Annotated in this window: 58 protein-coding genes (2 of these 58 running past the window's edge); 15 read left to right on the top strand and 43 right to left on the bottom strand. The window is 54.8% G+C overall.

Going from position 1 to position 57,671, the window contains the following annotated elements; all coding sequences use genetic code 11:
* Together HH1059_RS11260 and HH1059_RS11265 are read left to right on the top strand one after the other, a co-directional pair.
* Window positions 1–1,102 carry the 3' portion of a M23 family metallopeptidase gene (locus tag HH1059_RS11260; protein ID WP_162549525.1) on the top strand. It extends 254 nt beyond the left edge of the window, so 1,102 of the gene's 1,356 nt are visible here — the last part of the coding sequence; its start codon lies off the left edge, out of view; its stop codon occupies window positions 1,100–1,102.
* Window positions 1,103–1,107: 5 nt separating this feature from the next.
* Window positions 1,108–2,235, top strand: a complete 1,128-nt coding sequence (locus HH1059_RS11265; protein ID WP_096406015.1) for an anhydro-N-acetylmuramic acid kinase — start codon at window positions 1,108–1,110, stop codon at window positions 2,233–2,235.
* Window positions 2,236–2,501: 266 nt separating this feature from the next.
* Here the strand turns inward: HH1059_RS11265 and erpA are convergent, their stop codons facing one another.
* A complete protein-coding gene (erpA, locus tag HH1059_RS11270) occupies window positions 2,502–2,882 on the bottom strand; it encodes an iron-sulfur cluster insertion protein ErpA (protein WP_096406018.1) in 381 nt (126 codons plus the stop codon).
* A 96-nt stretch (window positions 2,883–2,978) separates the two neighbouring features.
* On the bottom strand, window positions 2,979–4,013 hold the full coding sequence (gene argC, locus HH1059_RS11275) for an N-acetyl-gamma-glutamyl-phosphate reductase (RefSeq protein WP_096406020.1): 1,035 nt from the start codon (window positions 4,011–4,013) through the stop codon (window positions 2,979–2,981).
* A gap of 94 nt (window positions 4,014–4,107) precedes the next feature.
* Between argC and hemJ the strand changes: the two genes are divergently transcribed.
* Window positions 4,108–4,530 carry a protoporphyrinogen oxidase HemJ gene (hemJ, locus tag HH1059_RS11280; RefSeq protein ID WP_096406023.1) on the top strand — a complete coding sequence of 141 codons (423 nt, stop codon included), beginning with the start codon at window positions 4,108–4,110 and terminating at the stop codon, window positions 4,528–4,530.
* 188 nt (window positions 4,531–4,718) lie between these two features.
* Here hemJ and bfr read toward each other — a convergent pair whose 3' ends face one another.
* The 4 genes from bfr to HH1059_RS11300 all read right to left on the bottom strand — a co-directional run bounded on the left by bfr (window position 4,719) and on the right by HH1059_RS11300 (window position 8,327).
* On the bottom strand, window positions 4,719–5,204 hold the full coding sequence (gene bfr, locus HH1059_RS11285) for a bacterioferritin (RefSeq protein ID WP_096410233.1): 486 nt from the start codon (window positions 5,202–5,204) through the stop codon (window positions 4,719–4,721).
* 26 nt (window positions 5,205–5,230) lie between these two features.
* Complete coding sequence (locus HH1059_RS11290; RefSeq protein WP_096406025.1) at window positions 5,231–5,428, bottom strand: (2Fe-2S)-binding protein; 198 nt, start codon at window positions 5,426–5,428, stop codon at window positions 5,231–5,233.
* Window positions 5,429–5,495: 67 nt separating this feature from the next.
* Window positions 5,496–7,772, bottom strand: a complete 2,277-nt coding sequence (gene ptsP, locus HH1059_RS11295; protein WP_096406028.1) for a phosphoenolpyruvate--protein phosphotransferase — start codon at window positions 7,770–7,772, stop codon at window positions 5,496–5,498.
* A 9-nt stretch (window positions 7,773–7,781) separates the two neighbouring features.
* Window positions 7,782–8,327 carry an RNA pyrophosphohydrolase gene (locus HH1059_RS11300; protein WP_096406030.1) on the bottom strand — a complete coding sequence of 182 codons (546 nt, stop codon included), beginning with the start codon at window positions 8,325–8,327 and terminating at the stop codon, window positions 7,782–7,784.
* 131 nt (window positions 8,328–8,458) lie between these two features.
* Between HH1059_RS11300 and HH1059_RS11305 the strand changes: the two genes are divergently transcribed.
* The gene (locus HH1059_RS11305) at window positions 8,459–9,142 is read left to right on the top strand and encodes a histidinol-phosphatase (RefSeq protein WP_096406033.1); all 684 of its coding nucleotides are present in this window, start codon (window positions 8,459–8,461) and stop codon (window positions 9,140–9,142) included.
* Here HH1059_RS11305 and lnt read toward each other — a convergent pair.
* The 15 genes from lnt to HH1059_RS13540 form a co-directional block, all read right to left on the bottom strand.
* Window positions 9,139–10,671 carry an apolipoprotein N-acyltransferase gene (gene lnt / locus HH1059_RS11310; RefSeq protein WP_096406035.1) on the bottom strand — a complete coding sequence of 511 codons (1,533 nt, stop codon included), beginning with the start codon at window positions 10,669–10,671 and terminating at the stop codon, window positions 9,139–9,141. The genes HH1059_RS11305 and lnt overlap by 4 nt on opposite strands.
* The gene (locus tag HH1059_RS11315) at window positions 10,658–11,533 is read right to left on the bottom strand and encodes an HlyC/CorC family transporter (protein WP_096406037.1); all 876 of its coding nucleotides are present in this window, start codon (window positions 11,531–11,533) and stop codon (window positions 10,658–10,660) included. Before HH1059_RS11315 ends, lnt begins: the two co-directional genes overlap by 14 nt.
* 2 nt (window positions 11,534–11,535) lie before the next feature.
* Entirely contained in the window at window positions 11,536–12,018 is a 483-nt protein-coding gene (ybeY, locus tag HH1059_RS11320; RefSeq protein ID WP_197710726.1) for an rRNA maturation RNase YbeY, read from the bottom strand.
* Window positions 12,006–13,061: a PhoH family protein gene (locus HH1059_RS11325; RefSeq protein ID WP_096410235.1), complete on the bottom strand. Its 1,056-nt coding sequence runs from the start codon at window positions 13,059–13,061 to the stop codon at window positions 12,006–12,008. The genes ybeY and HH1059_RS11325 overlap by 13 nt, the downstream gene beginning before the upstream one ends.
* A gap of 4 nt (window positions 13,062–13,065) precedes the next feature.
* The gene (miaB, locus tag HH1059_RS11330) at window positions 13,066–14,442 is read right to left on the bottom strand and encodes a tRNA (N6-isopentenyl adenosine(37)-C2)-methylthiotransferase MiaB (RefSeq protein WP_179948763.1); all 1,377 of its coding nucleotides are present in this window, start codon (window positions 14,440–14,442) and stop codon (window positions 13,066–13,068) included.
* 42 nt (window positions 14,443–14,484) lie between these two features.
* Window positions 14,485–14,967: a phosphatidylglycerophosphatase A family protein gene (locus HH1059_RS11335; RefSeq protein ID WP_096406042.1), complete on the bottom strand. Its 483-nt coding sequence runs from the start codon at window positions 14,965–14,967 to the stop codon at window positions 14,485–14,487.
* Window positions 14,968–14,969: 2 nt separating this feature from the next.
* The gene (thiL, locus tag HH1059_RS11340; protein WP_231901948.1) at window positions 14,970–15,941 is read right to left on the bottom strand and encodes a thiamine-phosphate kinase; all 972 of its coding nucleotides are present in this window, start codon (window positions 15,939–15,941) and stop codon (window positions 14,970–14,972) included.
* Entirely contained in the window at window positions 15,941–16,393 is a 453-nt protein-coding gene (nusB, locus tag HH1059_RS11345) for a transcription antitermination factor NusB (protein WP_096406045.1), read from the bottom strand. Before nusB ends, thiL begins: the two co-directional genes overlap by 1 nt.
* Complete coding sequence (gene ribH / locus HH1059_RS11350) at window positions 16,393–16,863, bottom strand: 6,7-dimethyl-8-ribityllumazine synthase (RefSeq protein WP_096406047.1); 471 nt, start codon at window positions 16,861–16,863, stop codon at window positions 16,393–16,395. The genes nusB and ribH overlap by 1 nt, the downstream gene beginning before the upstream one ends.
* A 42-nt stretch (window positions 16,864–16,905) precedes the next feature.
* On the bottom strand, window positions 16,906–18,021 hold the full coding sequence (gene ribBA, locus HH1059_RS11355) for a bifunctional 3,4-dihydroxy-2-butanone-4-phosphate synthase/GTP cyclohydrolase II (protein WP_096410237.1): 1,116 nt from the start codon (window positions 18,019–18,021) through the stop codon (window positions 16,906–16,908).
* A 19-nt stretch (window positions 18,022–18,040) separates the two neighbouring features.
* Entirely contained in the window at window positions 18,041–18,697 is a 657-nt protein-coding gene (locus HH1059_RS11360; protein ID WP_096406049.1) for a riboflavin synthase, read from the bottom strand.
* Between the two features lie 9 nt (window positions 18,698–18,706).
* Window positions 18,707–19,822, bottom strand: a complete 1,116-nt coding sequence (ribD, locus tag HH1059_RS11365) for a bifunctional diaminohydroxyphosphoribosylaminopyrimidine deaminase/5-amino-6-(5-phosphoribosylamino)uracil reductase RibD (protein WP_231901949.1) — start codon at window positions 19,820–19,822, stop codon at window positions 18,707–18,709.
* Window positions 19,809–20,276, bottom strand: a complete 468-nt coding sequence (nrdR, locus tag HH1059_RS11370) for a transcriptional regulator NrdR (protein WP_096406051.1) — start codon at window positions 20,274–20,276, stop codon at window positions 19,809–19,811. The genes ribD and nrdR overlap by 14 nt, the downstream gene beginning before the upstream one ends.
* 56 nt (window positions 20,277–20,332) lie before the next feature.
* On the bottom strand, window positions 20,333–21,586 hold the full coding sequence (gene glyA, locus HH1059_RS11375) for a serine hydroxymethyltransferase (protein WP_096406054.1): 1,254 nt from the start codon (window positions 21,584–21,586) through the stop codon (window positions 20,333–20,335).
* A gap of 217 nt (window positions 21,587–21,803) precedes the next feature.
* Entirely contained in the window at window positions 21,804–21,950 is a 147-nt protein-coding gene (locus HH1059_RS13540) for a hypothetical protein (protein WP_162549526.1), read from the bottom strand.
* Between the two features lie 88 nt (window positions 21,951–22,038).
* On the opposite strand from HH1059_RS13540, the gene HH1059_RS11380 reads away from it, so the two are divergent.
* On the top strand, window positions 22,039–22,974 hold the full coding sequence (locus tag HH1059_RS11380; protein ID WP_096406056.1) for a calcium/sodium antiporter: 936 nt from the start codon (window positions 22,039–22,041) through the stop codon (window positions 22,972–22,974).
* A gap of 27 nt (window positions 22,975–23,001) precedes the next feature.
* Here HH1059_RS11380 and HH1059_RS11385 read toward each other — a convergent pair whose 3' ends face one another.
* Window positions 23,002–23,460, bottom strand: a complete 459-nt coding sequence (locus tag HH1059_RS11385; RefSeq protein ID WP_096406059.1) for a hypothetical protein — start codon at window positions 23,458–23,460, stop codon at window positions 23,002–23,004.
* Window positions 23,461–23,545: 85 nt separating this feature from the next.
* On the bottom strand, window positions 23,546–23,698 hold the full coding sequence (locus tag HH1059_RS13545) for a hypothetical protein (protein ID WP_162549527.1): 153 nt from the start codon (window positions 23,696–23,698) through the stop codon (window positions 23,546–23,548).
* 160 nt (window positions 23,699–23,858) lie between these two features.
* On the opposite strand from HH1059_RS13545, the gene ettA reads away from it, so the two are divergent.
* Window positions 23,859–25,526 (top strand): energy-dependent translational throttle protein EttA, encoded by a 1,668-nt coding sequence (ettA, locus tag HH1059_RS11390; RefSeq protein WP_096406061.1) that lies wholly within the window; start codon window positions 23,859–23,861, stop codon window positions 25,524–25,526.
* Window positions 25,527–25,630: 104 nt separating this feature from the next.
* Here ettA and HH1059_RS11395 read toward each other — a convergent pair whose 3' ends face one another.
* The 5 genes from HH1059_RS11395 to HH1059_RS14005 all read right to left on the bottom strand — a co-directional run bounded on the left by HH1059_RS11395 (window position 25,631) and on the right by HH1059_RS14005 (window position 31,764).
* Entirely contained in the window at window positions 25,631–26,911 is a 1,281-nt protein-coding gene (locus tag HH1059_RS11395; protein WP_096406064.1) for an O-acetylhomoserine aminocarboxypropyltransferase/cysteine synthase family protein, read from the bottom strand.
* A gap of 167 nt (window positions 26,912–27,078) precedes the next feature.
* Window positions 27,079–29,130, bottom strand: coding sequence for a methyl-accepting chemotaxis protein (locus tag HH1059_RS11400; RefSeq protein WP_096406066.1), 2,052 nt, complete (start codon window positions 29,128–29,130; stop codon window positions 27,079–27,081).
* A 72-nt stretch (window positions 29,131–29,202) separates the two neighbouring features.
* Window positions 29,203–30,696 carry a circadian clock protein KaiC gene (gene kaiC / locus HH1059_RS11405; protein WP_096406069.1) on the bottom strand — a complete coding sequence of 498 codons (1,494 nt, stop codon included), beginning with the start codon at window positions 30,694–30,696 and terminating at the stop codon, window positions 29,203–29,205.
* 4 nt (window positions 30,697–30,700) lie between these two features.
* Window positions 30,701–31,009 carry a circadian clock KaiB family protein gene (locus HH1059_RS11410; RefSeq protein ID WP_096406071.1) on the bottom strand — a complete coding sequence of 103 codons (309 nt, stop codon included), beginning with the start codon at window positions 31,007–31,009 and terminating at the stop codon, window positions 30,701–30,703.
* 5 nt (window positions 31,010–31,014) lie between these two features.
* Entirely contained in the window at window positions 31,015–31,764 is a 750-nt protein-coding gene (locus tag HH1059_RS14005) for a methyl-accepting chemotaxis protein (protein ID WP_096406074.1), read from the bottom strand.
* Window positions 31,765–32,253: 489 nt separating this feature from the next.
* On the opposite strand from HH1059_RS14005, the gene metH reads away from it, so the two are divergent.
* From metH to moaA, 9 genes are all read left to right on the top strand, one after another.
* On the top strand, window positions 32,254–35,943 hold the full coding sequence (metH, locus tag HH1059_RS11420; protein ID WP_096406077.1) for a methionine synthase: 3,690 nt from the start codon (window positions 32,254–32,256) through the stop codon (window positions 35,941–35,943).
* Between the two features lie 227 nt (window positions 35,944–36,170).
* The gene (locus HH1059_RS11425) at window positions 36,171–37,376 is read left to right on the top strand and encodes an HD-GYP domain-containing protein (protein WP_096406079.1); all 1,206 of its coding nucleotides are present in this window, start codon (window positions 36,171–36,173) and stop codon (window positions 37,374–37,376) included.
* A 38-nt stretch (window positions 37,377–37,414) separates the two neighbouring features.
* A complete protein-coding gene (locus HH1059_RS11430) occupies window positions 37,415–38,701 on the top strand; it encodes a molybdopterin molybdotransferase MoeA (protein ID WP_096406082.1) in 1,287 nt (428 codons plus the stop codon).
* Window positions 38,702–38,855: 154 nt separating this feature from the next.
* A complete protein-coding gene (gene moaC, locus HH1059_RS11435; RefSeq protein WP_096406084.1) occupies window positions 38,856–39,350 on the top strand; it encodes a cyclic pyranopterin monophosphate synthase MoaC in 495 nt (164 codons plus the stop codon).
* On the top strand, window positions 39,337–39,600 hold the full coding sequence (locus HH1059_RS11440; RefSeq protein WP_096406087.1) for a ubiquitin family protein: 264 nt from the start codon (window positions 39,337–39,339) through the stop codon (window positions 39,598–39,600). The genes moaC and HH1059_RS11440 overlap by 14 nt, the downstream gene beginning before the upstream one ends.
* A 39-nt stretch (window positions 39,601–39,639) precedes the next feature.
* Complete coding sequence (locus HH1059_RS11445) at window positions 39,640–40,074, top strand: molybdenum cofactor biosynthesis protein MoaE (RefSeq protein ID WP_096406089.1); 435 nt, start codon at window positions 39,640–39,642, stop codon at window positions 40,072–40,074.
* 36 nt (window positions 40,075–40,110) lie between these two features.
* Complete coding sequence (gene mobA / locus HH1059_RS11450) at window positions 40,111–40,659, top strand: molybdenum cofactor guanylyltransferase (protein ID WP_096406092.1); 549 nt, start codon at window positions 40,111–40,113, stop codon at window positions 40,657–40,659.
* A gap of 48 nt (window positions 40,660–40,707) precedes the next feature.
* The gene (gene moaB / locus HH1059_RS11455) at window positions 40,708–41,235 is read left to right on the top strand and encodes a molybdenum cofactor biosynthesis protein B (RefSeq protein WP_096406094.1); all 528 of its coding nucleotides are present in this window, start codon (window positions 40,708–40,710) and stop codon (window positions 41,233–41,235) included.
* Window positions 41,235–42,248, top strand: a complete 1,014-nt coding sequence (moaA, locus tag HH1059_RS11460) for a GTP 3',8-cyclase MoaA (protein ID WP_096406097.1) — start codon at window positions 41,235–41,237, stop codon at window positions 42,246–42,248. Before moaB ends, moaA begins: the two co-directional genes overlap by 1 nt.
* Before the next feature lie 74 nt (window positions 42,249–42,322).
* Here moaA and HH1059_RS11465 read toward each other — a convergent pair whose 3' ends face one another.
* The 15 genes from HH1059_RS11465 to HH1059_RS11535 all read right to left on the bottom strand — a co-directional run.
* Window positions 42,323–42,928: a superoxide dismutase gene (locus tag HH1059_RS11465; protein ID WP_096406100.1), complete on the bottom strand. Its 606-nt coding sequence runs from the start codon at window positions 42,926–42,928 to the stop codon at window positions 42,323–42,325.
* A gap of 197 nt (window positions 42,929–43,125) precedes the next feature.
* Window positions 43,126–43,680, bottom strand: coding sequence for a TVP38/TMEM64 family protein (locus HH1059_RS11470; protein WP_231901950.1), 555 nt, complete (start codon window positions 43,678–43,680; stop codon window positions 43,126–43,128).
* Between the two features lie 124 nt (window positions 43,681–43,804).
* Window positions 43,805–45,517 (bottom strand): ATP-binding SpoIIE family protein phosphatase, encoded by a 1,713-nt coding sequence (locus HH1059_RS11475; protein WP_096406105.1) that lies wholly within the window; start codon window positions 45,515–45,517, stop codon window positions 43,805–43,807.
* A gap of 38 nt (window positions 45,518–45,555) precedes the next feature.
* A complete protein-coding gene (locus HH1059_RS11480) occupies window positions 45,556–45,861 on the bottom strand; it encodes an STAS domain-containing protein (RefSeq protein WP_096406107.1) in 306 nt (101 codons plus the stop codon).
* Between the two features lie 57 nt (window positions 45,862–45,918).
* Window positions 45,919–47,169 carry a methyl-accepting chemotaxis protein gene (locus HH1059_RS11485; protein WP_096406110.1) on the bottom strand — a complete coding sequence of 417 codons (1,251 nt, stop codon included), beginning with the start codon at window positions 47,167–47,169 and terminating at the stop codon, window positions 45,919–45,921.
* A gap of 4 nt (window positions 47,170–47,173) precedes the next feature.
* Entirely contained in the window at window positions 47,174–48,229 is a 1,056-nt protein-coding gene (locus tag HH1059_RS11490; RefSeq protein ID WP_096406113.1) for a protein-glutamate methylesterase/protein-glutamine glutaminase, read from the bottom strand.
* A gap of 13 nt (window positions 48,230–48,242) precedes the next feature.
* The gene (gene cheD / locus HH1059_RS11495) at window positions 48,243–48,839 is read right to left on the bottom strand and encodes a chemoreceptor glutamine deamidase CheD (protein ID WP_096410239.1); all 597 of its coding nucleotides are present in this window, start codon (window positions 48,837–48,839) and stop codon (window positions 48,243–48,245) included.
* A 52-nt stretch (window positions 48,840–48,891) separates the two neighbouring features.
* Entirely contained in the window at window positions 48,892–49,740 is an 849-nt protein-coding gene (locus HH1059_RS11500) for a CheR family methyltransferase (RefSeq protein ID WP_096406115.1), read from the bottom strand.
* A 34-nt stretch (window positions 49,741–49,774) separates the two neighbouring features.
* The gene (locus HH1059_RS11505) at window positions 49,775–51,856 is read right to left on the bottom strand and encodes a methyl-accepting chemotaxis protein (RefSeq protein ID WP_096406118.1); all 2,082 of its coding nucleotides are present in this window, start codon (window positions 51,854–51,856) and stop codon (window positions 49,775–49,777) included.
* A 51-nt stretch (window positions 51,857–51,907) separates the two neighbouring features.
* Complete coding sequence (locus tag HH1059_RS11510) at window positions 51,908–52,693, bottom strand: ParA family protein (RefSeq protein ID WP_096406120.1); 786 nt, start codon at window positions 52,691–52,693, stop codon at window positions 51,908–51,910.
* Window positions 52,694–52,724: 31 nt separating this feature from the next.
* Complete coding sequence (locus HH1059_RS11515) at window positions 52,725–54,107, bottom strand: methyl-accepting chemotaxis protein (protein WP_162549529.1); 1,383 nt, start codon at window positions 54,105–54,107, stop codon at window positions 52,725–52,727.
* The gene (locus HH1059_RS11520) at window positions 54,100–54,636 is read right to left on the bottom strand and encodes a chemotaxis protein CheW (protein ID WP_096410240.1); all 537 of its coding nucleotides are present in this window, start codon (window positions 54,634–54,636) and stop codon (window positions 54,100–54,102) included. The genes HH1059_RS11515 and HH1059_RS11520 overlap by 8 nt, the downstream gene beginning before the upstream one ends.
* Window positions 54,637–54,774: 138 nt before the next feature.
* Complete coding sequence (locus HH1059_RS11525) at window positions 54,775–57,009, bottom strand: chemotaxis protein CheA (protein WP_096406126.1); 2,235 nt, start codon at window positions 57,007–57,009, stop codon at window positions 54,775–54,777.
* Window positions 57,010–57,042: 33 nt separating this feature from the next.
* Entirely contained in the window at window positions 57,043–57,405 is a 363-nt protein-coding gene (locus HH1059_RS11530) for a response regulator (RefSeq protein ID WP_096406128.1), read from the bottom strand.
* Window positions 57,406–57,507: 102 nt separating this feature from the next.
* Window positions 57,508–57,671 carry the 3' portion of an STAS domain-containing protein gene (locus tag HH1059_RS11535; protein WP_162549530.1) on the bottom strand. The gene runs 127 nt beyond the window's last position, so the window shows 164 of its 291 coding nt (coding positions 128–291); its start codon lies beyond the right edge, outside the window; it ends in the stop codon at window positions 57,508–57,510.

A 57,671-nucleotide genomic window follows, 5' to 3' on the forward strand; every position in this document is an offset into this window, starting at 1 on the left:
CCGAGGAGACAGTCTGGCGCGGATTATCGCCCGAGCAGGTTTCTCAGCCAGGGTATCTCACCAAGTGATGAACTCGGGTGACGCCGCCAGCCATCTGAGGAACATTCATCCTGGGCAGAAGCTGACCATTTTCCGCGACAACAAGGAGCGGTTCGCTGGGTTAGAGTACCACGTAGACACTCGACGAACACTTAAGGTTAAAAGGTCCGTGGAGCAGGACCCCGAGCAGGGACTGCAGTCCTCCTTAGTGTCGCGCCAGGTTCAGCGGCACAGAATTCGGACCGAGGAACCATTGCTAGGATCGCTTTACCTAACTGCGCGACGCGCTGGACTCTCCGACCAGATGACCATGAATCTAGCCGGCATCCTTAGCTGGGAAATAGACCTAGGGCGACAACTGCGCAAGAACGATCGCTTGGCGATCATCTATGACAAAATCAAGAGCCCCGACGGGGAGCTGCTTGACACAGAGATACAAGCGGTTAGTTACCGCGGCAGAAACGCAGAACTTGAGGCAATAAGATTTGAGAGAGCCGATGGCCAATCAAGTTACTACAACCCCGACGGGGACAATCTGCGCCGTGAGTTAAAGCGCTACCCGGTTGATTACACACGCATCAGTTCGCATTTTGATCTTAATCGCCGCCATCCTATACTCGGGGTTAGACGCCCCCACCTCGGCGTAGACCTTGCCGCCCCCACAGGAACTCCAGTTTATGCAGCGGGCGATGGCAGAGTGGTTGAACGAGGGCGCAATGGCGGTTACGGCCGCGTAGTCTCCATAGAGCACGGTTCGGGATATAAGACGCTATACGCACACCTAAATGGTTACGCCCGTGGGCTTAGAGTTGGCGACAGGGTTCAGCGAGGGCAGTTGATAGGATACGTCGGCCAATCCGGAACTGCCACGGGTCCCCACTTGCACTATGAAGTGATAGTCAACGGCCGTCACCGTGATCCGGTTAAAGTTGATCTACCTAAGGCTGAACCCTTGACTGATGATTACCTAGCCAAATTCCTTAGTCACGCAAAACCATTAGTACAGGCTCTGCGCGACCCGGATAGCGGGGATGATGAGATAAAGATTGCCTCCAACGACTAACGAACATGGCTAACAACAATCTCAGCGGCGGTTTGTATATTGGTCTCTTGTCCGGGACCAGCATTGACGGCGTAGACAGCGCGCTCGTTAGACTCTCAGACCAAGGAATGGTTGAGAAAACCTTAGCAACTGCAACCACTCCTTTCCCGAGGGGGATGGCAGAAGAGATACGCTCTCTTGGGGCGAAGACGCCTCTGGAAAGGGTTTGCGAAATCGACTACCGCCTCGCAGACGCCTTCGCTGCAGCCGCCACCAGCATGCTGGAACAGGCACCTGCGAATGAGGTTGTTACTGCCATTGGCTGTCACGGCCAGACGATCTGGCACAACAGTCAGTCCTATCCACCAACTTCTGTACAACTCGGTGATGCCAACCGCATAGCCGCCCAAACTGGAGTACAAGTTGTAACCGACTTTCGCCGCCGCGATATAGCCGAAGGCGGACAAGGCGCACCGCTAGCGCCTGCCTTTCATAAGCACTGTCTCAGCAAACCCCATGAATCCAAGGCCATTCTCAATTTAGGCGGCATCGCTAACATAACTTTACTTCCCATAGAAGCTCCCGCATCAACCCCAGTATCAGGTTTTGACACCGGACCAGCCAACACCCTTCTTGATGCCTGGATTAGGAAATGCCACGGCATAAGCTACGACGGCGGTGGCAGATGGGCAGCAACGGGCAATGTTGACGGTAACCTGCTTACACGCCTGCTAGAAGACCCATACTTCATACAACCCCCCCCGAAAAGCACCGGGCCCGAACACTTCTCCCTGGAGTGGTTACTTAAGCATCTTGATCAGTCGTTTGCGGCTGAAGATGTGCAGGCAACTTTAGTTGAATTAACTGCAGCCTCGGTAGCCGAGTCCATTAACCGCTGGGGAGGGGCAGATATTGATCGTATATATGTCTGCGGGGGCGGGGCACATAATCAACTATTGATGCAACGGCTGAGAGAGTGGTGCCATCCAACAGATGTGACAACCACCGCGTCAATCGGCATCGACCCCGATTATGTGGAGGCACTGGCATTCGCTTGGCTAGCCTGGGCTCGCCTGAACCACCTGCCAGGCAACCTACCTTGCGTGACCGGGGCACATCGCCCTGCTGTGCTGGGCAGTTTGTACGCAATATAAATTCCGCTTGCCACCCATACTTGCCCCCTCCCCACGAGAAGGGAGTGTTGCGTGTCCCGATAGAAACCTCTACCCCCTGAGCCATTTTAGCTGCCCCCGACTGGAGGACGCCGTGAAAACATCCCTGGAGTTTCATGGTGCCATCCCTGACACCAAGAACTCCACGCCGGAACAGGAAAATGTAAATTGCTCAGGGGGGTTAGAGGCGCCCTAAGGGGATATTATAGGCCTACCTAAACACGGCGGCGCGTCTATCAAAGCAGCCGTTAGAATCTCCCTCCAGCAGCGCCGCAACCTCCGCAAGTTGTGGTTACATTGGGGTTACGGATCACAAATTGCTCGCCATTCTCGCCTGCCACATAGTCAACTTCGGCCCCATCCAGGTACATGCTGCTAAACGGATCAACTACTATCTGCACGCCCCGCCTCTGGGTAACCAAATCATCATCTTCGACCTCTTCCTCTAATGTGAAACCATACTGAAATCCTGAGCATCCGCCGCCGCTGATAAATACCCGCAACTTAAGGTCGTCACTCTGCTCCGACTCAATCAATTCACGAATTTTATCTGCTGCGGCGTCTCTAAATACCAGCGGTATATCCAAACTGGGCTCGGAAGTATTATCAGCTTGAGGTGATCCTGCCATCTGTCTTGACCTCTTTTGTTGATAGTCATCCCGTCTCAGGGGATCTTATATAAACCTGTCCATCACTGACATCCTACTTTGGTGCTAACGGTTCCCCTAAGCAGAACACTCTGCAGATACCAAGCCAGTCTCTTCTTTGAAGCCAAACATCAAGTTAAGGTTTTGGATCGCTTGACCTGAAGCACCCTTGGTAAGGTTGTCAATAACCGCTAATATCACCAGTCGGTCACGCCTCGATGCCGACTGATGCAGGGCCACCAAAGACCTGTTGCTACCTGCTACCCAGCGGGTCTCGGGGTGCTCTCCCGAATCCATAAGATCGACAAATGGTTCATCTGCATAGCGCTGAGCATACAGCGCATGAAACTGTTCAAGGGATCCGTCAACAGGAACGTGCAAGGTGGCCTGCATGCCTCTAGTCATAGGCACTAAATGAGGAACGAAGGAAATGTCGACGCAACCGCCTAGGGCATCGCCGAGAACCTGTTCAATCTCCGGCAAATGCCTATGCCCACTCGCCCCATAAGCTTTGAAGCTCTCATTTGCTTCGCAGAACAGAGTCTGCAACTTCAAGGCCCTGCCCGCTCCAGATACCCCCGATTTACAGTCAGCTACTATATGCCCCAAATCAAACTGTTGAGACTCCAGCAACGGCAACAACCCCAAGGCCACGGCCGTCGGATAACAACCAGGATTGGCAACCAACTTAGCCTCTGCTATGGCGGCTCGATTAAGCTCAGCAAGACCATATACCGCCTCTGCAAGCAGATCGGGACAAGCATGCTCCATTCCGTACCATTGCTGCCACCTCGAGGCATCGCGCAGGCGAAAGTCAGCGCCCAGATCAATAACTTTACAACCTGCATCTAGCAACTCTCGGGTAGACTGCATGGCTATGCCGTTGGGCGTTGCAAAGAGAACCACATCACACCTGGATAGCCTCACAGGATCAGGCTCCTGAAAGACCAGATCAGTTACACCGCGCAGCCCAGGGAATATTTCATCTACCCGGCGCCCAGCCTCACCGCGTGAGGTTATCTCAGCGATGTGCAAATGCGGATGGGCAGCAATCAGCCGCAACAACTCAATGCCTGTATATCCCGTCCCGCCTACGATACCAACATTAACCATATACTTCCCTCGCTCCCGAGGCCTCAAAGGCCTACAATAACCGTTGTCGAAACCCAAATACCCGTTTAACCAGGAACAGCAAAGAGGTATAGACGTGTACACATGGATTGAAGCCTTTCATATAATAGTCGTGGTCACATGGTTCGCTGCTCTCTTCTACCTGCCTCGACTGTTTGTCTATCACGCCATGACCGACGACCGGCCAGGTATTGAGCGTTTTAAGGTAATGGAGAGAAAGCTAAACAGAGGCATAATGCTACCCAGCGCTATCGCCGTGGTTGCATTAGGTGTGACGCTGCTCACCTTGGCGCCGTCCTTGCTAACCCAGGGCTGGATGATCGTGAAGCTCGTCCTCGTCGCTCTGTTAATCGCCTATCACGCCTACTGCCACTACCTGGTCAAGGTGTTTGAGCGCGACGAGAATCAGCGCAGCCATGTCTGGTTCCGAGTATTCAACGAATTGCCAGTCCTGGTGCTGATACCTGTCGTAATACTTGCTGTAGTAAAACCGTTCTGACCAAAAAAGTGGTTCAAACAGTACCAGGAGGAGCTCTTAAACACCTTTTGCGCCCTGCAACCCTGCTGTGGAGAGTCGGTTAGCCACTCCCTAGAGATCTCAAATCGCTAATCCCGGCTCGCTAACCGCGGCGCCACGCCCTCCACAACGGGGTTGCCAGTAGCGCAAGTGAAGTTATTAAAGAGGATCTATTCTCCTTCGCTGGCTCCGCCGACCAACGTCTGCAGGTAATTCGCCTCGCCCAGCTGATCCATCAGCTCCAACTGCGTCTCCAGCCAATCAGCGTGGCCCTCTTCATCGCCAATGAGCTTAATGAATAATTCCCGTGACGCATAATCGCGGACGCTATCGCAGTAGGCAGCTGCTTCACGATAAAGCTCAAGGCTTGCCTGCTCACCAGCCAGATCGGCTTGGAACATCTCCCGTACATTCTCACCAATATTCAGTTTCTCAAGCTCCTGGAGGTTAGGAAGCCCGCCGAGGAAGAGTATACGCTGCATGAACTCATCAGCATGGCGCATCTCATCAATCGACTCCTCGTATTCCTTGGCCCCCAACACATCGTAGCCCCAGTCGTATGCCAATCTAGAGTGGAGGAAATACTGATTTATGGCAGTAAGCTCCATCTTCAAACCGCGATTCAAATACTCGATAACCTTCTGATCGCCCTGCATAGCCGGTACCCCTTTCTGTTTAGTGCTTATGTCAAGCATTCTTTCTCAGCTTTTTGCTGACACGCTGAGCATTCACCTACGACTTTACTGACATGCGCAGCGCATTTACCACAACAGTCCATAACGCCTAACCGCGATTTAAGATCCTTTACCGAGGCAGACCCAGTGGCCACCGCTTCCTTTATCTGCCCGTCAGTAACCGCTTTACAGATACAAACGTACATCGGATTCCTCCCTCAGCCTGGGGAGAATCTTACAACATAATAATTTTAATTTGCAACAAGGCAGGAATTACTTACCTGCCCTAATGAGCCCGCCTAGCTCATACTCCTCTAGTGTCCGGCGCAGCATCCTGCGCACCTCCTCGGGGGAGTCCATCTCTATTGCACGGTTGACCAGTTCCGCAGCACGCGAAACCGGGACTCTCCGTACCACCCACTTAATCCGCAGCAGGCTTGATACACTCATCGATAAGCCCTGCACACCCAGCCCCATAAGGAGTATAGCCCCCGCCGGATCACCGGCCATGCCACCGCACACCGTGAGCCGCTTGCCGTGACGGCGGGCTGCCCAAACAACCTCGCGCACAGCGGCGAGGACAGCAGGATGCAATTCATCGTATAAGTTGGCTACCCTGCTGTTATTCCTATCAACCGCGAGCAGATACTGAGTGAGATCGTTGGATCCTAGCGAGAGGAAATCGGCTTGATCACAATATCGATCAATCTGATAAATGGTCGCGGGCACCTCTATCATCACCCCTAGGGGCGGAGTGCGCGCCTCGATACCATCCTCCGCGAGTTCCTCCTTAGCGCGCGCTAGCAACTCACGGACATCCCCTATCTCCTCAAGGCGACTGACCATGGGCAAAAGAATCTGCAGGTTATTGAGCCCAACATCGGCGCGCAACATGGCGCGCAACTGGGTCAAAAAGATCTCCGGGTGATCAAGGGTCAACCGAATGCCGCGCCAGCCGAGGAATGGGTTCTCTTCGTGTATCGGGAAGTAGGGCAGCGACTTATCGCCACCAACATCAAGGGTTCTTAACACCACGGGGCGTGGACTGAATTGCTCAAGGACCTGGCGATACAGGAGAACCTGATCTTCTTCACCTGGAAAACGGTCGCGAATTAGGAAGGGGAACTCGGTACGATGTAAGCCAATGCCTTCGCAACCAGCGGCAATGGACAGATTGATATCCGATATCAGCCCGGTATTGGCATACAAGGAGATATGTCGACCATCCGGGCTAACAGATGGCTTCTCTTTAACCGCCTCAAGCCCTTGGGTGAACTCCGCCTCATCGTCGAGCAGGCGCTGATATTCTTGCTCTATGGTTGTTGACGGATCCACGTAAAAACGCCCCGAATAACCATCAACAACCGTTTTACAGCCCTCCAGTTGGCGAACGCGGAGGTCATCTACGCCCATAACGGCGGGAATACCTAAGGCACGCGCCAGTATCGCGACATGCGAATTGCGTGAACCCGTTGCGGAAACAACCGCTACCAGATTTTCCTGCGGTATCTCTGCCAACTGCGAAGCACTGACCTCATGACCTACCAAGACCGAATGGTCCGGCACCTGACGCACCTGTTCTCCCTCGTCACGCAGGCGGGATAGTATCCTTCTGCCCAAGTCACGGATATCACTGGCGCGCTCGCTTAGGTAGGGGTCTTCCATGTCCTCGAAAACCTTGACGTGTTCGAGTATAACCTGACGCAGTGCGCCTGGCGCCCAATTACCCGCACGGATCCGCTCTATGGTCTCGCGCACCAAGCTGTCGCCCTCAAGAATGCGCAGATAGACATCGAAAAGCATCTGCTCATCAGGAGTTACCGAATCAGCTATCCTCTCACTAAGCTCTTTTAGCTCTCTTTTGACTTGGCCAACCGCAGCCTGAAATGACTCCAATTCCAGGTCTATGTCCAACGGACAACGATCGGGTATGGCGTTAAGGTCAGCCTGGGTATAGGAAACTACTGCTGTACCTATAGCGACGCCCGGCGCCCCGGGAAGCCCCCTGAGAACGCGCCCCGCCGCTGCATCCGAGCTGGCTCCCAAAGAGTCGAAGCCATCTATACCACCACTCGCCCGAGCGTGAGCAATGGCGCCAGCGAGCTGAGCCGCCAAGGTCACCAAAAACGCAACCTCGTTCTCTTCGAACCGCCTTTGATCAGACTGCTGAACGACTAAGACCCCGAGCACCGAGCGATAGTGTATAACCGGCACACCGAGAAATGAGCTGTAACGCTCCTCTCCTGTCTCCGGGAAATAAAGAAAGCGGGAATGGGCCGGGGCATTCTCGAGGTTAATCGGTTCTTCTCGCTCAGCAACGAGGCCCACAAGGCCTTCCGAGGTGGTTAAGCGAACCTGGCCAACGGCCTCCTGATGCAGCCCTCTGGTGTGCATCAGGACAAAATCACCTTGTTTGGTATCGCGCAGGTAGACCGAGCAGACATCCACGGACATCGTATCGGCGACCCGATCGACGATGATCCGCAGGGCTTCACGCAGTCCTGGAGCGGCGTTAACCTCCCTGGTTACCCGATGTAGGATATCCAGCATAAGCCTGCCTCAGCGCACCCGGCGTTTTGCCGCTGGAGGGATGCATACAGCTCTACCCTCGACAGTGCCGCCAGCGCTGGGCAAATCCTGTCTCAAGTATATAGAGAGCTCCTCCAGCGCCTGGCGGTAGACGCGACGCTTAAAGAAAATGACCTCTTCGACCGGGCGCCAGTAATCCACCCACCGCCAATTGTCGAATTCCGGATGAGGACAGCCATCCAACCGCACTTGCTGCTCGTCAGCCAGTAGTCGCAACAAAAACCATATCTGCTTCTGGCCAATGCAGCGCTTCCCGGTACGCCGTATCATCCTCCTCGGTAAGCGATACTTTAGCCACCTTTGAGTCGCACCGAGAATGGCGACATCTTCCTCACTTAAACCGATCTCTTCGGCGAGCTCACGATATAGTGCATCTAGGGGGGTTTCGTTCCCCTCTATGCCACCCTGGGGAAACTGCCACGCATCCTGACCACAGCGACGCGCCCACAACAGCATTCCGTCGCTGTTAGCAACTATGATGCCTACATTAGGACGAAAGCCGTCAGAATCTACCACCCCAGGCACGCCTCCCTACGCGTATACAACCGGAGTTATTCTTGCATAGTAGCTATCAAATGGGCAATCTCGGCTATGCTGGATGATAATGGCGAGCGGAGCCGAGACTAAACTTTTACTGGAGGATAGACGTGGCTATTGCGTTGTTCGACCTTGACAACACACTTATTGCCGGCGACAGCGACTGTCTGTGGGGCGAGTACCTGGTCTCCTGCGGGGCTGTAGATGATCAGCAATTTGCTGCCGCGCATAGGCAGTTCCACGAGCAATACGTACAAGGAAATCTCGATATAGACTCATTCCTTGAGTTTGCACTAAGGCCCTTAGCTGAGAACAGCATTGATGACCTGCTAAAGTGGCGTGAAGACTTCATGCGCAGCCTTATCGAGCCAATAGTACTGCCTGCTGCAGAAAGGCTTATTGAGTCGCATCGCAGCGCCGGGGACCATTTGGCAATTGTTACCGCCACGAACAGCTTCGTAACGACTCCGATAGCTCACCGCCTCGGCATCAACTCGCTTATGGCAACTGAGCCAGAGGTCGTCAATGAGCGCTATACCGGCCGCTATACCGGCACGCCAACCTTTCAGGAAGGAAAGATAGCTGTCGTGAACAATTGGCTGCAAAAAAACGACTTAATCAACTTGAGTTGCTACTTTTACAGTGACTCACTTAACGATATACCGCTTTTGGAAAGTGTCGAGCACCCTGTAGCAGTAGACCCTGATGAGAAACTGGCAGATGTGGCCAACAAAAGAGGGTGGCGGATCTTGACTTTGCGTGCCGGTGAGCAACCGGTAGATATCGATTACTAGTCCTGTTTACCCTGCTCAAGCCAATGCCTTTTCCTGGTGCGTAGCGCTATCGCCGCCAGCAACACCAGCACAGCTATGACCACTGGCCAGTCACCAATGACCATGTACGGGGTCGGGCCGCTACGCTTATCAACTTGCGCGACAACACTAGTCTGATCAAACTGAGGGGCTTGCTCAACTATCTCGCCATACGGGTTTATCACTGCTGTTATCCCGGTATTAGTTGAGCGAAGCATCCAGCGTCTCGACTCAGCGGCGCGCTGCCGAGCCTTCTGTAGGTGTTGATGAGGCGCCAGTGAGTCGCCAAACCAGGCATCATTGCTGACATTGACGAGAACATCCGCACCATGCGCACCCCGAGCAACAGCCTGTGGATAAGCAGCTTCATAGCAAATGGTGATGCCTAGCTTTAACTCACTATCTAGCGGAACTGCCGCGGGCACAGGACCGCGCTCATAATCAGCCATGGGCGCCCCAAGAAAATCGAGGCTACGCCCAAAAATATCCCTGAACGGCACGTACTCACCGTAGGGAACCAAATGGTGCTTGGCATAAAAAGTCGGCTCTTCACCAAGTACCGCCACGCTGTTATGTAGCGGCTCACCCTCGGCCTGCCTGTCGCGCCGTGGAATACCTAGCAGCAGAGTCCCACCAGCATCTCTGACCTGCTCAGCCAAGGGCTTTAAGAAGCCTTCCGCAACATGCTCATACAGCTCGGGCAGAGCAGTCTCAGGCCAGATGATCAGATCTGCGCCGAGATGCTCGGCAGTCATTTGCGCATAGCTTTGCCGTATAGTCTGCCGATATGCCGGATCCCACTTCAGGTCCTGGGGGTGATTGCCCTGCAATAGCGCCACCTCGAGTGGCTCACCTACCACCTCACTCCACGAACGATCGATTACTAAACCAACTGCAATTACTGCTGTGGCACCCCCCAAAAAGGCAACTAAAGAGAGCTTGCGCGGCTGCAACAAGAGATATGCCAATAGCCCAGCGAGCCAGGCGATAAGAGCCGAAACGCCTAATACGCCGATAACCGGTGACCACCCAGACAGAGGCGTTCCCAGCCCTGCATAGCCTAGGTACAGCCAAGGAAAACCGGTGAACAACCAGGTGCGCACCCACTCAAATAATACCCATGCTGCTGGCAATGCCGCCAGCAGTTGAAGCCTTGGAGAGCTAACTACCCAACGGCCTAACCAGACAGCCGCTAACGGGAAAAGCGCCAACAAAGCGACAAAACCGGCCGTAACCAAACCTGACAGAACAGGCCCAGCACCACCATATTCATTTATGCTTACAAAAACCCAAGACGCCCCCAACCCGAACATACCTAAGCCAAAGGCGTAACCGGCCTGCAGGGCGCGCTTAAAAGAGGCGCTAGCGGCAATATAGAACAGGATGGCAGGGGCCACTAGGGCAGTTAGTGACCAATCGAACGGGGCAAAAGATAGCGGCAGGCAGGCGCCAGCCACGCCAGCTAAGAGAACGCCTAGCTTGCCTTGCAAGTGGCTCTTAAGCGCTGTCATCGCTGCTCTCTTCCCCTACCCGTATAACCCTCAGCAAATGGATGCGCCTATTATCAGCCCTGAGAACGCGAAACTCGAAACCGGCAAAGATTATTCGCTCGCCGCGGCGTGGAACGTGGCCAAAACGTTGAGCGACCATGCCGCCAACGGTATCCAAATCATCATCTTTTAAGTCGGCACCAAGCGCTTCATTAAATGCATCGATTGGAGCTACAGCCTTAACTATCCAACTGCCATCGGAGCGCGAAAGAATTGGCGCATCTTCATCAAAGTCATGCTCATCATCAATTTCACCGACTATCTGCTCTATCACATCTTCAATTGTCACGATGCCGGCCAAACCACCGTACTCATCTACTACTACGGACATGTGATTACGGCTCTCCCGGAACTGCTTTAATAAAGCATCCAAGCGTTTACTCTCGGGAATAAACAAAACCGGGCGCAGCACCTCACGGATCCGGAACCCGGGGCCCTCTTCATGGAAAATGCGCAGCAGATCTTTGGCTAGGAGGATGCCTATTACATCGTCCTTGGTCTCACCGCTGACCGGGAAGCGCGAATAACCGGTCTGAACGATGGTAGGCAACAGCTCCTTGGGTTCACTGTCACGCTCTAGAGTGGTGACCTGCGAGCGTGGGATCATAATATCCCGCGCCTGCAGTTCAGAGACGTGGAGCACGCCCTCAATCATGGAAAGGCCGTCGGCGTCGATCAGGCCCTTTGCCTCACTACTGCGCAGCTGCTCAACCAATTCATCCCGCGAGCGCGGCTGTGCAACTCCAATACGCCGCCGCACCTTTTCCATCCAGGAGTCTTGGACCAAAGAGCGGTCTTGAGCAGGGTCGTCAGCACTCGCCATATTCACCCCAATCTTAGGCCTTCACGATAGGGGTCAGGGATCCCAAGTTGGGCAAGAATCACCCGCTCAAGCGCCTCCATATCCTCCGCCTCCCGCTCACCCTGTTCATGATCGTAGCCAGCCAGATGCAACACTCCATGCACCACCAGATGGACCCAATGATGCTGCTCTCTCTTACCTTGGTGGGATGCCTCAATTGCTACTAGCGGCGCACAGATCACTATATCCCCGAGTATAGCGGGGTAATCGCATGCAGGAATATCCGGCGCTGGCCCAGCTGGAAATGAAAGAACATTGGTAGGTGCATCGCGACCACGAAAGCGGCTGTTTAGGGCCCTAGATTCGCCCTCTCCCACTAACCGTAATGTCACTTCGCCACTCGCCCCCACATGCTCGGCCGCGTGCTCAAGCCAGCCCACAAATTCTTCCTCAGCGGGCGAGGTGACGCCAACTACATTCTGAATAACTGGTTCTAACGCGCCCAATTGCGTTTATCCCCAGTAGCTGAAGAGTGGGGCGACCCCCCCTGCTCGAGCCGACTCTGGCTGTCATAGGCCTCGACAATGCGCTGCACCAGCGAGTGACGCACCACATCAGTCGCCGAGAAGAAGGTGAAGCTGACCCCTTCCACGTTATGTAGCACATCAATCGCATCCCGCAAGCCAGACTGTTTATCTGGAGGTAGATCAATCTGGGTTACATCTCCAGTGACAACGGCGGTGGATCCAAAGCCAATCCTGGTAAGGAACATCTTCATCTGTTCTACAGTCGAATTCTGTGCCTCATCGAGTATGATGAATGAGTGATTCAGAGTCCGGCCGCGCATGAATGCCAACGGCGCTACCTCAATTACATTGCGCTCAATCAGCCGCCCCACCCGTTCAAAACCGAGCATCTCGAAGAGTGCATCATAGAGCGGTCGCAGATAGGGATCGACCTTCTGAGCCATATCACCAGGCAAAAAGCCGAGCCTTTCCCCCGCTTCGACTGCCGGTCGAACCAGGACAACACGGCGCACAGCCTCGCTTTCCAGCGCTTCCACAGCGCAGGCGACAGCTAGGTAGGTCTTGCCTGTACCAGCCGGGCCAATACCGAAACTCAAATCATGTTTACGAATGCGCTCCAAATAGGCTCGTTGTCCCGGCCCGCGACCACTTACCCGCACTTTGCGGGTTCGGATGGCTGCCTGATCATCTTTCTCGCTATCATCCGGCCCAAGATTCCCAGCTTGGCGGCCACCATCAGCGATCTCATCTATCCGGGCCTGTTGCAGGTGCAAATGCACGTTTTCTGGAGCCAAGTGTTGATGGGCTGCAGCACTGTAGAGTTCCTCAATGATCTGGCTAGCCACATCAACGGAGCGCTCACTGCCAATAACCCTAAAGCGGTGGCCTTGATTTTTGATCTCAACACCGAGCCGCCTTTCAAGCTGGCGAATGTTCTCATCGAACTGTCCACACAACCGAGCTAAACGCTCGTTATCGGCTGGCTCCAGCTCAAGATCTATAGCACCAGGACGTGTATTCAAAACTTCAACCATCCGTCACCACGAAGCTTGTTTTACTCTTACCCTCAAACTCAGTCGCCACTACTTTGCCGCGCAGCGAGTGGCTCCGGGCATCTTCTATCTGCACATTGACAAACTGGCCTTGCAGTTTAATGTCACCGGGGAAATTAACCACCCGGTTGCATGAAGTGCGCCCGCTGAGCTCATGCGCATTGCGCCGCGAGGCACCTTCAACTAGGATCCTTTGAGTGGTACCTATCAGTCCTCGTGCAGCCCTCTCTCTATGCCACTCAAGGCGGTTCTGGAGTCGCTGCAGTCGCGCGCTTTTCTCAGCACGCGGGGTAGGGTCGGTCAGCTCAGCAGCCGGTGTGCCTGGGCGAGCACTGTAGGCAAAAGAGAAGGCACCGGCTTCGAAACCGATCCTGTCTACCAATTCAAGCGTCTCAGCAAACTCTCGCTCCCCCTCGCCCGGGAAGCCGACAATGAAATCAGTCGCAAGGGCAATGCCCGGCCGAGCTTGGCGCACCCGCTCGATCAGCTCCTCATACTCCGCAACGCTATGCCCGCGCTTCATCAGCTTGAGCACCATATCTGAGCCGCTCTGCACCGGCAGATGGAGAAAATCTGCCAATTCCGGAACGTCACGGTAGGCCTCAATCAAGTCGTCATTGAACTCCACCGGGTGAGATGTAGTAAAACGCACCCTGCCGATCCCATCCACCGCCGCCACCGCTTCAATCAAAAGCCCCAGATCAGCGCTCCCGCCATCTCCCATCGGGCCGGCATAAGCATTAACATTCTGTCCCAGCAGGGTAACTTCACGAACTCCCCGCTCCGCCAGGCCTTTGACCTCCGCCAGCACATCTGCAAACGGCCGGCTTATCTCATCCCCGCGGGTATAAGGAACAACACAGAAAGAGCAGTATTTACTGCACCCCTCCATTACCGAAACGTACGCTGTAGGCCCTTGAACCTTGGGCTCGGGAAGGGAGTCGAATTTTTCTATCTCGGGAAAACTTATATCAACCTGCGCCCCCGCGCCAGCGCGTACGGCTGCTACCATGCTAGGCAAGCGGTGGTATGTCTGCGGCCCGACAACCAAATCCACATAAGGCGCCCGCTTAAGGATAGCGTCACCTTCCTGGCTAGCCACACAACCACACACACCGATGATAACCCCAGGTGATCGCTGCTTATAGGTGCGCCATCGACCCAGGCGCGAGAAGACCTTCTCTTGTGCCTTCTCCCTTACTGAACAAGTATTAAGCAACAACAGATCGGCTTCTTCCGGCTCATATACACGACGCATCGCCGCCTGCTTGCTGAGTACATCAGCCATACGCCCGGCATCGTACTCATTCATTTGGCAGCCCTGAGTCTCTATGTATACCTTTCCACTCACCCTATTCGCAGCCCTCGGCATAAAAGGATAACCTGATCACCATCAAAACAATAACAGCATCAAGAAGACGGCAGCCGCCGCTCCCCCTGCTGCCACATCATCTACCATAATACCCAAACCGCCCCCCAGGTTGTTATCCAGCCAGCTAATCGGCCACGGCTTGAGCGCATCGAAAATGCGGAACAATGCAAATAGGATCGCCACATCTACCAACAGATTAACAAACTCCAGCCCCAAGGCTAACGGCAGCGCGGCAACCAGAAAACCGGCAATCTCATCCCAAACGATAGCAGAGTGGTCGTGAACCCCTATGTCCTCAGAGGCTTTGGCACATATCCAGACGCCAGTTATCAAGGCCAAAGCTGTACCGACAACATAAACAGCCACCGGCAACCAGAGCAACACCGCTACAAGAGGCAAAGCGGCCAGTGTACCGAACGTCCCCGGGGCTATAGGGGCTAAACCCGAGCCAAATCCCAAAGCTAGAAAATGGATAGGGTTAGACAATTTAAACTGAGCGGCCATAATCAACTCGAAAAGTGATCGTAGCCATCACTTTGCAGCGCACAAACGTTACCCGCACCATCTACACCTCGCAAGCCCGGAGTTGCATCCACTGTGCCAATCCTAGTCAGGCTCGTGCCGGCCTGTTGAGATAACTGTTCCACCATTTCGGCGGATAGCGGCGGGCTGCAGAAACAAAGCTCATAGTCATCACCACCGTGCAGCATGGTAGCCAAATCGCCTCCCTCAGCGATGTACGCCTCTGACCGGGGCAAATCATCCAATATCAGAGTAGCCCCGACACCACTCTCCTCTAATAGGCGGGAAAGATCAACGGCAATGCCGTCAGAGATATCTATGGCCGCGCTAGCTACACCACGCAGCGCTCGCCCGGCAGCTACACGCGGCTCGGGACGAAACAGCTGCGCAGCTAAGAGCGCTGGATCACCACTGAGGGGCACCCCTGCCCGGTCATGCCATCTTTTCAACCCAAGCGCCGCATCACCCAGTGTGCCGGTAACCCATATACCATCACCGGGTTGCGCACCTGATCTTAGTATGCCGCCACCTTTCGGCAGCCTCCCGATGACTGTTACAGTAACCGCCAGTGAGCCACGCGTGGTGTCTCCGCCTATCAAAGCTACTCCATAGCGGTCTGCTAGAAGCTTGAAACCATCAGCAAACCCCTCTAGCCAATGGGAGTCATCAGCGGGCAGAGTCAACGAGAGCACCGCCCAAAGCGGCTCACCGCCGACTGCGGCTATGTCGCTCAAATTAACCGCAAGAGCACGGTGACCAAGCGCCTCTGCCGGTATATCAGCGGGGAAATGAACCCCTTCCACCAGGGTATCGCAGCAAACAGCAAGACAGCCTTCAGCAGGCGGCTCGACAACGGCAGAGTCGTCGCCAATGCCGTTAACAATGCCTTCGCGCTGACTGGTCAAACCCTGAAAATAGCGGCGAATCAATGCCGCTTCGCCTCCTCCTGCAAACACTAACTGCGCCCCCTCATCGCTCGCTCACTAGCGCGGAGTTCGATCTGTCCGGCAAACTTATCCAAAACACCATTTACATAACGGTGCGACTGTTCAGCCCCGAAGCGCCGGGCCAACTCAACTGCTTCATCAATGATTACGCTGCGCGGTATCTCATAGCGCTCCATAAGCTCATAAGCTCCCAGCCTAAGTATCGATCGCTCTACCGGGTCGAGCTGGACAAGGGGCCTGTCGAGCAGTAGCTCGAGAAGCCGGTCAATCTCCTGCGCACGTTCTATAATCGCGTAGATAAGGTCTCTGAAATAAGCAACATCTATTTCACCCAAGCCTTCAGCGATGAACTGACGCTCTATCTCTTGCGCCGTCTGACCAGCGACAGCGTACTGGTATAACGCCTGGACCAGGCGTGAACGTGCTCGACTGCGGTTGGCATTCTCCTTTGCACTCCCCATCAGAGTTCAAGCTGCCGCATCAGATCGACCATCTCCAGAGCAGAAAGCGCGGCCTCTGCGCCTTTGTTGCCAGCTTTAGTTCCCGCCCTCTCTATCGCCTGCTCTAGGGTATCTACAGTCAAAACACCGTGAGCGACCGGGACGCCAGTCACCATCATGGCCTGAGCAATACCCTTAGTACACTCAGCGGCAACATGCTGATGGTGGTCCGTACCCCCGCGTATGACTGTTCCCAACGCCACTATCGCGTCTGCCCGACCGGTATCGGCCACCCTTTGCACTGCGAGCGGCAACTCAAAAGCCCCCGGCACACGGATGACTTCTATCTGCTCTTCAGGCACCCCGTGGCGACGCAAGGCATCAGCCGCGCCCTCGATAAGCCGCTCGACAATCATGTCGTTAAACCTTGCTGCCACAAGAGCGAAGCGCGAATCTGGCAACCCGATCAGGTGTCCTTCGGTCTTTTGCATCAATTTAACCTTATGTTTGTGTTGCGGAGAATGCTGTGAGATTCAAGCTGGCTGCACATACTCAACAACTTCCATACCAAAACCTGATAAAGCGTGCATCTTCTTTGGCGCACTTAGTACCCGCATGCGCTTCACCCCTAGATCGGTCAGTATTTGGGCTCCCAAGCCGTAAGTGCGCAGATCAGGCGCAACGGGGGCATCATCCTCGCACCCATCACTATGCAAATCGCGATAACAGCGCATATGGTCGAGGATTTCCGTACTCGGCTCGGAACTGCGTAAAACCACGATTACGCCGGCCCCGGCTTCTGCGACCTGACGCAATGCTGAACGCAGCGGGAAACCGCAGCGCGGCCCCATAGCCCCGAGCATATCAGCTAAAGGGCTCTCTACGTGCACTCTCACCAAAGGGGCCTCATCAGGCCTGATGCGCCCCTTGACCAAACCAAAGTGAAGCGTGCCGTTAACATTATCCCTATAGGCATGCAGCTCAAAGGTGCCAAATTCTGTCGGCAATTCACAGCGATCTGCGTACTCCACAGAACGCTCATTGCGGACCCGGTAAGCGATCAAATCCGCAACTGTACCGATCTTCAGGCCATGTAAACGCGCGAACTCCATCAGGTCGTCACGCCTAGCCATACTGCCGTCTTCCTTCAAGATCTCGACTATCACCGCCGCCGGCTCAAAACCGGCCAGGCGGGCGAGATCACAACCTGCCTCGGTATGGCCGGCGCGGGTCAAGACCCCTCCAGGTTGAGCCATAAGCGGGAAGATATGCCCTGGCTGAACCAAATCCTGGGGCTGCGCCCCCGGTGCAACTGCAGCCTGGACGGTACGGGCACGATCAGCCGCAGATATACCTGTGGTAACTCCTTCTGCCGCCTCTATAGAGACCGTGAAACTAGTAAACCGCTCCTCATTGCCGTTCGGCCGCACCATTAGCGGCAGTTCTAGCTGTTCGCAGCGCTCACGAGTCAAGGTCAAGCAGATCAGTCCCCGTCCGTAGCGGGCCATAAAATTGATATCTTCGGGTCTGACCAGGCTGGCTGGCATAACCAAGTCGCCTTCGTTCTCCCGGTCTTCATCGTCAAGGATGACTGCCATGCGCCCCTGGCGCAGATCCTCAACTATCTCCTCAATGCTGTTGAACTTCACCTCTGTCACATTATCCTCTCTAAACATCACCAAAGCCGGTACGCCGCAGGTCATCCATGGTCAGCCCAGAACTACCGCTGGCTGCTTGGCAACTCAGTAGCCGCTCTACATAACGCGCGATCAAATCGACCTCTATGTTTACCGGGTCACCGCTCGACAGATCGCCTAGATTAGTTGCCGCTAATGTATGCGGGATAAGGTTCAGCTCGAAATCGCATCCCTCAACACAGTTAATGGTCAGGCTGACCCCCGCAATGGCGATGGACCCCTTCGCTGCAATGTATTTCTCTAAACCCTCGGGGACCCGACAGCGCCACCGCTCCGAGCCACCCGCAGGAGAACGTGATAAAATCTGCCCCACGCCGTCAACATGGCCGGTAACCAAATGACCGCCTAGAGGTGTAGACGGGGTAACAGCCTTTTCCAGATTTACCTTACTACCAGCCCGGAGCTGGCCAAGGGTCGTACACCTCAGGGTCTCATCCGAGACGTCGGCATAAAAATAATCCGCGGTCAAGTCGGTTACGGTAAGGCAGACACCATCTACAGCGATACTATCTCCTATCCCACTCTGTTCTAGGTGCATGTCCGGTGCAAATATTTGCAGTCTACAGGCACTACCGTGAATGGTTGCTTCCCGGATCACTCCTGTAGACTCAACAATACCGGTAAACATAGGGCTCTCTCACCTCGGTTGCGCCGTTACCCTAATCTCCTCACCCACCCGGCGGACGTCGGTGATGGATAAGTCGCGGCGTTGGTCCATGCTTGTCAATTCCCCTATTTGCAGCAATGGTTGCGCTGCTTCACCTAGGAGGCAGGGCGCCAGATAGACTATCAGTTCATCAAGCAGTCGCGAATCTAGCCACGCACCAGCCATTGTCGCTCCTGCCTCAACCCACACCGAATTTATTTCGCGTTCGCCAAGCTCGCTCAGCACCGCCCCTAGATCAAGCCGCCTATTCCCTGCCATAGGAACCTCGGCGAGCTCCACTCCGGCTGCCTCCAACCTCGCTCGGTCAGCTTGCTGGGCAGCCTCACCATGAAAAATCAAGACAGGAGCTGACACAGAAAACAGTTTTGCCTTTGTCGACAGCTTGAGCAGTGGATCCAAAATCACCCGCAGTGGCTGCTGAGCGTCATCGAGCGGAGGCTCAAGACGTGTGTTCAGCAGCGGGTCATCCCTTTTAACTGTCGCCGAACTGCTTAATATAGCCGCTGCTTCGCCCCGCAGACGATGAACGTCATAACGCGCCGCCGCAGAAGTAATCCAGCGACTCTCGCCCGAGGCCAAAGCCGTACGGCCATCAATGCTAGCGGCCAGCTTTACGGTCACCCAAGGCATACCCGTTTCGACGCGGCGCAAAAAACCCCGGTTTAGGCTTACGGCCTCCTGTTCAAGGACCCCGGTCTCAACCTCAAGTCCTGCCTGACGCAGCCTCTCGATACCTCGTCCGGCAACCTGGCAGCTCGGGTCGACGTGACCAACGACGACCCGCCTTATGCCGGCATTGATCAAGGCATCTGCACAAGGAGGAGTACGCCCGAAGTGGCTACAAGGCTCAAGAGTCACATAAGCGGTAGCACCAAGAGATGGCTCGGTACAATTGCCAAGGGCGTGGCTTTCGGCATGGGGGGTGCCTGCTCGAAGATGAGTTCCTTCACCTATCGGTCGACCATCTTTTACAATTACGCAACCAACTCGAGGATTTGGATGCGGCGGAGGAAAGGTGTCCGCCGCCAGCCTAACTGCACGCGCCATCCACCTGTGATCGGCGCGACTTTGCTCACTTGTGGCCACTATTCCCCTGCTCTAGCCCCTCAATAACACGGCGGAACGCCCCGACATCCTCAAAGCGCCGGTAAACGGATGCAAATCTCACATAAGCGACAGCATCAAGCTCGCGCAACTCTGCCATTACATGTTCACCCACCGTAGCGGCCTCTATCTCGCGCTCACCAGCAGCCGAGACCCTTTTGCACAACCTCTGAATTGCCGCCTCTACCGCCTCGGTCGGCACGGGACGCTTCTCTAAAGCTCGCCGCAGGCCAGCCCGCAGTTTGCCCTCATCAAAAGGCTCGCGTCTGCCATCCGCCTTAACCACCTTGGGCATAACCAGATCGGGCACCTCGTGAGTGGTGAATCTCTCCCCACACGAAGGGCATTGCCGCCTTCTGCGCACCTGATCTCCGTCCCCTGCCAGGCGCGAATCGACAACTCGTGTATCGGCAAACTGGCAGTACGGGCAGTACATATCGGGCGTTTACCTAAGCCATTACGTACGGGGCCACATGCACAGGCCCCAAACAGTTACTTACCATAGACCGGAAACTGGCGACAGATTTCCTGCACCTCGCCCCGCACCCTTTCAATGGTGCTTTCATCGCCCATATTATCAAGCACATCGCATATCCAATCGGCCAACCTTTGAGCCTCGCCTTCCTTAAACCCGCGCGTTGTGATAGCCGGTGTCCCTATGCGCAAGCCACTAGTGACAAATGGTGACTGCGGGTCGTTGGGAATGGCGTTTTTGTTAACCGTAATATGCGCCCTGCCCAATGCGGCATCCGCATCTTTACCAGTCAAGGACTTGGGAGTCAGGTCCATCAGGAACAGGTGGTTATCCGTACCCCCCGACACGACATTGTAACCACGCTCTATAACGCGCTTCGCCATAGCTCTAGCATTGGTTACCACCTGCTTTTGATAGGCCTTATAGTCGGGCTCCATCGCCTCTTTAAAGGCAACCGCCTTACCGGCTATGGCGTGCATTAATGGGCCACCCTGAGTTCCAGGGAAGACCAGCGATTGGAACTTCTTCTCGATATCTGGATTAGAGCGCGCCAGGATAAGGCCGCCACGAGGGCCACGCAGGGTCTTGTGGGTAGTGGAAGTTACTGCATCCGCATAAGGGACCGGATTAGGATAGACGTCTGCGGCGACCAAGCCGGCCACATGAGCCATATCAACCACCAGGTAAGCGCCTACCGAATCAGCTATCTCGCGCAGCCAGGCCCAGTCAACCACCTGTGAATAGGCAGAAAACCCACCGATGATCAGCTTGGGCCGATGTTCTGTAGCCAGGCGCTGGATCTGTGCGTAATCAATCTGCCCGTTGTCATCTATGCCATACTGAATCGCATTAAACAGCTTGCCTGAGAAGTTTACCTTGGCACCGTGGGTAAGGTGGCCGCCGTGATCCAGGCTCATGCCCAAGATCGTATCACCAGGCTGCAACAACGCGTGGAACACAGCAGCGTTGGCCTGTGATCCGGAGTGCGGTTGCACATTGGCGTAATCTGCACCAAATAGAGATTTGGCCCGATCTATGGCGAGCTGTTCGACAACGTCAACATGTTCGCACCCGCCATAGTAGCGCTTATCCGGATAGCCTTCGGCATACTTATTGGTAAGCACACTGCCCTGAGCCTCAAGCACCCTGGGGCTTGCATAGTTTTCAGAGGCAATCAACTCGATGTGATCTTCTTGACGGCGGCGCTCGTCCTCAATGGCAGCAGCCAGCTCGGGATCGAAACTCGCTATGTTCATATCGTTGGAGAACATACCTGCTCCTGTTCTGGGAATGGATCATGCGGTCGAATTTGCAATCGTACCGCCAATCGGCCATTTTAGCCTGTTTTATGTCTGATTTGAAGCGCAAACCGGCTACCATATGGAAACGTTAAGAACTCCCCTCGAGCAATTTGACCGCCCCGACGTGGAGGTCATGGGAACTTCTCAAAACTTCGCCGGCGCCATCAGCTACCCCGGTGTGGAGGTCTTAGCGCCAGGGAAGGCGCCATGAAGACTCCAGGGATGGATCCACGGCGTCCTCCACACCGGGGCGGATGGTGGCGTCGGCGAAGTTTTTAGAGGCACCCTCATGGCGCCAGATACGCTGCCATAAAGCCTCCGGGGGTGGATTCACGGTATCCTCCACACTAGGGCAACCAATTGGCTAGAGGGGAGATGCATAGAGGCACCTCGAAGAGGCCGCCAGCAGCTTAACGGCTAATATGCTTGCATTGACACTATTTTTCGCTGGACTTGCCATTCTGCTTATCGGGGCAGATCTACTGGTCAGAATGGCCAGCCAAGCAGCCGCCCATTGGCAGGTGCCTCCCCTGGTTGTCGGCCTGACCATAGTAGCTTTTGGCACCAGCGCGCCTGAGCTAGCTATAACACTCCGGGCCAGCCTTACTGACCATGCAGCTGACATCGCCATAGGCAATGTCATCGGCAGCAACATCGCCAACACCTTTCTGATACTAGGGGTTTCAGCAGTTATTGCGCCACTTATCGTGACCCGGCTGATGGCTCAATTCCACATCCCGGCAATGCTCGTCGCCTCTTTGCTCACCGCAGCCTTCGCCTTAAGCGGCAATATAGGTAATCTTGAGGGTGGAATCCTGTTAACGTGCTTAACCCTATATCTGCTTATAACCATCCTGCGCAAGGATCCTTCTATCCCTTCAGAGGCTTCGCCCACCCCTGATAGCCGGTTCAGCATTGCCAAAGGGCTATTACTAATCTTGAGCATTATTGTGTTAGGCGTTGGCGCATACGTAGCCATTGAGGCGGCAGTCTCTTTAGCTACATCGATCGGAGTCAGCGAGTTGGTCATCGGCCTGACTGTGGTTGCAGTAGCCACGTCTCTGCCTGAATTAGCCACATCTGTAATTGCCACCTGGCGCGGACAGAGGCAAATGGCCCTCGCCAACCTTATCGGCAGCAACATCCTCAATCTTCTTGCAGTGCTAGGTGCCGCCGCGCTGATCTCCCCTCAGGGCATCAGCGTTGCTAGCGAAGCGATCTATTTCGATATACCAATCATGCTACTCGCCGCCTTAGCATGCTTTTTTGCAGCATCCAGGGGCATGGCAGTAACCCGCCGCGCAGGAGCCATTTTCTTGGTGTTTTATGGCGCCTATTGCGCTTATCTCCTAGCTTAGCGCCAACTTGCATCTGCTAGTTGGCGCCTAACCATTATCCTTGCCCAACCACAAAGATCTCGGCTGTGCTATCGGTTCGCTTCTGTTAAGGGATGCCATGCCAGATACTGCGCGCAATATCACCCAGATCATCCAGGCAACATAGACGAGCGGGCCCACGAACCAGGACCACGCAAAAAGCGCAATGAGCACTGCTGCCGCCGATATCGCTATTGCGGTTAGCATATTACTGTAGTGACTCGCGAGGATATGGCCCCCTTGACGTAGACCCAGAACCGCCAACGCCCCACCAAAAAGCAAACTGATGCCAGCCGTCATAGGGGCTACCAGCAGCATAATATAAGCCAACATAGGCAATGTCCTATCAAGCTGCTCCTTGGCGGCCCCTCGGTTTGCTGAACCGCCACCACCCTCACGAGCTGAACTACTTGCCGAGATACCGCTGCCGCTGAGCTGTTCAGTGCTGCTACCTTCTCTGTCTACCATCAATAACCCCTCTAGTCTGTATCAGACTGAATTCAAAGCGAGAAGACCTCTATACTTGGCCTGTATGTGCCTCCCAGCGTTTATACTAAACCCAACCCATAAATGCCAGCACGGCCAAAACAAAAAGGACTCCAGCGAGCATAAACGCCGCATTGCTGATCACCGGCGAACCTTCTCGCACGTACATCCCCGCAGCTACCAACAGCACAACACCCAAGATAAATACAACGCCCGGCACTAGAGTTCTCCTTTAAGTGCTTACCTATTGTCTATCAGTTACCATACCCGAGGTTGACGCATTAGGTGAGCAGAGCGGTTATCATGTTAGCAACCAAGAACCAGCCCTAGGCAGCCTCAACGCACAGTAGATCATAATCAACAGCGAACAGACGGTAGATATGGCCCAATACGTATACACAATGAACAAGGTATCCAAGGTGGTACCTCCTAAACGCGAGATCCTCAAGGACATCTCACTATCCTTCTTCCCCGGCGCCAAGATAGGCGTTCTCGGCCTTAACGGCGCTGGCAAATCCTCGTTACTGCGCATCATGGCTGGGGAAGATAAGGAGTTCGACGGCGAGGCGCGCCCTCAGCCGGGACTCAAAGTTGGCTACTTGCCGCAGGAGCCGCGCCTGGACGACAGCAAGGATGTTCGCGGCAACGTCGAGGAGGGGGTCGCCGAAACTAAAGCGCTGGTAGAACGTTTCAACCAGGTCTCAGCCCAATTCGCTGACCCGGAGGCAGATTTTGATGCGCTTATAGCAGAGCAATCTAAACTGCAAGACCAAATCGAAGCGGCAGGCGCTTGGGATCTGGATCGCAAGCTTGAACAAGCCGCTGACGCCTTGCGCCTTCCGCCCTGGGATGCTCAGGTCAGCAATCTTTCCGGCGGTGAAAGGCGACGAGTTGCGCTGTGCCGACTACTGCTTTCAGCCCCCGACATGTTGTTGCTCGATGAGCCTACCAACCACCTTGACGCTGAGAGCGTCGCTTGGCTAGAACAGTTTCTTGCCGAATTCCCCGGCACTGTCGTAGCTGTAACCCACGATCGCTACTTCTTAGACAATGTCGCTGGTTGGATCCTCGAGCTCGACCGCGGGCGCGGCATACCCTTCCAAGGCAACTACTCGGCATGGCTGGAGTACAAAGAAAAACGCCTTGAGCAGGAGGCTCGGGAAGAGAAGGCTCACCGCAAAGCGGTCCAACAGGAGCTTGAGTGGGTTCAGCAGAACCCTAAAGGTCGCCAAGCCAAGAACAAGGCTCGCATCAAACAGTTTGAAGAGCTCCAATCGCAGGAGTTTCAACAGCGCAATGAAACTCAGCAGCTCTATATACCCCCTGGGCCCCGGCTCGGCAACAAGGTCATCATCGCCGAACATGTTCAAAAGGGCTATAGGGACGAACTCCTCTATGAAGATTTGAACATGAATGTACCCCCTGGGGCGATTGTCGGCATTATCGGCCCTAACGGCGCAGGTAAAACGACCCTTTTCCGCATGATCACCGGAGAAGAACAACCGGATTCAGGACACATAGAGGTAGGTGACACCGTCGAGCTAGCCTACGTCGACCAAAGCCGCGATGCACTGGATGACAGCAAAACGGTATGGGAGGAGATCTCCGGCGGCCAAGACATCATCCAGGTCGGCAAGTATGAGACACCCTCACGAGCCTACGTCGGCAAGTTCAATTTCCGCGGCTCTGAGCAACAAAAATACATAGGCGACCTCTCCGGAGGCGAGCGCAACCGCGTCCACCTAGCCAAATTGCTCCAGCGCGGCGGCAACACTTTACTGCTCGACGAGCCCACCAACGATCTCGACGTAGAGACCCTGCGTGCGCTAGAGGATGCCCTGCTAACGTTTCCCGGGGTGATCTTGGTCATCTCCCACGACCGCTGGTTCCTTGACCGTATCGCCACCCACATCCTCGCGTTCGAGGGCGAAAGTCAGACGACCTTTATCGAAGGCAACTATCAAGACTACGAAGAGGACCGCAAGAAGCGATTGGGCGCCGAAGCAGCCCAACCACACCGCATCAAGTACAAAAGGATTCGTACATAGGTCAGTATCCACGCACCTTCAGGCCGCAATGTGCCAGGCAAAGCTACCCGTGGAGATTTCTCGGCGCCAGGGAAGGCGCCAGGAATGTTCAGCAAGGGGTTTGCTTAACTAGCTTGTGCCGCAGCCAGGGCCTGATTGATGTCTGCCAGGATATCGTCGACATGCTCAAGGCCGATTGACAATCTCACCATGTCCCTACTGACCCCTGCGCTCTCCAGCTCCTGCTCACTCAACTGACGGTGCGTCGTGCTCGCCGGATGGCATGCCAGCGATTTGGCATCGCCTATATTGACCAGCCTGGTGATCAACTGCAGGGCATCGATAAAGCGGGCCCCGGCCTCATAACCACCTTCCACACCGAAGCTTAAGATGCTTGAGGCCTTGCCGCCCATAAACCTATCCACCCGCTCTCGGTAAGGGCTATCTTCCAGACCGGCAAACTTAACCCAAGTCACCTGCGGATGCTTACTCAAATACTCTGCCACCTGTTGAGCATTCTCGCAGTGTCTGTCCATACGCACCGGCAGGGTCTCTATGCCTTGCAACAGCAGAAAGGCATTAAAAGGCGACAATGCTGCGCCCATATTCCTCAACGGCACCACCCGGCAGCGGGCAATAAACGCTGCAGCGCCCATTGCCTCGGTATAGACCACACCATGATATGAGGGATCGGGCTCTACCATCATAGGAAAACGTTGCGGATAATCCGCCCATGGGAAGTTGCCTGAATCTACGATCACCCCCCCTACCGAAGTACCATGCCCACCCATATACTTTGTTAATGAATGGATGACGATGTCGGCCCCATCATCTATCGGCCGCCACAAGTAGGGTGTTGGCACGGTATTGTCGACAATCAACGGCACGCCGTTACGATGGGCTATTTCTGCCAGTTGCTCGACATCTACGACCTCGCCGGAGGGGTTACCAACGCTCTCGCAGAATATTGCCTTGGTCCGGCCATCGATCTGAGCCTCTATCTGCTCAAAGTCATCCTGGCCGGCAAAACGCACATCTATACCGTGCACTGGCAAGGAGTGAGCGAACAGATTGTAAGTGCCCCCGTAAAGCTTCGATGTCGAAACAATATCGTCACCAGCTCGGGTTATACACTGGATGGCGTAGGTTATCGCGGCCATCCCCGAAGCCACCGCCAACCCGCCTATCCCGCCTTCCATCTCGGCAACACGCTGCTCGAGCACAGCATTTGTCGGGTTCATGATGCGCGTATAAATATTACCTTCGACCTTAAGATCGAACAGGTCAGCGCCATGCTGGGTGTCATCAAAGGCGTATGAGGTGGTCTGGTAAATTGGTACCGCCACAGCCTTGGTTGTCGGGTCGGGAGCAAATCCAGCGTGAATGGCTTGGGTCTCGAGCTTCACCGCAATCTCCTGATTAGTTTTAGACCGGCATAATTGCTAATTATCAACATGACCTGCTAAAAAAGCAATCCTGTATTGAGGGTCAGGAGTCAGATGATACTTGTGATACTTGAGGCCCCGGTAAGTCTCCCCTCAAAAATCCACACTGGCACCCCGCGTTGTGCCATTCAAATACGAAATCGCTGACTGTGGCTTCTCAACCTGGCAGCCACCTCGCTGAGCTTGGCACCTCCCTCATTCAACCGCTCAATAACGTGGGCATTTTCGCTGGCCAAATCATTAAGCCCCTGCACATTGCGGTTGACTTCTTCAGCGGTGTTGCTCTGTTCTTCCGCTGCGGAGGCAATCAAGGCCACCTGCTCCTCGAGGCCACTTAATGAGTTATGGACATTTTCCACGGCAGCCTTAATACGCTCGACCTCCTCGGCACTGCGAGCGGCCTGCTCACGACCATTGTGGATAGTTTGCGCTGACTCCTTGGCATCCTCTCGCAGCCCCTCAATCACAGCATGGATCTGCTTGGTCAAATCCTGAGTATTTGTGGCAAGGTTGCGCACCTCTTCGGCTACCACTGCAAATCCTCTACCTTCAGACCCGGCGCGAGCCGCTTCAATGGCCGCATTAAGTGAGAGCAGATTGGTCTGATCGGCTATCTCTTGAATGCTCGCGGTGATCTTGCCAACCTCCTCAGAGCGCTCAGCAAGTCTATCCACCACCGAGCGGGAGTTGTCCATAGTGCTCGAAAGGCGGCCCATCTCATTGACACCAGCCTCAGCCAAGTCCTTTATCTCCAGGCCTTTTTCTGCAGCCTGGGTGGTATGCTGATGGGCAACCTGAGTATTACTAGAGACCTCTTGCACGGTTGAGGCCATTTCATTCATAGCCGTAGCTATCTCATCAGTTTGCGAACTCTGCGTCTGCGCCATCTCGCGCGACCGCTGAGTCGACTCGCTTGTTTGTTTGGCCTGCTTCTCTACCTCTTGAGACGCCTCCAAAACCTCACCGACGGCGCTCCTGACGGTACGCAAAACCTCGTTAAAAGATGCTGCTAGATTGCTTAGTTCGTTATTACCAATAACAGTCAGTTCACGACTAATATCGATGGTTGAGGCATCAGGCTGCATCGCATTTACTTCATCACGTAGTTGCTTGATCCGTTCATGTAGCCGTCTTGAAACGATATACAGCGGCACCGTCATAGTCAGGGCAACCAAAATCCCTGCTAGCACGAAATAGACCAGGCTACTTTGCACCTGCGCCTCGGATTCAGCAGTACGCTCCACAACTGCTTGATCAACGCTATTAGCAAGCTCCAGCGCGGCATCCCGCAGCTGTTGGTGATGATCTTCGTTAGCAGCGACGGCCTCATTGACACTCTCAAGCGCCTCTACTTCCTGCTCCTTTGCGACCAAAACCGAGCCCTGATCGGCGAACATCCAGGCGTTAAAGGCACCCACCGCCGCCAGCAAATCCTGGGCCACCGATGCCATATCCGCTGCGGCAATCCTCTCGAATGACTCTAGGTTGGCTACCATGGCCTCGAAAGAGGGTACTAAATCCTCGTCGTGTATCTGTTCGAGCTCATCGAGAGAAGACGCCTCGACCACATCGCGTAGCGCCCTTGAGACCTCTATTGCCCGCGCCAAGGCACGGGCCGCGTGATCTACTTGACCGATATCGGCAACCCCCGCTCGCTGCTCGTAGTCGGCCAAAGCCTCTCCAAACAGCCCTTCGATATCCCCCTCAACGCTATCGAAAAATTCCACTATGCCGTCCACCTGGCTCACTAAATCGGCGCGCAAACTGAGCAACCTTTCCAACTCAGGTCTTAGCTGTTGATAACTTTCCGAGAAACCCTCGAACCTATCGCGCAGCTCAGTTACATCGCTACCATAGTTATCCATAAACCTGGTTGAACTCTCGAACACCTCCAGCTGCTGGACAAATGCCTGACTATATTCATCGGCACTGGGGACACTCTGTAATTGATCAACGGAATCAGCATTAGCCATCTGGCCGCGCAGCTGCGAATACCCATCCAGGGATTCCGCTATCACCCGGCCTGCTTCGTCGAGCGGACGTGTCTCTTCCCGCAACTGCTGCTGATTAGATAGAGTGGAGGTCACTGATACCCAACCTATACCAATTACCAGGACCACACCGGCAAGGGCGAGGGCGACTAGGGAACGCAGCTGAGAGGCGATTGACATGCTGTTCATAAAACTGACTCTTGGTTATTAAGCTGCCTTAGTTATTTCGCTAAACATCATCAGGGGTTGTCAAAGTCTCCCCTAGTTGCCGACGTTGCCCAAGACCCGGTTAGGGTGGCCCTCAAGTATCCCTTCGACGCCCCTGAACTGCTCACCAATGTGCATACCCTGATGGTCAATGGTGAACTGGCGAATACTCTTCTCGTGACCGGCGCCGCGCATCTTCAGGACGGTTAGGCCACGCTGCACTTCACCGCCCATCTCGACATAGCGCAAGAGTATTATTGAGTCAGTGAGAGTAGATATATGCGCCTCAGTAACCGAAGACCCGCCCATCAGCGACGGGGTACTGGCTGTAAAAAGCCCGGCTGTTTCACGCGCCTTAATGAAGGAAGTCAAACTGATGACAAACTCGCGAAAACCCCGCGGCGTTGCAACCCGCTCAAGCGCCGTAAGGCTATCAAGGGCAATTCTATGCGGCTTAAACTCATCAATGGTCTCTTTGATACGCACCAGGTGATCTTCCAGACCCTCCGATTCGGGGTAGCTGCAGCGAATTTGCAAATCTCCCCTCTGTTCAGCTGGCAGATAATCAACATTCCAGCCGTGGGCATTACGGATGATCTGATCACGGCTCTCCTCGAAGGCGAACAGCAGACAACGCTCTCCGGATTTAAGCCCGCCGGAAGTAAACTCAGTAGCAAGCAGGGTCTTACCAGTCCCGGTTGCCCCGGAGACCAGAACTATGGAGTCACGGTATATCCCGCCACCACACATATCATCCAGCCGCTCGTTACCAGAGCTTATCCGCAGTTCAGATGAGCGCTGGGTAAGCTCCATGGCCGACAGCGGAATGGCTACAATCCCTCCCTCGGGCAGGATTGTAAAAGGGTATTCACCCTTCTGATGGGTGGTGCCTCGAAACTTCAGCACCTCTAAAGTGCGCCGTCTAGTCTCGGCTTCAAGGACATTGCGCAAAATGACTACATTATCAGAAACAAACTCTTCCACCCCATGACGCGCGATGCTGCCGTACTCGGCTTCACGCTCGGCAGTCATTATCGAGGTTACTCCGATCTTTTTCATCTGCGCCGAAATCCGGTAGAGATCCCAGCGCACCTGTCGGGAATCAGGGAAGCGTGAAAACATAGCCCCCAGCGAATCGATCGCCAAGCGCTGGGCGCCAATCCGATTTACAGCCCCGCGAATGCGAGCAATAAGCCCGCCCAAATCATAGCTACCGGCCTCAATCGCCTCCGGGTCATTGTCCGGTGAGGCATCTAGAAAGACCCAGTAACCCTGATCCTCCCAGCTCTGTATATCCCAACCGAAGGCCTGCAGGTTCTGGCGCAGATCATCCGCCGACTCTTCACAGGTTACAAAGACCCCGGGCTCTGCGTATTGCTCGATACCAGCCGCCATAAATTGTGCGGCAAAGACCGTCTTAGCACTGCCAGGAGTACCAGCAACTAAAGTAGTCCGTCCGCAAGGCAAACCACCCTTGGCGATGGAATCAAAGCCAGCAATCCCGGTGGGTATCTTAGCAACGTTTCCATGTTTGGGCGCAGCACTCATATAATCAATCCTCCTCGCAACCGGAATGCTGGAGCAGCAGCTCAGCAACTCGCTCGGCATTGGCTAGATCACCGATAACTCGCAACGGCGGGCGGGGCGCTTCCCTTATGAGGGTTGGCGTAGCAACAATCTTTTCACTGTCACCCTTTTCTGGCTCACAGCAAAGATCAATGACCTCGATGTGATAGGCCTGCTCGCATAAGTACTCGTTGCAAAGCCAATGCAGATTCCTTATCGCCTTATATGCCTGCGGACTATCCCCAACAACAAAGATCCGCAACCAATATTCGGCGTGTTGATGATATTCAACCATCTTAGCTAGCGGCGCTTGGATTGCGCGCTCCCCTCTTCAGGACCAGGTTTTTGTTCCTCACCATCACCGCGTGCAGCGCGCAATTCGGATTCCAGCTCATCCATCAACTCGCTTATTGAGCTTGCCGCCTTGCCGCTTTCGTCAGCGAGCTTTTTCACCTCATCGGCAACCACCCCAAAGCCACGTCCAGTCTCACCGATACGCGCCGCCTCGACGCTCGCATTCAAGCTAAGAATACGCAGTTTCTTCAGTGTCTTGAGAATATTGCGCGAGGCCTTGCCGATTTGCTGACCGATCTCCCCGACGCGCTCCATACGCTTGCGCCGCCGCGCCTCTTCCAGGCGCTCACCGATATCAAATACAGCACCCTCTAGGTAAAGGACTTCGCCATTGCTATCGTAGACCGCCCCGCCGCGTTCATTAACCCAGCGCACCTCCCGCTTAGCAGTCCGGATGCGGTAATCGATATTCCAGGCCTCACGCTCTCGTGATCCTTTCTCAATCGCCCTATCAACCTGCGGGGAGTCCTCATCATGGATCAAGTCCATGTATGAATGACGCCTATTGTTGATCAAGTCTGCGGGCTGATACCCGGTCAACCCAGTAACCGCGCCCGCCATAAACAACATCGTATATTTGTTATCATTCTTACACCGATACATGAAACCGTTCATGCGAGCGGCTATGCTCTCTAGGGCCTCTAATTTACCATTCTGCCCCGAACTATCCTGGCTCCGCGCCTCCGCGCTACTCATCTGGCCCCCCTTGACTGGTAAGATTCACGCTCCTCAAGGTTAACTTGATTTACCAATATCATGCCAGCATGAATGGTATTGCTACAGAGTTTATTTGGCCCAACTGCACACAATGTTACAGATGGGAACCTCTCAACTCCCCTAGCGCCATCATCTGCCCCGCTGTGGAGGTCTTGACGCCAGGGATGGCGCCATGAAGCCTCCAGGGATAGATTCACGGCGCCCTCCACACCGGGGCAGATGATGGCGCTAGGGAGGTTTTAGAGGATCCGGAGTAAGCGGTGACTTGATTCGATGCAGCCAAGATGCGATGATGTCGTGTTAAACATCGCGACTTTTCGGCGCCGCCAGCCTCGCCAGGACAATAGAGTCTGCTTTCTCCCTATCCACACAGTTTCAGCTCACGGACAGCAGCCATGCCGAGGCGGCACGCTAGTGTGTCAACGGCTGGCGCCGGTTGAACCCCTGAAGCAACAGAGCGAATAAGCTATGACGATTGATCGCAGCGAACGTATTCGAGCGCAGCTTGCAGAACGCATCCTCATCCTCGATTGCGGGATGGGAACTGAGATACAGAAATACCCGCTCGGCGAAGACGACTTTCGCGGTGAACGCTTCGCTGACCATCCGTGCGAACTGCAAGGCAACAACGACCTGCTTGTATTGACGCGCCCAGACATCATCCGCGAGATCACCCGGGCCAACCTCGACGCCGGCGCTGACATTGTCGAGACCAACACCTTCAACTCCCAGATCTTATCTCAAGCCGACTACCAGACCGAAGCGCTAGTCGACGAGCTCAATATCGAAGCGACCAAGCTCGCCCGCGCTGTCTGCGACGAAGTAGAGCAGGAGACCGGGATCCCGCGCTTTGTCGCCGGGACCATGGGCCCTACCGGTAAGACGGCGTCGATCTCACCTGATGTGAACAACCCAGGGCATCGTGACATCTCTTTCGATCAGCTCTTTGAGGCTTATGCCCAACAGGCCCGGGCGCTAGCCCAGGGCGGGGTCGACCTAATCCTAATCGAGACGGTCTTCGACACCCTCAACGCCAAGGCCGCCATCTATGCCCTAGAGACCGTCTGCGCTGAGATCGGCCGGCGCATCCCGGTGATGATCTCCGGCACCATTACCGATGCCTCCGGACGGACCCTCTCCGGACAGACCGCGGCGGCATTTTGGAACTCTATACGCCACGCCCAACCGCTGTCGATCGGCCTAAACTGCGCCTTAGGCGCGGAAGACCTGCGCCCTCACCTGCAAGAATTATCCAAGATCGCCGACACCTTCATCTCCAGCCACCCCAACGCTGGCCTGCCGAACGAATTCGGTGAGTACGATCAGCCCCCGGAGGAGATGGCAGCCATTATCCGCTCCTTCGCGGAAGAGGGCCTGATCAACATCATTGGCGGTTGCTGCGGCACCACTCCAGAACACATCGCCGCCATCCGCGATGCTGTCAAAGAGTTCGCCCCGCGCCAACCACCGGCCCCCAACCCCGACCTGCTGCCTCTCTCGGGGCTTGAGCCTTGCAACATCGACAGCAACTCGCTGTTTGTGAACATCGGCGAGCGCGCCAACGTAACCGGCTCGGCTCGGTTTCGCCGCCTGATCAAAGAGGGTGACTACGAAACAGCGCTCGACGTTGCCCGCGAACAGGTCGAGAACGGCGCCCAGATCATCGACATCAATATGGACGAGGGCATGCTCGATTCCAAGCAGGCGATGATCGACTTCCTCAACCTGGTCGCTGCAGAGCCGGACATCTCCCGGGTCCCGATTATGATCGACTCCTCAAAGTGGGACATTATCGAGGAAGGCCTGAAGCGCGTCCAGGGCAAGGGACTGGTCAACTCCATCTCGCTCAAGGAGGGTGAGGAGGCCTTCCTGGAGCAGGCGCGAACACTGTACCGCTACGGCGCAGCTCCGGTGATCATGCTATTCGACGAAAAGGGTCAGGCAGACACCTATGAACGGCGCCTGGAGATAGCCGAAAGGGCCTACAATCTGTTAGTCAAAGAAGGCTTCTCGCCCGGCGAGATCATATTCGATCTCAACATCTTCGCCGTTGCCACCGGCATGGCCGAGCACAACAACTACGCCGTTGACTTCATCGAAGCAACCCGGTGGGTTAAACAGAATCTGCCGCACGCCAAGATTTCCGGTGGCCTTTCCAACCTCTCCTTCTCGTTCCGCGGTAACGAGGCGGTTCGCGAAGCGATGCACTCGGTCTTTCTCTACCACGCCATAGATGCCGGGCTCGACATGGCTATCGTTAATGCCGGGCAGATCGAGGTCTACGATGAGATCGACCCGGAACTGCGCGAGATGTGCGAGGACGTAATCCTCAACCGCCGTGAAGACGCCACGGAACGCCTGCTTGACTTAGCCGACCGCTACAAAGAGCAAGGCGGTAAGAAGAAGGAAGAAGACCTGGCCTGGCGCGAGCAGCCGGTCGCCAAGCGCCTTGAGCACGCACTGATCAAGGGCATCACCGACTACATAGAAGAAGACGTCGAAGAGGCCCGGCAACAGCATGAGCGCCCCATCCACGTCATTGAGGGGCCGCTGATGGATGGTATGAACACCATCGGCGACCTATTCGGCGAAGGCAAGATGTTCCTGCCGCAGGTGGTTAAATCGGCGCGCGTAATGAAACAGGCCGTCGCCCATCTCATGCCTTACATAGAAGCCGAGAAATCGGGCAGTGACGAGCCGGCGGGGCGCTTTCTCATCGCCACCGTCAAAGGCGATGTCCACGATATCGGCAAGAACATTGTCGCCGTGGTGCTACAGTGTAACAACTTCGAGGTGCACGACATCGGCGTCATGGTGCCGGTCGATCAGATAATCAGTGAGGCCAAGGCCAAAAACGTCGACATGATCGGCCTATCCGGGCTGATCACCCCCTCCCTCGACGAAATGGTCAATGTGGCCAAAGAGATGGAACGTCAAGGACTGAACATTCCGCTGCTGATCGGCGGTGCCACAACCTCCCGGGTACACACTGCGGTAAAGATCGCGCCCAATCTCTCCGCTCCGAGCATCTACGTCAAGGACGCCTCACGGGCTGTGGGGGTGGCTTCCAAACTAGTCAGCGAGGCCCACGCGGCAACCTACAAGCAGGAACTAGCCGCTGAATACCAGCAGGTGCGCGAGCAATATCAAGAGCGCCAGCAGAAGGTCAACTGGGTAAGCCTGGAGCAGGCCCGCGCCAACCGCACCCCGATCGACTGGTCCGACTACCAGGTCAAGCCACCTGCCGAGCCGGGTGTCCACACCTGGAACGACTTCCCGCTTGAGGATCTAGTCGAGCGCATCGACTGGACACCCTTTTTCAAGGCTTGGGAACTGGCAGGTCGATTCCCCCAAATCCTTGACGATGAGGTGGTCGGCGAAGAGGCGACCAAGCTCTATAACGATGCCCAACAGATGCTCCAACGCATTGTTGACGAGCAGTGGCTGACTGCCCGGGCAGTCTTCGGTTTATTCCCAGCCAACGGTGTCGGTGACGATACTGAAGTTTACGCCGATGATAGTCGCAGCCAGGTAATGACCACACTGCGCCATCTTCGCCAACAGACCGAGAAGCCCGAAGGCAAACCGCACCAGAGCCTAGGTGACTTTGTTGCTCCTAAAGAGACGGGGCTTGAGGATTGGATAGGTGCATTTGCCGTGACCGCCGGAATCGGCATTGATGAGCACTTAGAGCGTTTTGAGGCCGAAGGCGATACCTACAGCTCGATCCTGCTCAAGGCACTCGCCGACAGACTCGCGGAGGCCTTTGCCGAACGGCTTCACGAGTTGGTTCGCAAAGATGTCTGGGGATATGCCGCGGAGGAGGATCTGTCCAACGACGATCTAATCAAGGAGCGCTATCAAGGCATCCGCCCGGCTCCAGGCTATCCAGCCTGTCCTGATCACACGGAGAAAGATCGCCTGTGGCAGATACTGGATGTCGAAAACAGGATCGGCCTCTCCTTGACTGAGTCGCGCGCGATGTGGCCCAGTGCCGCCGTATCCGGCTGGTACTTCGCTCACCCACAAGCACGCTACTTTGCGGTTGGCAAGATATTCCGCGACCAGGTCGAAGACTACGCCAAGCGCAAAGGCATGTCACAAAAAGAGGTCGAGCGCTGGCTCGGGCCCAACCTCGGCTACGAGCCGGAGGATTAACGAGGCGCCTTCGGCAACTCCTACCACCACAGCCCCATGCCTTTATCGCGGATATGGGGCACCTTGGAAACTGTCCGAGCCGGCCTCCTTTGAGGCCGGCCTGTACTCCTAAGAAGCGGACCCGCCCCACCTTAAGCTCACCACTACCAAAATATTACGTGGAGCCAGCCGCTACTTAATGCTATTATTCATGTGGGAAAAGTAGGCAACTCAGAGTCCCCCCGAATATGAGTCAAGTCCCCCTTTATAATCACGTCCGCAGCGGTGATCTGGTTGTAGGCAAGCCAGTCCCGTATTCCATATATGACACATACGATCGACTACTGCTGCGCCGCGGCAAGGTGCTTAAAAGCGAGCAGCAGAGAAAGCTGCTCCGCGTCGTGGGGCGCACCCGGGCAGTTTCACCATCAGAACAGCCAAGCCCGACCCGTAGAGCGGCAAAACTGGAAAGCATAGAGCTTAACCAGCATGAACACTTCGATCCGTTCGAGCAGTTCTTCTATTGTGCCACCAATCTCCAGCGAGCTATCAAAGCCGTTTGGCTAGGCAAAAAAGACGAGTTCCGCGAAAGGTTGAGCGGGATGATCAGCCGCTTAGGCAACCTAATTGATCGTGACGCTGACGCCGCGCTTGGGGCAGCTCAGTTAACCAAGGATTTCCCTAACCGGGTCCTTCACCCGATGCGCAAGGCAATAATTTGCGATCTTCTATCTCGTTCCGCAGGCATGGATGGTCAACAGCGGTGTTCAGTGGTAGGCGCTGCATTAACTGCCAACTTGGGCATGCTCGAGTTGCAGGACGTGCTTGACAACCAGCATGGCGGGTTAAGCGACGAGCAGCTGAACAAGCTCCACGAGCACCCTCTGCTATCAGCCAACATGCTGCGCAGAGCCGGGGTTGAGGATGTTTCCTGGTTAAGAGCGGTGCTCGAGCATCATGAACGCATGGATGGATCGGGGTACCCGAGGGGAATAGGCAAAGGCCAGATTTGCGATGAGGCATGTCTACTCATGCTAGCCGACAGCTTTATGGCCATGGTCACGCCGCGCTCTTACCGTGAAGCGCTAACCGTGCGCAGCGCACTAAGAGAACTGCTTGGCGGCAAAACCGTGCGCTATCATTCCGGGTATGCCAAGTTGTTGGTAAAGGAACTTGGCATCTACTCACCCGGGACTTACCTGCGCCTAAGCAACGATGAGATATCCGTCGTGGCTCGAAGGGGTAAAGACCCCACCTCTTCCCCACAGGTCTATTCATTCGCCGTAGCGGGCCATGAAAAAACCGGACAACCACACCAACGCCTTGACAATCCACGACACCGCAATCTAGCCGAAGAGGATGTAGCTATCCGCGGCATTTACCGCAGCGAGGATATTAAGATTCCTTTCTCCATGAACGAGGTCTGGGGCTACTCGCATGTAGCGGAAAAGTGATATAACGCACTGCCAGCCACTTTTTAGGGCAGCAGAATATGATCCCTTTCCCACAAGCTATTTACTCGGTAATCCAATCTGCCAACCAACTCGACCTCCCCACTCAAAGGACTGACCTCACTGCTTTATCAGGGCGTATCTGTGCTGAGCGCATCACCGCACCCCGCCCTTTGCAACCATTCACCAACTCTGCCATGGATGGCTTCGCCTTTCGCCATCAAGACCACTGCAGTAGCCACGAGCACCAACCCTATTTGAGGGTAAGATCAACCATTGCAGCTGGGGAAACCCCACCAGCGCAGCCGTTACCTGCCGGAGAGTGCGACAGGATCCTTACCGGGGCCGTTCTGCCCAATGGCGCCGATAGCGTAATACCGCTAGAGCAAACCGAAACATCTGCAGATGGGTACGTATCTTTTCACCACATGCCAAAGTTGGGGGCCAACGTTCGTAAAGCCGGAGAAGATATAGCAGCGGAACAGTTGATAATTGAACCCGGCACTTTGCTCGATCCTGGCCACATAATGCCGCTTGCCGCACTCGGCATTGAGAACCTTGCTGTCTACCGCAAACCGCGCGTTGCAACCATTACTACCGGGAACGAGGTAACTCAAGACCTTGGCACTCAGCTCAAGCAGGGCCAGATATTCGACTCTAACCATTTTTATACTCAAGCCTTGCTCCGCCACTTAAGCTGCGATTTAGTCGACAACCGCCACTTGCAAGACGATAAAAAACTCTTCGTTAACCACCTACACTATCTGCTCAGTCTAGATCTAGACATGGTCATCTCCAGTGGTGCAGTCTCAGCAGGGGCCGAATATGACTTTGTGCGCGAGGGACTACAGGCTATCGGCGCTGAGATAATCTTCCATAAGGTGGCAATTAGGCCTGGCAAACCCAACCTATTTGCGCACCTGCCCAATGGCGCTCTCTACTTCGGCCTGCCCGGCAATCCATTGGCTACCGCTGCCGGGCTGCGTTTCCTCGTCGCTGCCGCTTTACGCGCTATGACCAACCAGCCTGTTGAACAGCCGCTAATCGGACAGTGCACCACAACGCATAGCAAAAAAAGTGGGATTAGCCGCGCCTTACTCTGCACCTGTGTGGGCGGCCAAGATCAACGGCTTCTAGTGAATATTCCCGATTCGCAATCCTCTTTCATGACCAACCCACTTCTAACCGCAAACAGCTGGGTTTTGCTCAACGAAGACAAGGATGATTACAAACCCGGGGATAAGGTTGACACCTACCCCTTGCTGCCCGGGCAACGGTCCTGGCCGAAACCCGCCGCACCCAAGCAGAAAAAAGATAAGGGCGGATAAACCCGATGTGCAGATCTTGACGCCTGGAATGGAATAATGATGGAGTTTGCTTTGGATGAGCCGCCTAGCCCACACATGATGGGGCATTAGCTCAAATGGTTTCTAAAACCTCCCCCTGGGGAGTAGTCACAAATAGCCCGAAGAACCGCTTGGGATGAGAGAACACAACCAGCTCCAGATGATAGATGTCAGCTCCAAGCGGGCTACCCCGAGGCGGGCCGTAGCTTGCGGGACAATTTGGCTCGGTCCAATTGCATACCCTCAGGTCAGAGATCGCACCCTCCCCAAAGGCGACGCCTTGGCGCTTGCCGAGACAGCCGGGATTCAGGCAAGCAAACGCTGTTCCGATTGGATCCCCCTCTGCCATCCCCTCGCCCTCGATGGGGCGCGAGTCGACTGCGAGCTAAACGACACCAACGCCAGCGTGACTATATACGCTCAAGTGGCTGCCCATACCAAAACTGGTGTAGAGATGGAGGCCTTAACCGCCGTTCAGGCGGCGCTGATAACCATTTGGGATCTCGCCAAGCAGGTCGAAGCAAATCTTATCATTGGCAATACTCGACTGCTCCTTAAGGAAGGAGGCAAACAGGGGCGCTGGCTAAATCCTGATGGCGTACCGGAGTGGATAAAAAATGAGCACGACTAAGGAGCATATTGCTGTCTACATTGAGTTTTTCGGGGCGTTTAGAGAATATGGCACAGGCGTTGAGTTGTCTCTTGAAAGCGGCTGCCGAGCCGAGCAAGTCAAACTAGCACTTGAAAGTACCATCGGATCCGGCGCAGCAAATCTGCTGACACATTCGGTCCTGGCAGACGAAGAACAGATCCTCGGCCCCGACTGGCAACTGGATAAGCCCGCCCACCTGGCAATACTCCCCCCGGTAAGCGGCGGTTAGACCGACTAACCCGCGAGTGAGCGCCATAACGAGCAATCGATGAGCAATATTCAAGCCTTTACAACCACTGAACCGATTCAAGTCGATCGGGCAGTATCTTTCGTCACCAGTTCCAGCTACGGAGCTACCAATCTTTTCACCGGTACAGTGCGCAACTCACACAACAATCGTCAAGTTGAAGGTATCACGTACGACGGCCACCGCGTACTCGCCGACAAGACCCTGCAAAGCATTGCTGCTGAGGCCCACGATAAGTGGCCTGAGATAAGTATCTACCTTAGTCACTTTATTGGTAGGTTAGGAGTAGGTGAGATAAGCGTCATTATAGCCATCGGTTCACCCCATCGTGAGCCTAGCTTCGCCGCTTGCAGGTTCATTATTGAACAGCTCAAGATGCGTGCACCAATCTGGAAGCAGGAACACTATGTCGACGGATCTAGCGACTGGCTGCCCGGCCACTCACTCAATAAGTAGGCTTAGTCCAGTATGGCCTGACAAACACCTTCTCTTATGTCCGCTTGCAACCGCGCCAAGCCCATAACCGGGGTTGTCCTAGCTGGTGGCAAATCCTCACGGATGGGCACGGACAAGGCGGCGCTCAGCTGGCACGGGCGCCCTCTGCTAGATCACATGATGGACAAACTCAAGGAGGCAGGCATTGAGAGCAGGTGGGTAAGCGGCAACAGCCACAACTACCCCTGTTTTAACGACCCAACCCCCTTCGCCGGCCCGGGGCGTGCCATAGCCAGCGTATTACGCCGACTACCCGATGATTCATATGGCTTACTTGCCGTGCCCGTAGATATGCCACTACTCCCTGTCGCAGCGCTACGCAGGCTCATTGAATATCCAAGCGGGGCTTTTTTTAGTGGCCAACCGTTACCTGCTTTTTTCCCCAACCACACACCAGCGCCAGACCTTGACAGCGTCTATAAAATCCATGCCGATCTTGATACTCGTGAGCTCGAACTGCCCGATGAATGGCAATTTTATATGCAAAACATAAATACTCCTGAACAGTGGGAAAGACTGATAAAGCTTACCATGGAAGTGACTTGACCTCACAAAATTGGTGCTATTGCACATAAAAACGAACGAGGTGCGCCTATGGGAAGCCACAACGCAAAAGATTTTCAGGCCCTATCAATGGCGTTGTTGACCGTCTCAGATACTCGTGGCTTAGCCGAAGACACCTCCGGTGCCGCCTTAGCCGAGCGCATTGAGGAGAGCGGCCACAAGCTTAATGCCAGGGATATTGTGACTGATGATCTATATAGTCTCCGAGCCGTGGTCGCCGCTTGGATTGCTGATAAGTCAATCGACGCAATAATTATTAATGGCGGCACCGGGATGACGCAGCGGGATGTAACTCCTGAAGCTATATCACCACTCTTTGACCGCTGTATAGAGGGCTTTGGTGAACTATTCCGGCATATCTCCTTCACCGAGATAGGGCCAGCTACGCTGCAGTCACGCGCTTTAGCTGGCATTGCCAATGCCACTCTCATATTTGCTGTACCCGGCTCGCCTGGGGCATGCTGCACAGCTTGGGACAAGATTCTTGCCCATCAGCTAGACGCTCGCAGCAAGCCATGCAACTTCGCCAATCTGCTGCCACGTATCCGTGTCGCTTAATGAAACGGCCGGCACAGCTGACAGATAGGTTTGGCAGGCATATAAACTACCTGCGCCTGTCAGTAACAGATCGCTGCAACCTGCGTTGTTTTTATTGCGTTGCAAATAAACCAATACAACGCCACAAGCGCCACGAGGTGCTTAGCCTTGAGGAGCTCGAACGCCTCGCTAATGCCTTTATTCAACTCGGCATCACCAAGATCCGGGTCACAGGCGGGGAGCCTTTAGTCCGCCGAGGGGTAATCGGGCTGATTGAAAACCTTGGCAGGTCGAGCCAGCTTAACGAGCTGACCCTCACCACCAACGGCACCCAGCTTTGCAAGTATGCTCAACAGCTCAGAGAAGCTGGGGTCGATCGTCTCAATGTAAGCCTCGACACTCTAAGTCGAAAACGTTTCAAAAGCCGCACAGGTGGCAACCTGGATCAAGCACTCCAAGGCCTCGAGAAGGCGCGACAGTGCAATTATAAGCGCATCAAGATCAACGCCCTTATCAACGCTAGTGACAACGACGACGAGGTTGTTCAGCTAATTGATTTTGCCACCGCGAATGGCTTCGATATAACTTTCATAGAAGAGATGCCCCTTACCGGCAGCTTGCACGACCCCTCAGAAGATCAAAGATTTGTTAGCTCTCAGGACATTCGCTCACTATTACCAATCTCATATCGGCTTATTCCCACCCAAATCAGCACTGGTGGACCAGCGCGTTACTATCAACTAGCCGATAGTAACACCGCGAGCCTGATAGGTTTCATCTCCGCACGCACTGAGCATTTTTGTCACAATTGTAATCGCGTCCGGCTGACCGCTACCGGCAAAATGGTACCCTGCCTAGGCCAAGCTCATGAAGTAGATCTACGCCATACAATCCGCAACCATCCTAACGATCAAAGTACTTTATTCGAGATAATACGCAGCGGGATTTACCGCAAGCCCTGGGGGCACAACTTCAATCAACCAGGTTATGTTGCCGAGACTCAACTAAGGCCTATGAGTACCACCGGCGGATAAGACTTACCCCCAACAACAAAGCTGGGGATAATCCTATCCTGGGCATTGGTAAGCCGAGTTTATGAAAGCTTTGACTAATTGGCAGCATCAAAACGCCGTGCTACCTCTTCCCAGTTGACCACATCCCACCAGGCCTCAACATAATCCGGGCGACGATTTTGATAGCGCAGATAGTAAGCGTGCTCCCATACATCAATCGTCAGCAGCGGTGTGCCCTGTTTAGCCGCAACATCCATTAAAGGGTTATCCTGATTCGGAGTATCAGTTATTTCTAACCCTTTGTTGGTTTTGATTAGCCAAGCCCAACCCGAACCAAAACGCCCCACTGCTGCTTGTGTGAACTCCTCACGAAACTGATCAAAAGAGCCAAAATCGCGCTCAATCGACTCTGCCAGGGCGCCTGCAGGCTTGCCGCCGCCGTTAGGCGACATCATCTGCCAAAACATTGAGTGATTCCAATGCCCACCGCCATTGTTGCGCACAGCGACTGGTAGTGATGAGACGTTGGGAAAAAGCTCCTCAAGCGGCTTATCTTCCAGCTCGGTACCGCCAACCGCGTCATTGAGCTTAGTCACGTAAGTATTATGGTGTTTGCTATGGTGTAGCTCCATTGTCTGTGCATCAATAGAGCGCTCCAACTCGCCATAGTCGTAATCTAAATCAGGTAGTTGGTGAGCCATGGTATTTCCTCCTTCAAGTCTACCTAGGCTATCAGCAGTGCCTAGATACGGTGGAGTGCTGTGTAGGCAGATAACTTAGTGTTCCCTTCGGTGTACGTCCATGTAGCCGGCGCGCCCTTTAAAATTGTTGTTGTGTTTAGAATAATTATCATTCAATGAGGAGTCAACAGACTTGAGCAATTGAACCTTCGCAGACTCTACTTACCCTGTTCACTGCTTTCTGCCTCTTCCCTGTTCACAAACCAATGCCGTAATGCAGCCCCGCTGAGGAACAACACAAACAGGACAAATACTACACCGATAGCGCCCCTATCTATACGCCCCTCCTCCGCCACCTCAACAGCCTCATAAACCGCAAAACTGTATACACCACTTTTAAGGCCCAAGCCAATACAGGCTGCCAAGGCAAAAGAGAACAGCGGCAACTTGAGCAGCCCCCCAGCGTAATTGATTGGGGCGTGAGGGAACCCGGGCATGGCTCGCACCGCACACTGGCTTAAAAAATCACCATGCCTTGACAGCAGCCTAACCCATCTACTCTCTGGGGTGATCGCTGCGCGGCCAAAGTGAAGTGAAAAGTGATAAGCGCCTACAGCTCCAAGGGTGCTACCTAATGTGAGCGTAATGGTGCTCAGCAAGGGCGGGTAGAAAGGCGCAACCACCCACAAAGCCAGGCTGCCCGGCAGGGCCAGCGTAAACAAAGCTGCCTGAGCCACAACCACCACGAGCAGCAACCACTGCCTCTCTGCCATTGCATCGCCAAGGGCCACAAAATCTTCGACCTCCCAAGGGGAAAAGATTGCTATAGCAGTACCCGCTGCCAGGACAACAACCAGTATCGCAAGTCGTAGCAGTGCTCTACCTCCGCGATCTTCACTATGCCGAACTTTTATAACGTACTCTCACCCGATTACCCGGAGGGAAATACTCAACATCCTCACAAAGGGCGCGGACCAGCATTATGCCTCGACCCGCTGCTATCGCTGAGGCAACATCGCGACTATCCGAGGCGGCGAGAATACGCTCGTAATCGAACCCCGGACCGGTGTCTTCCACCTCAATCACCACGCCCCTTCCCGAGGCATCAGGATCGTAGTGCAAACGGATATATACTTCGCCGGCATCCAAATCAGCCATGGCCTGAGCGCGGCGCTGATAGTAGCTATCAAACCCCTCTTCATTGCGCTTTAGGCTCGAATCAAGGCCCAACACGCCATGCTCAAGGGCGTTAGTAAAAAGTTCAGCGATGACAACGTAGAGGCTTTGGCGATCCTCTTCCAAGGCTCCCAGATCGGCCAGCAGATTCATCATCGGGGGCACCGGGTTGACGTGCGCTAGCGTGCGCGCATCCAAGACCAGCTCCGTCTTCCAACTAACGGCCTCGGCAGCGCCATAACCAATACAGCTGCTATTGGAGATCAAGCTGTCAAAGTCCAGCTGAATGAGTGTAGTATCGTCACTCGGCTCACTCGCCGAGCGGAAGTCATTTACCTGCTTAAGCAGGTCGTCGAAGCCACTGCCAGGCGAGGCATTCTTCAGTGTCTGCTCCAGTCTTTCATCGCCATACAGCGAGCCACCTTCGCCAGCCACCTCAACTATCCCGTCAGAGCAGGCGTAAAGATAACTGCGCTCAGGGATATCAAGATAACTCAATTGGCGACGTCCAGGAGCGCTGTTACGCTCTACCCCCAACGGCAAATCGCTGGATGTAAATGTCGCTACAAGCTCACCATCACTAATAAGCATGACGGGCGGCATACCGGCGTTCCAAACGCCAACCCGGCGCCTACCGCTGTCTACCTCGATTAAAGCGGCGGTCAAAAACATATCCGGGGGCAGACTGCGGAACAGCTTTTCGTTGATAGCATCAAGCATCTCAGCAGGATGGGTCCCCCGGGCTACTAAATCATAGTAGACAGCCGCTAAACCCGGCACTCCAACCGCAGCGCCAATACCATGACCGGTAAAATCGCCAATTAATATCAGCAAATTACCGTTAGGGCGACGGCCAGCTAAGAGGATATCGCCACTTAGTATGGCAGCTGGTGAATAAAAGTAGCGCAACCCCGGCGTATTCAAGGCATTTGATGAGGTGGCCCTCGCCACTATCCGCTCTGCAGTCTCTTGTTCATGCTCGAGGCGTGCCTGATGGCTGCGCAGCACATCGCGCTGAGCCACTACCGTTCGGTACAGTTCCCTAGTGCGAAGCCAAGCCTCTATTTTCGCATTAAGCTGCACACGGCTGATCGGCTTAGTAATGAAATCATCGCCACCGGCCTCTACACACTGCGCCAAGCGCTGTTCATCGGTTAGCGCAGTAACAAACAGAACCGGTACAAAACCGCCTCTATCGAGGGCCTTGATCCGACGGGTAGCCTCGTAGCCATCAATGCCCGGCATCATGATATCCATCAATACCATGTCTATCGGGTGCTCTTTGAAGCGCTCTACCGCCTCTTCGCCATTGGCTGCGGTAATAACTTTAAAACCGCGAGCTACCAGAACTGTTTCCAGTAGCATGGCATTGACGGGCTCATCATCGACAACCAAAAAAGTTGATTGATCCTGCTTTGCTATGCCGTCATCCACTTTACACCCCTATACCAGACCGTGGCTAAGCCGGACCATCACTCCTCAATCTGGAAGAGGCGCTGGAAGTTAGCAATTTCCAAAATCTTCCGCACTTCGCGGGTGCAATTGCGTAATACCACCTCACCGCCCTGGTCAGTAGCAAACTCCCTTAGCAGCAACAACATCCCAAGGGCTGAACTGTCCATGTACTCGGTCTCACGCAGATCGACAACGAAGCGGCGCACCCCCTCGGAACCCTTGTAAGCCTGCCTAAAATCCTTATGGAGGCTGAAATCGAAGTAGCCACTAACGTTCAAGACCAAGGTTTTGCCGCCATCTTCGGTGCTAGTATGAATCGCCATATTCGTAGTTACTCCTAAATTGGAAAGTTTTCAGTTTTACCGAATGGGCTGTTGAGTTTAAAACAGCTCCACATCACCGTGATCCATCGACGCCTGTTCGACCTTCCTTTGCTTTGCTCGCTGCTCCTCGCGAGTAGCCCGTTTTGAGGCAAGCATCTCCCTTGCCTCGCGCAGTCGGGCGGCATATTCGCTACCATGAACATCCTCTTCTGCTATCTCCTGCAGCACCCCGCGCACCCCATCAAGATAGACATTCAGGCCCTCTACCCCGGTCCGGGAACTCTCGACCAACTGGGTAACGATATCCTCAAACTGCAAGGCCCGCACCGCATCTGCCACATGCCCATCAATCTGCCTACTTACATTGGATATCTTGGTGACCTGCTGCTCTACTTCCTTATCAAGATTGCGCAGGGTCTCCATCATTTGCGATATCTGCTCTTTGGTAGAGAGCGTGACGTTCATATCAGTTGAGGCCATCTCACCGACTTCACGCCGTGTGATCTCGACAAGCTCATTGATGCTGGTGACCTCATCAGCAATTTGCTGATTGAAGACGTTCGATTTTTCAGCCAGTTTACGCACCTCTTCTGCGACAACTGAAAAGCCCCTGCCCGACTCACCTGCCCTTGCCGCCTCTATACTAGCATTAAGGGCTAACAAGTCGGTCTGATCCGCAATTCCCTTAAGGTCGCCCAGCAGGTTATCTATGTTAGACATCTGAGCAAGTATGTCATCGATGCGGGAAACCGTCTTCACGCTCCGCCGGCTCATATCGACGATAAGGTCGACGTAGGTGTTTAAAAAACTCTCGGTCTCCGATACAAACTCACTGATGCCAAACTCATCCATAGCCGAATCTGTACCGGTGCGCTCAATCACCGCCCGGGCTAAACGCTCCTGCTCGTCAGTAGCTCTATCCATGCCGTTGAAGCTCTCATTGAGCGATTGAATAGCGTCGCGAACCAAGCCATGGATCTGCTCAAGATCACCTGATACATTGCGGAACTCGGCATTCAGGCTGTCATCAATATCATGAAGAAGGTCACGCAAGGCCTCTTCAAGCTCGCTTGCGGTCTGTTCCGCCTGCTCCCGCCCTGACTGATGTTCGGCAACTATGCCCACAGCTCCCCAAGCAACCGCCACCACAATCACAGCGACTGAACCGATAGCAGGCCAAACATACGCCGCAACAGCAGCAGCTACGGTTATAATCAACAGCGGTATTGCGTAGCGCCACAATCTGGAGATGAGGTAGGTTGCCTCCAGGCTCTCTTTAAAGCCACTCTGTTGCCCAGGATCGCTCATAAATCTACCTTTCGCCACTGCTAGTTGATGCAGCACTGGCTGCCTGAATTATCGCGCCAGCAATACTGCCAATAGGCAAAACCCGTTCGGCTGCCCCAGCCTTAACCGCTGCACCCGGCATACCCCAAACTACGCTACTCGCCTCGTCTTGGGCGATTGTGTGGGCCCCAGCTGCACGCATCCGCCCCAGGGCCTCTGCACCGTCGGTCCCCATCCCGGTCAACAGCACTCCGATTCCATGTCGGCCGGCGACACTGGCCATTGAGTCAAACAGAACCTCTACCGATGGGCGATGCCTTTTGACCAACTCCCCTGCACGTAAACGGCAGCTATACCGGCTACCATCGCGAGTCAACTCCAAGTGTTTCTCGCCTCCCGGAGCAATGTAGACATGGCCGGGCAAGATGCGCTGACCATCCTTCGCTTCGCAGACTGATGCTTCACATATACCATCCAAGCGCTGAGCAAAGGCTGCAGAAAACCCTGGCGGCATGTGCTGCGTTATCAGAATAGGCGGCGCTGTTTGCGGCATCTCTTCGAGCACTTGCTGAATTGCTACGGTGCCGCCGGTAGACGCACCTATAGCTATAACCTTGGAGCTGCCAATCTTGGCAACAGGATGCTGGGGACGCGGCTTACCCGCTCTCTGATCCGATCTACCGACTTTGGCTCGTGCCGCCGCCCGTACCTTGGCTACAATCTCCTCGGCATAGGACTCCAAGCCATGGGCGATATCCATGCGCGGTTTGCAAACAAAATCTATCGCGCCCAGTGACAACGCCTCAATGGTCTCTTGCGCGCCTTCCGCGGTAAGCGTGGAAACCATTACCACCGGCATCGGGCGCAACCGCATCAGGTTACGCAGGAAAGTGATGCCGTCCATGCGCGGCATCTCTATATCCAGAGTAAGGACGTCGGGGTTGAGCTGCTTTATCTTTTCACGGGCGTCATAAGGATCATGGGCCGTTCCCACAACCTCAATATCGTCCGCCTGTTCAAGAATCTCGGTCAGCAGGCGGCGCACCAGTGACGAGTCATCAACTATTAACGCCCGAATCATAAGTATCAGTCACTCAAAAAAGATCGATGTCACCGGCCTTCGGTGACTCATCAATCTCATGGAGATAGTGCTCTTCGCGTCGCACAACGGTGTTATTACGCGTAGTATAGAGCTTCTTCGAACGCGCCCGCCCACTCTCAGGAAAGTACTGCACCTTGCGTGGGTAATCGCCACCTAAATCCTCGCTTAGCAAACGCAGGCCCTCGGTGGCGATATATTCGCGAGCAAACTCAATATTCCGCTTGCCTATGTCGGTTACTGCATCCAACACTCGGCCACCGCCGAAGAGTTTAACCTCAAGATCACTGCGTTTGCCTCCTAAAGCCATGATGCGGTTGATCAGCTGCTCCATAGCGTAGTTGCCGTAGCGGGCCGACTCACTCAGAGGATCGTTGACCCGACCTGCCCCGCCGCGCAACGGCAGCATGAAGTGGTTCATGCCCCCTACCGCTAGGCGCCGATCACGTACACAGGCTGAGACGCACGACCCCAGGGTTGTCACAACCATCTCCCCACCTCGAGTCACATAAAACTCGCCCGGCAGCAACTTGGCAGCAAAAACCCCATGTTGAGGATCCCAGTAACGGTTAATATGCTCAAATCCGGGCATGCTCGGTGGCGGTTCGGCGGACCGATTACCCCCGGCAGTGCCATAGCTGTTATCAGTGCGTCTTCTTGTAGATAGTTCGGCCATGGGATTCAAATCTATCGCTGACCTTCCACAGCGTCTCGGAATGACCTATGTATAACCATGCAGGATCGGTCATTATCTCGGCTACGCGCTCAAAAAGTCGGCTCTGAATCTCCTTATTAAAGTAGATAATTACGTTACGACAGAAAACTATCTCGAACTGTTCACGGAAGGGCCAGTCATGGAGCAAGTTAAGCTGATCGAACTCGACCAAACGCTTTAGCTCCGGTCGCACCCGCACTAGCCCGTCGTTGTTTCCTTTGCCGCGCAGGAAGTTCTCGCGCAACCGCTGTTGACTTATACCATCAACCCGGCGCCGGTCGTAGATCCCCCTAGCGGCGTGCTCGAGGACATTGCTATCCAGATCGGTGCCAATAATTTTGACACGGTCAGGAGCACGGGCGCCGAAGACTTCGCGAGCGGTTATCGCTATCGAGTAAACCTCCTCCCCGGTTGAGCATCCTGCTGACCAGATCCGCACCTTCCCCGGAGCAGCCTTTAGCACTCCGGCAAGATGGTCAAAGTGGTGCGACTCGCGAAAGAAAGCCGTCAGATTTGTCGTCAAGGCATTGACGAAATGCGCCATCTCGCGACGCTGCGGGTCATTGACGAGCTGCTTACGATACGAAGCAAAATCGCGCAAGCCGAGTGCCCTTAGCCGCCTAGCAAGGCGCGAGTAGACCATATCGCTCTTCGCCTCACTGAGCTGGATACCGGTCTCACGCCCTACCGTTTCGCGAATCCACTCAAAATCATCCCAGGTGAAGTGGAACTCGCGCTCAGCTTCAGCCGCCTCCCCCCGTGCCGCGGTTCTTGCCATATCTTCTCAGGCTCTCCCTATCCCCTGCTCCGGCTTAAAACTCTTCCCACTCGCTGTCCTCCTGTTGCGCGGCTGAGCTACGCTTGGAAGACTGCGTCTGGCGCTGCTGCGTCCCTCCTGATGGGGCAGTAGTGGTGCCTTTTGCTCCGCCCTGCGCAGCACCGCCCGCCTTACTGCCCCCCGTTCGCCCAGCACCCGCACCATTCCCTGATCCAGCCCTTGACCCAGAGCTAGAGCCATATTGGCCGCGCCCGGACTGGCTTGAACCGCGGGAAGAAGAACTAGCACTGCTATGGCTAGACTTAGCGGCAGAGCGCTTCTTGGTCCCGCCGTTCTGATTGCCACCAAAGAAGCTCATCAGCTGAACCAGCGAGGTCGACTGCTCATCCAGCGACTCAGCTGCTGATGCCATCTCTTCGACAAGCGCCGCATTCTGCTGAGTCACCTCATCAAGCTGACTTACCGCCTTGTTTATCTCATCAATTCCCGAGGACTGCTCTTCGGTAGCCGAGGCAATCTCTTCGATCTTGTCGTTGACCGACTGGAAGGCAGTTACTATCTCTTGCAGGGTTTCACTAGACTCACTGACCAGCTGAGTTCCGTCTTCCACCTTTTGACCGCTATCGTTTATAAGCCGTTTGATATCTTTGGCTGCAGTAGCACTGCGCTGGGCCAAGTTGCGCACCTCGGCAGCCACCACCCCGAAACCGCGGCCATGCTCACCGGCCCGTGCCGCCTCAACCGCGGCGTTAAGGGCCAGTAAGTTGGTCTGGAAGGCGATCTCATCAATAACCGTAATAATATCCGATATTTCGCGGCTAGACTGCTTGATCGCCGACATCGCCTCGACAACCTGGCCGGATATCTCGCCTCCGCGCTCGGCCTTTTGCCGTGCCGTACCAGCCATCTGGAGTGATTCCCGAGCATTCTCGGCGGTCTGCTGTACCGTGCTAGTGAGTTCCTCGATGCTTGAGGCAGTCTCCTCGAGTGAACTCGCCTGCTCTTCGGTACGCTGCGAAAGGTCTTGGTTGCCCTGGGCAATCTCCGAAGATGCCGAATCCAAGCTATCGGCCGTTTCGCGCACCTCATTAACGGTGCGCCGCAACACACCGATAGTCGAGTTAACGTAGTCTTGCAGCTCTCCAAAATCGCCCTTGAACTCACCTTCCATGCTCTGGTTAAGGTCACCTTTGGCAACCAAGTTCATCACCCTAATGACCTCACGCACCGGGGCTTGGGTCACATCGAGAACCAGGTTTATATCCTCACTGAGGGTACGAATGAACCCCTCAGACATATGTGAAGTCTCGACCCTCTCACTCAACTGGCCGGCTTGAATGCGTTCGATAAGACCCTCGACATCCTTTTGGGCCTTTTTCTCATCTTCGCGACGATGCCACTCTTCAGTTATGTCGAAGACTTCCAGTGTATTGCCGAGGAATGTGCCATCATTAGCGTCCTCGCCAGTAATGTGAACATCAAAGCGCAACTCACCAATATCGAGACGCTCATGCATGGCGTCGTCGCGAACCTTCTTCATCTGCTCGGCAAAAGGTACCAATTGCGGCAGCAGCTCAAGCAATGAGCGACCTTTGAGATTGCGCGCCGAGAACCCCCGGTTTACCTCGCTTATCTCGCGCTCGCGGCGCGATAGCATCCGCTCCATAGGGTCATTGACATAGGTAATTACCCCATCCGGGTCGGTCATTAAAAAGGGAGTGGTGCATGTCTGCATCGCCAGCATGAACCGGTAATAGCGGTTGAACTCCTCACTGCTGACGGTTATCTGATCACCTTGGTTATTGCTCGCCATCTCTGTACTGCTCCCGCTTGGTTGACCACCCGAGGTAGCCGCCTCCGGCTGCTCAGGCTGTTGTTGCTCATCTTGGCGCGACTCTCGGTGAGAACCCGGGTTAAAATCCGGTGACGATTCACTGGCAGCTGCTGCTCCCTGCCCATCATGAGAGTGCCCATCAGTAGAATTCTCATCAGCAGAGCTATCATCGCCGCTCGGAGGATCTTCTTTCATCCACGCTAGCGGATCGCGGCCAAGCTTTTTATCGCCATTGCTAGCCCCACTCTTCTTACTACCTTTCGAGCCACCGCTACTCGCCACGGCTCCTCCCTCCTATATAGCTACTCGCCGCCGGCTTAAAGTCACAACTATTCATCCGTTCACCTCGGCTGGTTCCAGGACGCGCCGATGGCGGATATCTTCAGCCAGGGCGGCATAGTCTTTGGCTCCGTTGCTGTCAGCACGGTACTCAAACACCGTCTGCCCAAATCCCGGTGCCTCAGCCAGAGACACGTTATCTCTGATTGCCGTACGCAGTACCTGGCCTGGGAAATACTCTTCAAGTTTCCCTCTCACCTCGCGCGGCAACCGGCGCTGACCGTTGAAACGAGTCACCAGGACAAACTTGTTGCGCGATATGTGCAGCCCCTGTTCAACCCGCATCAGGGTCCGCATAAGCCCAGCTAGGCCTTCAAGGGCCAAGTAATCGCAGGAGACCGGCATGATCACATCATCAGTCGCCAACAACGCATTGATTGCTAGCAGACCAGATGAGGGCGGACAATCAATAATGACGAAGTCGAACCCCCCGCCGATCTGCTCCAAGGCATTGGCCAAAATCCAACCCCGCTCCCTGCCGCCAGACATCTGCTCTACCTCAGGCAACCGCGGCCCGGGCGGCACCAATAGCAGGCCATCACGAGCCTGCTGAGCCCTATCATTGATAGCCACGCCATTGAAAAAGACATCATCAAGCCCCGGGTCAAGGCCTTCAATCCCCATGCTGGCGGCGAAATGACCCTGCGGATCAAGATCTAGCCCGAGCACCCTGTGACCGCTGCGGACCAAAGCATGAGCGACATTGACCGCGGAGGTGGTCTTGCCAACACCCCCCTTCTGATTAAGAAAAACCAGGCAGCGTGGCTGTTGAGCGCTCATGCTAGTGCCCTTTCCCTACCGGTCGCAGCAATCATTTGAGCCTATCCATTTCGCTAGCTAGACGATCAAGCAGTTCAACTACCGTCTGGGAATTATCAGCTAGGTGCTCCAGCTCGCCGGCCGCAGCATCTACATCACCGCGCTGATAGAGTGCTGCTGCCTTTTTACCGTGGGCATGGACTGCGGCATGCGGCTCATCAAGTTCGCCAAAGGCCGGCAACTGGCGGATAGCTTGATCATCAACCGCATCGTACCATTTGCCCAACCGGCACTGATGGTGATCAGTCAGCTCGGCACTATCGACCTCTTCGCGACCGGCAAGCATCGAAGCAATGCGCATCTTCCACATTACGTGGTCGAACTTACTCCGGTGGATAAATACCTTAGGCAGATTGAGATCGGTCATCTCATCCATCTCGCGGGAGAGGATGCCGCGCGAGTCGCCTAGCACATCCAAGGTGTTTTCGACATCATTGACATTGCGCTCGGTTCGATCAGTAACCGCACTGATCGACTCGGCGACCTGGGTCACCGCCCCCTTCTGCTCATTGATCACCGAAGAGACATTCTGCACGTGCTCGGTAACCCCGCGCATGCGCTCTGCAACCTGCTGCATGGTCTCGCTAGTCTCCACAGTTGCCTCCCGGCCACGCTCGACCGCGCTGCCCATATCTTCCACCGACTTTGATATCCCTTCGGTCTCATCCCGCAAGACGCGAATGCGCTGAGCTATATCGACAGTGGCGTTCTTGGTCTGATCAGCCAAGCGCCTGACCTCCTGAGCTACTACAGAGAAGCCAGCCCCGGCTTGGCCTGCCCTAGCCGCTTCGACCGAGGCATTTAGGGCAAGCATATTGGTCTGGAAGGCGATCTCCTCGATGAGCTCTATAATGGAGCCTATCTCATCCGAAGCCTTATTAAGCTGCTTGACTTTTTGCGATGCTGTGTCAGCCAACTCGGCGATCTCTTGGACTGTCTCATTAGTCCGCCGCGAGGACTGATCGCCGGAATCAACCAGCTTCTGCACCGCCTCAGTCTCGGTAGCCACGGCACTGCTGTTCTCGGCCACTGTATCAATACTCGCGGCCAACTCCTCTGATGTAGAGGCAATCGTCTGGCTGCGCTCGCTTGTCTCGCGGATAGTCATGCGCATTTCTGAAGCCGCAACAAGGCTATCAGCGATGTTGCTGGTCAAGGCGACAACATCCTTGAGATTTTGTGACTCCTTACGGCCAATAACACCCGCGAGGTCATGGAGCGCTCGGGATAGCTTGCAGTCTCCTTTAGGCACAGCCAGATAGTCGCCACTGGCTATCTGCTCAACCATCTTCAGCATCTGCTCTACGCGCTGCGGGCTAACCCAACCCTGAGCTTCAAGGTCGCTCTCGTTGGAGGTGGAGTGCAGGCTATCCATTATCATTACCCTCGCTGTCTTGGGTTACTGAGCGGACCACATCGGCGACTTGGCTATGGTCGTCAGCAACGGCCAGATCCTCGTCGCTAAGTAATTCATCAACATCGAGGACGATCACCATCTTGTTGTCTTCTACTGTAGCCAAGCCGCGGATAAAATCTGTGCGGATATGGGCACCAAAATCGGGTGCGGGGCGTATCTGCTCAGACTGAAAGGTATAGACCTCGGATAAGGCATCAACTACCAGTCCAATTATCCTGTCACGTTCCCCGCAAACCACCCTTACCATCACCACAACGGTAAACTTGCTGTACTCCTGCGCTTGCATACCGAAACGCTCACGCAGATCTATCACCGGCACAATAGTGCCACGCAGGTTTATTACCCCCTTCACATAGTGTGGCGTATTGGGGATCGGGGTCGCCTTTTGCCAGCCCTTGATCTCCTGCACCCGCAGGATATCAACGCCATACTCCTCATCACCGAGGGTAAAGGTCAGATACTGCTCGCCATCTGCTGCCGCCTGCATAGCATCAACCGTGTCCGCACCGCTGCCTAAGGCCGCGGTTCGTTCGCTTGCCAAATTCTGTTGCTCGCTTTGCTCTGTCATCTTCGCTCCCGTACCCGGTGACCATGCTACGTCTGACCAACCATTTTCTAGCCAGTACTAGTCGGCCTCTTCACGCTCAGGTATTACCGGCTGCCGAGGACCGCCTCGACTCATCTCGACCAGCCCCGCTATATCGAGTATTAGCGCTACTGTTCCATCACCCAGTATGGTTGCGCCGGCTATACCTGGAACCCGTAAGTAGTTGGCTTCAAGGCTCTTTATAACCACTTGCTGCTGATCCAGCAAATCATCCACAAATACCCCGATGTAGGAGTCCTCATCCTCGACGATAACCATCAAACCGCCAGCGAGTTCGTTGCGCGACGGCTCGGTATCAAAAAGCTCATGCAGGCGCACTATCGGCACATAACCCTCGCGCCAGTGGTAGACTTCGCCTCTACTGGTAACCCGACTAACCTTGCTGCTATCAATTTGCAGCGACTCGATAACCGAGACCAGCGGCACAATAAAGGTCTGATCACCAACCCGGAACAGCTGCCCATCAAGTATTGAGAGGGTTAACGGTAACGAGATGGTAATGGTTGTCCCCACCCCGGCGCTCGAGCGAACATTGAGACTGCCAGAGAGAGAGCGGATGTTGCGCTTGACGACATCCATGCCCACGCCCCGCCCGGAGTACTCCGTGGCTTGGTCGTGGGTAGACAGGCCGGGGTGAAAAATCAGATCAAAGACCTCGCTATCGGCGAGTTCAGCTCCATCCTCTACCAAACCCGCTTGGCGCGCCTTATTGAGCAGCTTGTCGCGGTCTATGCCCTTGCCATCATCGCCTATCTCAATGATTATATTGCCGCCCTTATGGTAGGCATCAATAGTTATCTGGCCTTTTTGCGGCTTACCCAAGGCCTGACGTTCTTCGGGCATTTCTATGCCATGATCGACGCTATTGCGGACCAAGTGGACCAGCGGGTCGATAATCTTTTCCATGACCGTCTTGTCCAGCTCGGTCTGTTCACCTTCCATGTTGAAGTCGACTTCTTTGCCCAAGGCCCTGCTTGTATCATGGACTATCCGCGGCAGACGCGAGTAGGCAAAGCTGATCGGGACCATGCGAATACGCATGACACTCTCCTGCAGCTCGCGCGTATTACGCTCAAGCTGAGCTAGGCCATCCTGTAACTCCTCGAGGCGCTCCTGAGTAAATTCCTTGCCGATCTGGCTGAGCATAGACTGAGTAATCACCAGCTCGCCAACCATGTCTATCAGGGCGTCAATCTTGCCGGTGTCTACTCTTATAGAACTGGAACTCTTGGACTTCTTAGCGGTGCCATCGCCCCCTTTAGCTCCCGCCTGCGCCTTGGCCGCAGAGGCCTTGGCATCAGTTGCTGGCGCAGCGTCCGCCGCATTCGCTGACTGATTGGCAGGCACAGATGCAGCAGCGGGCGCATCTCCCCCGGCTGCGGAGTGCGATTCGTTAGCTTGCTCGAGCTCTTCATCTTTGGCTGCAGAGGCTGAAGATTGGGCCTTTCCAGCTAGTGGCTCAATTTCTATAACGGCGTCGTCTTCAACCCATTCGAAGACCTCGCGGATATCCTCACGTGAAACCTTGCCGTGCAGCTGCAGATCCCAGGAGAGGTAGCAAGACTCAGGATCGAGTTCTTCAAAAGGAACCAGACCAGAACTATTGCACTCAACCTTCAACTCGCCCAGATCGGCTAGGGCTCTGAACAAGCGGGCCGGATCGTTCCCGGTAGTTAGCAGATGCGGCTCTGGCTCAAAGTGAATGCGCCAGCCGTGATGGTTATCTCCATTACCTTTACCGCCGCCAGCGCCAGCGCTCCCATCACCACCGCTGCGCGCACCGCCGGCAGCTGCCCCATTGCTGTCAGCACCCGGACTTGAGGCAGCACCCCCATCTTTGCCATTGCTCCCAGTGCCTGAACTGCCTATTGCAAGCTGCTCGTCCAAGCTCCGCTGAGCCGCACTTAGGGCATCACTATCGAGCTGTTGATCGGCCTGGATCGCCTCTAACATACTGCGCAGGCAATCAACCGCAGATAGTAGGGCGCTTACCGCTTCCGCGGTAACTGCCTGTTCGCCGCTGCGCAGGCGATCAAGAAGTGTTTCCATCCGGTGAGTAAAATCGGATATGGCGGTAAGCCCGAAGGTCCCGGCCCCACCTTTGATTGAGTGTGCTGCGCGGAATACCGTGTTAAGGTTTTCCTTGTCGGGCTGTTGCGGGTCTAGCTCAAGCAGACCCGACTCCATCGTATCTAGACCCTCGAAGCTCTCTTCAAAAAAGGTCTGCAGAAACTGGCTGAGATCAACGCTCATACTGTCTCCCCTGGCGGTTGCAGCGCCTGCCCCCTAGCTGACCACTTTTTTGATGGTATTAATCAGCTGGTCAGGGTCAAAGGGTTTCACCAGCCAACCAGTAGCACCGGCCTGCTTACCCTCTTGCTTTTTCTCCGGCGCCGACTCGGTCGTCAGCAGCAAGATTGGCTTAAATTTAAAAGCCGGCAGGGCACGAAGCTCTTTTACCAGGGTAATGCCGTCCATATTAGGCATGTTTACGTCAGTAATTACCAGATCAAAGCTGCCGCCCTTGGCTTTCGTCAAAGCATCTTTACCATCAACCGCTTCAGTAACCTCAAAGCCACTCTGTTTAAGGGTATAAGTGACCATCTGGCGCATTGATGCTGAATCATCTACAGCAAGGATCTTTACCATTTCAGCTCACGCCCCGCACCTCAAAATTTAAAAATACGTTGTTCAGTTCCATCTCTTCGGCCTCAACCCAAAAAGTCCCAGGCGCCCCCTGCCTATTCCATTTCACACGGAATCACCGCGCACCTCTTCTACTACACCCAGATAGCGTGCCGCCGAATCAACCTTATCCGGCACTTCACCACCGTGCCAGCCCCAGCCCGGCCCCTCAGCCGCGGCTCGCGAAAAGGCCATCAGTATTTGTACGCCCGCCGTATCAACTCTCTCCA

The organism is Halorhodospira halochloris (assembly GCF_002356555.2).
GTDB lineage: Bacteria > Pseudomonadota > Gammaproteobacteria > Nitrococcales > Halorhodospiraceae > Halorhodospira > Halorhodospira halochloris.

Excerpts from the sequence above, each read along its gene's own strand:
- glyA (WP_096406054.1), bottom strand. The coding sequence starts at position 21,586 with ATGTTCTCCAACGATATGAACATAGCGAGTTTCGATCCCGAGCTGGCT.
- HH1059_RS11385 (WP_096406059.1), bottom strand. The coding sequence starts at position 23,460 with ATGGTAGACAGAGAAGGTAGCAGCACTGAACAGCTCAGCGGCAGCGGT.
- moaA (WP_096406097.1), top strand. The coding sequence starts at position 41,235 with ATGAAACGGCCGGCACAGCTGACAGATAGGTTTGGCAGGCATATAAAC.
- metH (WP_096406077.1), top strand. The coding sequence starts at position 32,254 with ATGACGATTGATCGCAGCGAACGTATTCGAGCGCAGCTTGCAGAACGC.
- lnt (WP_096406035.1), bottom strand. The coding sequence starts at position 10,671 with ATGACAGCGCTTAAGAGCCACTTGCAAGGCAAGCTAGGCGTTCTCTTA.
- HH1059_RS11490 (WP_096406113.1), bottom strand. The coding sequence starts at position 48,229 with ATGATTCGGGCGTTAATAGTTGATGACTCGTCACTGGTGCGCCGCCTG.
- HH1059_RS11520 (WP_096410240.1), bottom strand. The coding sequence starts at position 54,636 with ATGCAGGCGGCAGCAGATGGCGAGCAGTATCTGACCTTTACCCTCGGT.
- HH1059_RS11470 (WP_231901950.1), bottom strand. The coding sequence starts at position 43,680 with ATGGCAGAGAGGCAGTGGTTGCTGCTCGTGGTGGTTGTGGCTCAGGCA.
- HH1059_RS11290 (WP_096406025.1), bottom strand. The coding sequence starts at position 5,428 with ATGTACGTTTGTATCTGTAAAGCGGTTACTGACGGGCAGATAAAGGAA.
- bfr (WP_096410233.1), bottom strand. The coding sequence starts at position 5,204 with ATGCAGGGCGATCAGAAGGTTATCGAGTATTTGAATCGCGGTTTGAAG.
- erpA (WP_096406018.1), bottom strand. The coding sequence starts at position 2,882 with ATGGCAGGATCACCTCAAGCTGATAATACTTCCGAGCCCAGTTTGGAT.
- moaC (WP_096406084.1), top strand. The coding sequence starts at position 38,856 with ATGAGAGAACACAACCAGCTCCAGATGATAGATGTCAGCTCCAAGCGG.
- HH1059_RS11480 (WP_096406107.1), bottom strand. The coding sequence starts at position 45,861 with ATGGCGATTCATACTAGCACCGAAGATGGCGGCAAAACCTTGGTCTTG.
- ribH (WP_096406047.1), bottom strand. The coding sequence starts at position 16,863 with ATGCAAAAGACCGAAGGACACCTGATCGGGTTGCCAGATTCGCGCTTC.
- HH1059_RS11500 (WP_096406115.1), bottom strand. The coding sequence starts at position 49,740 with ATGGCAAGAACCGCGGCACGGGGGGAGGCGGCTGAAGCTGAGCGCGAG.
- mobA (WP_096406092.1), top strand. The coding sequence starts at position 40,111 with ATGTCCGCTTGCAACCGCGCCAAGCCCATAACCGGGGTTGTCCTAGCT.
- HH1059_RS11430 (WP_096406082.1), top strand. The coding sequence starts at position 37,415 with ATGATCCCTTTCCCACAAGCTATTTACTCGGTAATCCAATCTGCCAAC.
- HH1059_RS11485 (WP_096406110.1), bottom strand. The coding sequence starts at position 47,169 with ATGAGCGATCCTGGGCAACAGAGTGGCTTTAAAGAGAGCCTGGAGGCA.
- HH1059_RS11515 (WP_162549529.1), bottom strand. The coding sequence starts at position 54,107 with ATGGATAGCCTGCACTCCACCTCCAACGAGAGCGACCTTGAAGCTCAG.
- HH1059_RS11315 (WP_096406037.1), bottom strand. The coding sequence starts at position 11,533 with ATGGCGAGTGCTGACGACCCTGCTCAAGACCGCTCTTTGGTCCAAGAC.
- HH1059_RS11425 (WP_096406079.1), top strand. The coding sequence starts at position 36,171 with ATGAGTCAAGTCCCCCTTTATAATCACGTCCGCAGCGGTGATCTGGTT.
- HH1059_RS11265 (WP_096406015.1), top strand. The coding sequence starts at position 1,108 with ATGGCTAACAACAATCTCAGCGGCGGTTTGTATATTGGTCTCTTGTCC.
- HH1059_RS11525 (WP_096406126.1), bottom strand. The coding sequence starts at position 57,009 with ATGAGCGTTGATCTCAGCCAGTTTCTGCAGACCTTTTTTGAAGAGAGC.
- ettA (WP_096406061.1), top strand. The coding sequence starts at position 23,859 with ATGGCCCAATACGTATACACAATGAACAAGGTATCCAAGGTGGTACCT.
- HH1059_RS11335 (WP_096406042.1), bottom strand. The coding sequence starts at position 14,967 with ATGGCCGCTCAGTTTAAATTGTCTAACCCTATCCATTTTCTAGCTTTG.
- HH1059_RS11445 (WP_096406089.1), top strand. The coding sequence starts at position 39,640 with ATGAGCAATATTCAAGCCTTTACAACCACTGAACCGATTCAAGTCGAT.
- argC (WP_096406020.1), bottom strand. The coding sequence starts at position 4,013 with ATGGTTAATGTTGGTATCGTAGGCGGGACGGGATATACAGGCATTGAG.
- HH1059_RS11440 (WP_096406087.1), top strand. The coding sequence starts at position 39,337 with ATGAGCACGACTAAGGAGCATATTGCTGTCTACATTGAGTTTTTCGGG.
- nusB (WP_096406045.1), bottom strand. The coding sequence starts at position 16,393 with ATGGGGAGTGCAAAGGAGAATGCCAACCGCAGTCGAGCACGTTCACGC.
- HH1059_RS11410 (WP_096406071.1), bottom strand. The coding sequence starts at position 31,009 with ATGGTTGAATATCATCAACACGCCGAATATTGGTTGCGGATCTTTGTT.
- nrdR (WP_096406051.1), bottom strand. The coding sequence starts at position 20,276 with ATGTACTGCCCGTACTGCCAGTTTGCCGATACACGAGTTGTCGATTCG.
- ptsP (WP_096406028.1), bottom strand. The coding sequence starts at position 7,772 with ATGCTGGATATCCTACATCGGGTAACCAGGGAGGTTAACGCCGCTCCA.
- HH1059_RS11360 (WP_096406049.1), bottom strand. The coding sequence starts at position 18,697 with ATGTTTACCGGTATTGTTGAGTCTACAGGAGTGATCCGGGAAGCAACC.
- cheD (WP_096410239.1), bottom strand. The coding sequence starts at position 48,839 with ATGCCCGGATTTGAGCATATTAACCGTTACTGGGATCCTCAACATGGG.
- HH1059_RS11465 (WP_096406100.1), bottom strand. The coding sequence starts at position 42,928 with ATGGCTCACCAACTACCTGATTTAGATTACGACTATGGCGAGTTGGAG.
- moaB (WP_096406094.1), top strand. The coding sequence starts at position 40,708 with ATGGGAAGCCACAACGCAAAAGATTTTCAGGCCCTATCAATGGCGTTG.
- HH1059_RS11400 (WP_096406066.1), bottom strand. The coding sequence starts at position 29,130 with ATGAACAGCATGTCAATCGCCTCTCAGCTGCGTTCCCTAGTCGCCCTC.
- HH1059_RS11510 (WP_096406120.1), bottom strand. The coding sequence starts at position 52,693 with ATGAGCGCTCAACAGCCACGCTGCCTGGTTTTTCTTAATCAGAAGGGG.
- kaiC (WP_096406069.1), bottom strand. The coding sequence starts at position 30,696 with ATGAGTGCTGCGCCCAAACATGGAAACGTTGCTAAGATACCCACCGGG.
- HH1059_RS14005 (WP_096406074.1), bottom strand. The coding sequence starts at position 31,764 with ATGAGTAGCGCGGAGGCGCGGAGCCAGGATAGTTCGGGGCAGAATGGT.
- HH1059_RS11380 (WP_096406056.1), top strand. The coding sequence starts at position 22,039 with ATGCTTGCATTGACACTATTTTTCGCTGGACTTGCCATTCTGCTTATC.
- HH1059_RS11530 (WP_096406128.1), bottom strand. The coding sequence starts at position 57,405 with ATGGTAAAGATCCTTGCTGTAGATGATTCAGCATCAATGCGCCAGATG.